Below are 55,889 nucleotides of genomic sequence, written 5' to 3'. Positions count from 1 at the left end.
GAGCATAGTCGCCGGCATCGTCGGCCAGAAGGGGCGGGTACATGTCTCCTTCGGCGCCCCCATCACCGAGGGCTTCAGCGATCCGGACGAACTGGCCGCACTCATCGACAAGGCGATCTGGAGCAGCTACCGCCTCTTCCCGGGCAACTACCTGGCCGCAGATGTGCCCGGCAAGGCCAGCACCATAGAGCAGACCGCCTTCCTGACCCGCCAGTCGGAGGTGCCGGAAGAGCACAAGGCCATCTGGCGTGCCATGTACGCCAAGCCGGTGGAGAACGCCAGCAAGGTTTGAATGACGCCGATTCGGTGAAAAAAACGGGAGCAGATGCTCCCGTTTTTGCGTCTGGTCAAAGTCGGTGGCAATGGAGTAGTGAATAATATTGTTTCAACTGGTACGATCATCGGGTGAATGAGCGGGTATCTCTTGGCAAGGGGCGGGCGACTGTGCAACAGTGACCCGGCGCCAACAAGACGAACCAGGCGCTCTTCGAGTCTGCACGGATGGCAGACGACGCTGAATAAGGACCTTTAGGGGTCCTTTTTCATTGATGGACAAAGATAGACGGCAGATATACCTAAGGATGCGAACCCCATGATCACCGGCAGTCTGGATACCTTGCAACGCACCCCCTTGCCCGCGCCCCTGGCCCGCATCATGGCCGAGGTGGTGAAGAGCCTTGCCCACTGGCGTGAGGCGCCGCTTGGCAAGCAGGACATAGACGGCCTCAAGCTGTTCTGCCTGGTGAGCGAGGCGCTGACCGAGCCGGTCGCGGATCGCCGCGGCGAGTTTCATGAGCAGTATCTGGACATCCAGCTGCTGCTGCGGGGGGAGGAGTGGATCGGCGTCGGGCCCCATGCCTATGTGAGCGACGGCGCCGATCATCCCCACCCCGATCTCTGGTTCGTCGATGACGACCAGACCAGTTATCTGGCGTTGCAGCCCGGCGACTTTGCCATCTTCTGGCCGGGAGAACTGCATCGCCCTCTCTGTACCCTGACCACCCCGGGCTTGGTCAAGAAGCTGGTTGTCAAGGTTCACCAGTCGCTGCTGACCTCGGTCTGAGCCGCAGCGCCGGATGCCCGGGCGCCTGCCACGACAGGGCCGCCGCTCGGTCCGTCCCGAATCGATGATTCGACGAGTGTGCCTGCCGAAAGGTCGGCGCCAGAGAGTTTGAAAGGATAAGCGCGCCAGGCCCAGAGTTGGCGGTCGGCGCCAGAGAGTTTGAAAGGATAAGCGCGCCAGACTATGAGTCGGCGCCAGACAGTTTGAAAAATTGGGCGCACTTTCCTGCGACCATAACGCCCCCGGCAGGGGAATCCCATCCACTTCTGGATGACACGACACTGTCGGCATAAAGCCGAAGCACAGGAAGATGTAGAACATGAGCAAGTTGGTATTGATCCTTAACTGCGGTAGCTCTTCCCTGAAATTTGCCGTAATGGACGCCGAAACAGGTGAGGACATGCTGTCCGGCCTGGCCGAATGCTTCAATCTGGATGACGCACGTATCAAATGGAAACTCCACGGAGTCAAGGGCGAAGCCATGCTGGGCGCCGGTGCCGCGCACCAGGCCGCCCTTGACCACATAGTGGGTCACATCCTGCCCCAGGATCCGACACTCGCCGAGCAGCTGGTCGCCATCGGCCACCGCATCGTGCACGGTGGCGAGCAGTTCTCCCGCTCCGTGCGCATCGATGATGGCGTCATCGCCGGCATCGAGGCCGCCATTCCGTTCGCCCCCCTGCACAACCCGGCGCACCTCATCGGCATCCGCGCCGCCCTCAAGGTCTTCCCGGCCCTGGCCGAGAAGAACGTGGCCGTGTTCGACACCGCCTTCCACCAGACCTTGCCGCAGGAAGCCTACCTCTACGCGCTGCCCTACAAGCTCTACCAGGAGAACGGCATCCGTCGTTACGGCGCCCACGGCACCTCTCACCGCTTCATCGCCGAAGAGACCGCCAAGGCACTGGGCAAGCCGCTGTCCGAGCTCAACATCATCAACTGCCATCTGGGCAACGGTGCCTCCGTCTGCGCCATCCGAAACGGCGAGTCCGTCGATACCTCCATGGGCCTGACCCCGCTGGAAGGGCTGGCGATGGGCACCCGCTCTGGCGATATCGACCCTGCTGTCGTCTTCTTCATGCACGACCAGCTCGGCTACAGCGTGGACGAGATCAACCAGGTGCTGACCCGCGAGTCCGGTCTGCTGGGCATGACCGAGGCGAGCAGCGACTGCCGCTACGTCACCAGCAACTACGCCACCGACGCCGGCGCCAAGCGGGCGCTGGATGTCTTCACCTACCGGGTGGCCAAGTATATCGGGGCCTATGCCGCCGCCATGGACGGTCGTCTGGACGCCCTGGTGTTCACCGGCGGGATCGGCGAGAACGCCGCCATGGTGCGCGAGATGGTGCTGGCGCGGCTGGCCCTGTTCGGCTTCAAGATCGACAAGGAGGCCAACAACGCCGCGGTGTTGGGTGGTGAAGGCCCCATCACGGCCGAAGGCAGCCGCCTGGCCCTGGTGATGCCCACCAACGAGGAGCTGGTCATCGCTCGCGATGCCCTGAGCCTGGTCGGTTAGGCCACCTCGCAGCGAATCAACGCCCGGCCTCTGCCGGGCGTTGTCGTTTCGGGGCTCGTTGAGCAAGCTGTCATTTGACATGGGGGGCCAGATACGTACCCTGACCGCAGTTTCACGTCGCAGAGGTAGAGATGAAGGAGATATTTTTCAACTGGTTGTCCGGTCTCGGGGTGGAGGTCACCGCCATGATGGCGCTGGTGATCGCCCTGGGCTTCATCGTGCTGACCGGGTTGGCACTGCACCTGGTGCTGCACCGCATCCTGCTGGTGCGCCTGGTGGGGCTGCTCGGCAAGACCAAGCAGGTGTGGCTGCCGCCCCAGTTGCAGCAGCGGCTCTTCTACCGGCTCGCCCTGGTGCTGCAGGGGGCCGTGCTGCTCGGCCAGGCGGAGATCTGGCTGCCCAGAGAGTCCGACAGCCTGCAGCTTATCGAGATGCTGGCCCAGCTCTGGATCCTGCTGTTCCTGCTGCTCGCCCTGTTTGCCCTGCTCGACTGCCTGCTGTCGGTGAGCCGCCATACCCGGCTCGGGCGGGATCTGCCCCTGCGCGGCATCTTCCAGGGGGTGAAACTGGTGGCCAGCATCCTGGTCGGCATCCTGATGATAGCCCTGCTGCTCGGCAAGTCGCCGCTCTTCCTGTTCAGCGGCCTGGGGGCCATGACAGCGGTGCTGATGCTGGTGTTCAAGGACCCCATCCTCGGTCTGGTGGCCGGGATCCAGCTCTCCGCCAACCGCATGCTGAGCGTCGGTGACTGGCTGCAGATGGACAAGTACGGCGCCGATGGCGAGGTGACCGACATCGGCCTCACCACGGTCAAGGTGTCGAACTGGGACAAGACCATCACCACCATTCCCACCTATGCCCTCATCTCCGACTCCTTCAAGAACTGGCAGGGGATGACGGAATCCGGTGGCCGGCGCATCAAGCGCAGCGTCAACATCGACATGACCAGCGTGCGCTTCCTGACCGCCGAGGAGCAGTTGCAGCTCAAGCAGGCCAGGTTGCTGGCTCCCTATCTCAGCCGCAAGGAGCAGGAGCTGAGCAGCTACAACCAGCAGCTCAGCGACGCCATCAGCTGCCCCATCAATGGCCGTCACCTCACCAACCTCGGCACCCTGCGCGCCTATCTGGATGCCTACCTGCGTGCCCACCCCGGCATTCGCAAGGACATGACCCTGATGGTGCGCCAGCTGGCACCGACTTCCGACGGCCTGCCGCTGGAGATCTACTGCTTCACGGCGACCACCGCCTGGGCCGATTACGAAGGGATCCAGGCCGATATATTCGACCATATATTCGCCATTATCGGGCAATTTCATCTGCGGTTGCATCAATCCCCAACCGGTTATGACATGCATGCCTGGAAGAACGGGTGATTTGATTCTTGTTGCAGGATGAGGCCAGGGGAAAACGCCATATTAATCATCGACCCGTCACCACGTGTCGGTTGAAATTTGCGGTGCAGAGGAGAAAAATGGCGGCCTTCTCTTCGCCCCGGGCGCGCACGCCCCGGCCAGAGTGCTGAATCACCCCAATATCACAGGAAAGTTATGAAGCTCCTCCACAACACGGCGGCTGCACTGTGCTGCAGCCTGCTCCTGACCGCCACGCCCGTGCTTGCCGTCGAATATGCCCTGCCTGCGGCCAACAGCCGCCTGGTGGGCGAGAACCTGGAATACGTGGTGCCGGCCGAAGAGGCAGGCCAGCCCCTGGAAGCGGCCGCGGCCAAGTTCCAGCTGGGATTGACCAACATGCTGGAAGCCAACCCCAAGGCGGATCCCCTGCTGCTGCAGGCGGGCGAGAAGCTGGTCGTGCCGCACCAGCTGATCCTGCCGGATGCCCCCCGCGAGGGCATAGTGCTGAACGTCGCCGAGATGCGCCTCTACTACTACCCGAAAGGCAAGAAGGTGGTGGAAGTGCTGCCCATCGGCATCGGCCAGCTCGGCACCGACACCCCGGAAGACTGGGTGACCAGCGTGCAGCGCAAGAAGGCGGGCCCGACCTGGACCCCGACCGCCAAGATGCACGCCGAGTACGCCGCCCGTGGCGAGACCCTGCCTGCGGTCTGGCCGGCCGGCCCGGACAACCCCATGGGGCTGTTTGCGCTCTACATCGGCAAGATGTACGCCATCCACGGCACGAATGCCCAGTTCGGCATCGGCCTGCGGGTGAGCCACGGCTGCGTGCGGCTGCGTAACGACGACATCGAGTACCTGTTCAAGCAGGTACCGGTCGGCACCCGTGTCCAGTTTGTGAACCAGCCGATCAAGGCCTCGGTCGAGCCGGATGGTCGTCGCTATCTGGAAGTGCACCAGCCCCTCTCCCGCAGCCAGGAGGAGTTCAACTCCAGCCTGCCGGCACCCTTGCCCATGTCCACTGCGGTGACCCGTTTCATCGCCCACGCGGACAGCGACTCCCAGCTGGTCAAGCAGGCCCTGGAGCAGCGCAGCGGCATGCCCATCGCCATCAACCGCTGATCCGGTTGCCTTCGATGTCGAGCCCCGGCCAAGGTCGGGGCTTTTTTATGATGCGTAAAGGAGGGTAAGTCTTTGCAGTGTCGGGATAAAATCCGGCCTAACCGCTCTTGATTGGTTACTTGATTAGGTGTGAAACGTTTTCTCTGTGTTTTTTATTTGTTAAAAGTGGTTGTGATCAGGCGATCTGCTGATTAATCTAGGCCGGTTTTTTAAGGAAGAGCCCGTCGCGAGAACGGGTACAAGAGTCACATAACGGAGTTTTGAATGACAGCTAGCACCCCAATGCTCATCACCTTTCTGGTGTACATCCTGGGTATGGTCCTGATCGGCTTCATCGCCTATCGCGCCACCCAGAACTTTGACGACTACATTCTCGGCGGCCGCCGCATGGGGAGCTGGGTGACCGCCCTCTCCGCCGGGGCCTCCGACATGAGCGGCTGGCTCCTGATGGGCTTGCCGGGCGCCGTCTTCATCGGCGGCATCTCCGAGAGCTGGATCGCCATCGGCCTCACCATAGGTGCCTACTTCAACTGGCGCTGGGTGGCCGGTCGGCTGCGGGTTCACACCGAGAAGAACCGCAACGCCCTGACCCTGCCGGACTACTTCACCTACCGTTTCGAGGACAAGAGCCGGGTGCTGCGCATCCTCTCCGCCCTGGTGATCCTGCTGTTCTTCACCATCTACTGCGCCTCCGGCGTGGTGGCCGGTGCCCGCCTGTTCGAGAGCACCTTCGGCATGAGCTATGACACCGCCCTCTGGGTCGGTGCCGCGGCCACCATCACCTACACCTTCTTCGGCGGCTTCCTCGCGGTGAGCTGGACAGATACGGTGCAGGCCACCCTGATGATCTTTGCCCTGATCCTGACCCCTGTGTTCGTCATCATCGCGGTCGGTGGCATCGACACCGCCATGGTGCAGGTGGCGGCGCAGAACGCCAGCAACCTCGACATGTTCAAGAACCTGGACTTCATCGCCATCATCTCCCTGATGGCCTGGGGCCTGGGGTACTTCGGCCAGCCCCACATACTGGCGCGCTTCATGGCGGCGGACTCTCACCACTCCATGGCCAGCGCCCGTCGCATCAGCATGACCTGGATGGTGTTCTGCCTCGGCGGCGCCGTGGCCATCGGCTTCTTCGGCCTCTCCTACTTCTCCACCTTCACCGAGCAGGCCGCCGGCGTCACCGGCAACCCGGAGCGCGTCTTCATCGAGCTCTCCAAGATACTGTTCAACCCCTGGATTGCCGGCGTGCTGCTCTCCGCCATCCTGGCGGCGGTGATGAGCACCCTGAGCTGCCAGCTGCTGGTCTGCTCCAGCGCCATCACGGAGGATCTCTACAAGCCCTTCCTGCGCAAGAACGCCTCCCAGAAAGAGCTGGTGTGGGTCGGCCGCGCCATGGTGCTGGTGATCTCTCTCATCGCCATCGCCGTGGCCGTGAACCCGGAGAACCGGGTGCTGGGGCTGGTGAGCTACGCCTGGGCCGGCTTCGGTGCAGCCTTCGGTCCCGTGGTGCTGCTCTCGGTGCTCTGGTCCCGCATGACCCGCAATGGCGCCCTGGCCGGCATGCTGGCCGGTGCCCTGACCGTCATCGTCTGGAAGCAGTTCGGCTGGCTGGGTCTGTATGAAATCATCCCGGGCTTCGTCTTCGCCACCCTGGCCATAGTGGTGTTCAGCCTGCTGGACAAGGCCCCCTCCAAGGCGATGCTGGATCGCTTCGACGAGGCCGAGCGCGAGTTCCAGGCTCCCCCTGTCTCGGCTGAGCCGGTCATGGTGAGATAAATCACGCACGCTGAATAAAAAAAGCCCCGCAACTGCGGGGCTTTTTCATGGGCGGGGCGGCTTATTGGCCGCTGACGCGGCACTGCAGGGCGGCTTGGTCATAGCGTTCCAGCCTGGCTTCGTTCCCCTTGGTCAGCAGCGTGAGATTCTGCCCCTCGTAACGGGCGCCGCTGGCGCTGGGGGCTTCGAAGGCGAGCACCTGCGACTGCTGCGTCCCCTCGCTCAGGTTGATCACGGCGGCGGGCCGCTTGGCCTCGTTGTAGAAGTAGGTCGAGAGCCGGATCCCGCCGTCGCACTGGTAGTCTACCGGGCTTGGCACCCTCAGCTGACCCCCCTTTATCTGCAGCTCTGTGATGCGCAGCTGGTAGCTCTCCTCCACGCATTGGCGCGAGTCGCTCTCTTTCCAGCACTCGTTGCGCCCCTTGATCCAGCCACGCTGCATCGCCTTCTCCGTCTTCTGCTGCTCGGCCGACAGCTGGCTCATCGCCTTGGGGTAGAGGGCGGCGAGTTCGTTATCAAGCGCCGCCAGCCCGGCGTCCTGGCAGACAAGCTGCTCGGCCGCGCTGTGGGCCTTGGCACAATCAAAGGAAGGGGTGGCGGCACTGGCCAGCAGCGGCATCAAGGCGAGGGTGCCCAGCAACATCTTGGTCATCGAAAAGGCTCCAGCAAGAGGGGATTCCCACTTACTACAGCACAAGGGCGCCGGGGCGCCGAGGACTTTTTCACCCCAGGCTCCCTTGCCCGCCTCTTTGGGCAGCGCTGCCGACAACAATGGTCATCAGGGTCGCCGACGCCCTGGCTCAGGGTCGCCGCCGCATCAGCCGCTGCGCATCACTGCGGGCCGCGGCGGCGGTACGGCCCAGCCAGCGCTGTCGCTCCCGCTCGCTGGCGGTATGGACAGGCCCCAGATGCTGGCGATGGGTCAGCCGGATGCCGCAGAGCCCGAGCACCGGCTTGGCGAGGGTGCGCTCGACGGGGGAGCCCAGCCACCAGCGGTAGTACCAGACAGGGCTGTCCATGGTGAGCAGCAGGCGCGCCGTCTTACCGGCGAGCAGGCGCTCGGGAAGCGCCTTGCCCTTCTGATAACGAAAGGCAAACCCCGAGAGCAGCACCCTGTCCAGCAACCCCTTGAGCCGGGCCGGCAGGTGGCCCCACCAGAGGGGGGCGACGATCACCAGATGGTGGGCCTGCTTCAGGCTCTGCTGCAATGCCTGCAGATCGGGCTCGAGGGGCTGCGCCTCGTCATAGCCATGGTGCAGATCCGGCTCGAAGGCGAGCTCCCCCACGTGATGCAGGGTGACCTCTGCGCCGCCCTCCTCGGCGCTGCGGGCATACTCCCGGGCCAGGGCATGGCAGAGGCTGTCGGGTTTGGGGTTGCCGTTGATGATAAGCAGCTTGGGTGTCATGGCGTGGCTCCTGATGAAGTGAGCCCCCATTACACCCCTTGTCCCATGGGACAGAGTCAAGCCACCTCGTGCGCCCGCCCTGCATCCCTCTGATGAAGCTGCGATTCGGGGTCGCGCGGGACGGGAGCGCCATAGCGGCAGGGGTGCTGCGCCAGCAACTCGGCGCACTGGGTCAGGGATTGATGCTGGCGTTGCAGCCTGGCCACGTCGGCCTCGATCTGCGCCAGCTTGCCCGCGATAAGCTGCTCCACCTTCTGCCAGGGAAACTCGGCGAGGCTGGTGAGGCCTGCCAGCAAGGGAACCAGCTCCCCGAGCTTGCAGCCGAGCTGCTGGGCCTCGCGAATAAAGCCGACCCACTCCAGATCCTCGGCCCGGTAGACGCGGTACTTGCCGCGCCGCCTGGGCTCGGGCAGCAGCCCGAGCTGCTCGTAGAGACGGACAGCCTTGGGTGTGGTGCCCGCCAGCCGGGCAAATTCGCCGATATACATCTTGCTGCTCGCAAAGGTTGTTCGAGTAGGGGCTCACTATAGGCCAGTGGCAGGGGGGATTGAATCCCCATGGGGGAGAGGCGATTTGGATTGACAGTGTAGTGGTCTAATCATCCCGGGATGACAGGGGACACCTACTTTGCCAAACAAGTCTGCTATCGAGATAATGGGTGTCCTAGGATTTTTACCAATATGAACGAATTTGATAGCTTTATTATCTTTATTTTAAGCATCACTAATGCCATGTAATTGAAATCGCTTTAAAACACCGTCCTGGGATGTAACGCGAGTAACGATTGCATTGAGTGGTTCAAATATTCCTCGAGCCACTTTCCCAAGATTGTCGGCCATAATCTCCTTTTCGTAGTCATTAAGGTCGTTAATTGGCGAAAAACCATGTGAAATAGAGTCAATATCTTCAATAAAGCGTCCTGTTCCAGTTCTTGCGTTGAACCTACTCACTGCGACAGGAATGACTTCGCTATAGGGGTCTACAATTTCAGTTTCAAGGTGGCTCAAAGTGGTTTCATCGAATTTTATAATTGGAGTTCTGCCTAGCATCATCACTGTAGAGTAACCTTGATGTTTTACTGGGAGATGAGCAGATATCAATGCACTTTCGAGACGTTTATGGAGATCATCATTTTGTTGCATTAACGCATTTAATTTTTTCTTTGCTTTTCTATTATTAAGAACGAAAGGTATTCCTAGTAGGCTGCAGAGCATATATTTAAGGAGGTCATATAATCCATTTTTCCCCAAGTCTGTCATCAGTGATACTGTTTGAGCATCAGTGATAATCATTTGAATAATCTGATCATAGGAACCTATGGAGGCTCTCTGAAGAACCATTTTAAAGCCTTTTGCTGCAGGGGCTTGTAGAATGATTTCTTCTTTTAGGAATGCATGGATGGAAAGGAGCAAGAACTCTGAGATAGCCGCCAATGACTTCGCTCCGTAGTACATATCAAGTCCGTCAAACTCTCTAGCGCCCGTGTCATATTTAATTCGAAAACTATATTCCATGTTTAATTATCATATTGGTGAGGTTATTACAGCTAACGTTGGTAGCAGAGGTACATCGTCAGGAGCATCCCTTGCCTGCTCTTTTAGCTACTCTGATAGCCAAATTTTTCTTTGAGCTCTGATAAGAGAAAAACTTTAGGCGTCACTCTGACCCCCAGCTGGTTTTCAGTAGCTGGAAACTTATTGAAAATATCATTAATCTGTTCTTTTGTTAACAAGGACTCATCTTCCATTACAATGGCAAAAATAATTTGAAAATTCTTCCGGTTGAATTTCTTCAGTTTTTGAGCAAGTGCTTTCAAGCCCTTCTCGAAAGTCAAAATGTTTATCCGATTCCTTACGTACTTTATTTCGATAATATAAGCCTGATTCGCCGATACAAACATTCCATCCATTCCTGTATCGCACCCTGCCCCAATACTCACGTGGCGATTTATTGATACATTATATAATGTCTCGAGCTCTCTAAAGGCAAGCTCTTCTGCCAAAAGAATTGACTGCATTAACTGATTGTTGTTTTTAGGTTCAGGTTTAGTTGAATTTGTTTTTGTTATATCACTCTCATTCTCTCTGATTTCTTTGACCTCATGTTCTATCTTTCTTTTTTGCTCCTCTGGTGAAAGAATTCTTATAAAACCTTCGTCATTTCTGAAATCTGAAGGTGAATATAGCTTTGTATGGTGCTTGCTTACCAACCATGTGAAAGAACCCAGCACAGAAAAAGGGAAAATTGCCAAGAACCAGACAAGGACCGTTTTGTGGCTCTCAAGCAATGATTCACCTGAAGCACCAAGAACTAGGCCAGCTATCCCATAAACAAGTACAATAAATAATGCGATTATGCCAAGTGGGTTTTTTGATAACGTTGTTGCCGTATCTCCGAAGTTTTCCATCAGACTCCTTGTTTTTCAGCTAACAGTGATTAGATGGAAAGCGGTACTGATCTGATAATTGAGCTTTCCGCATAACCATGTAACGACTTTATCACCGTTACGTAAAATTTACTTTAAATCATAGTGTTGCCGGCTTGGTGTGCGCCTGTCCGTATTCGCATGACTTCCTCTTTTGGTTCTATGATCACGCCTGCATCAAAATACAGTCAATAAGGAAATCAGGGCATCACTATGTTGGGCAAGGCGTAGCCACCTCGTTGCACCATGGCAAGGTCCATATCACCGGTGTTCTGTTATTTGCTAAAACCGAATTTCCACTGACCCCGCACTGCGTGTTGCCTCGCCGTGATATACAGCTTCGATATTATTGCCATCGGGATCGAGCACAAAGGCGGCGTAATAGCCGGGGTGATAATTGCGCTCCCTGGGAGCGCCGTTGTTCTGGCCGCCGTGGGCCAGCGCCGCCTGGTAGAAGCGATCCACCGTAGCCCTGTCTTTCGCCTGGAAGGCGAGATGATGACGACCGGTCAGCACCCCGAGTGCCGCCGGGCTGTCGATTGAAGTGACAAAGAGCTCGTCAGCCCAGAAATAGCCGTCACCGCTGCCACCCAGTGGAATATTGAGGGCGGCCAGAGTGGCACTGTAAAAGCGCTGGCTGGCAGCCAGGTCTTTTACCACCAGCTGGAGATGGTCGATCAGTCGACCCCGATGCAGTGTTTGCGTTTCCATGCACAGCTCCACTCAGAAATTTTTGGACAAGAAACAGCTCTGATTGCTGGTTATCGCTTTTAGGCAAGCTACCGCCCCTGAATGTCAGCTTCCAGTGTGCTGCTATTTGGCTGCGCTTGGGGGATGGCGTGACTCATGGGTGACTCCAACGAGGCATATATTGCCATTCGGGTATGCTAGCGAGGGTGGCGCTGAGGGGAAGGGCAGGGTGATGGATTTTCGGGCGGGATCAAAGAATGAGTCGTTATGGCAAGGGGAGTGGCGGTGTAGTCGAGCTGTGAGAGGGGGCTATGCTCCCTCATTGGGCCGGTTGCCTCCTTTAGGTCAGCACCAGGGTTTGGCGGCAGCTATAGCCGCTCGTGAAGGGGAAGGGCTGGTCGCCCTTCCTTACGCCAGTGCCAGTTGCTGGCGGCTGCGCCACAGCCGCTCGTGGAAGAAGAAGACGACTGTGTTGATGGCAGGTTCGATCAGTGCCATCACGCCGCCGGTGAGCAGCTCGCCGCTCAGCAGGTAGGCGACGGCGAAGGCCACCGAGAAGTGGACCAGGGCGAAGCTGCTGGTCTTGGCCTGCAGGCTGTGATCGGGCTTGAGCTTGTGCCAGCCAAGGTCGTGGAAGTAGAAGGCGACCGTGTTGACGGCGGGCTCGATCAGGGCGATCAGGCTGGCGGTGAGCAGTTCGCCGGTCAGCAGATAAGCCACGGTGAAGGCGACACTGAAGTGCAGGATGGCGAAGCTGATGGTCTTTTTCATGATGGTGTCTCCTCTGGCGATGAAAGCAGTATCACCCAGAATTACATCAAATGAAAACCATTCTCATCTATCGGCTAAATAGAAAAAGCCTATCGACCGAGGTCGAAGCCACCAGATTGGGAGTTGCCTGGGGCCACAGCGGCGCTAGAGTGTGCCTTTTGCCATGAAAAAGGAGCTTTCATGACCATCAATGCCAACATCTATGTGCTGTTCATCCTGCTGCTGATGATCCTTGTCGGCGTCGTGGCCTGGCGACTGGCCCGGCGCAAGAGCCGCCACCCCGCGCTTGTCACCGTCCTGTGCGTGCTGCTCTGCCTGGTACCGCCCTTCGCCCTGCTGGCGCTGCTCATTCTGGCGCTCTGGCGAGATATGCCCGTCAGGGCCTGAGGCAAGCGGCGTCATCCCGGCAACGGCAGACAGAGAAAAGCCCCTTTCGGGGCTTTGTCATGTTTGCGGTCGGTAAGGGGTTCAGTCGGCTGCCTTGTTGAGCCACTCCACCCTGTACTGGGCGCCGGCACCCTGGGCCAGCTTGGCGCACAGGGGTTTGAGGAAGGCTTCGATCTGCTCGTCCAGCATCCAGGGGGGGCTGACGATCAGCATGCCTGAGCCGTTCATGCCCCAATCGGCGGTCTGGCCGGCCACTTCCAGCTCCGCCACCAGGACGTTGCCGAAGTTTTCCCGCTTGATCGCCTTGAGCATGTCGCGGGACTTGTCCGCCTCTTGCCCGAGGATGGGATACCAGAGGGCGTAGATGCCGGTGGCCCAGCGCTTCTGCGCCTTTTTAAGGGTATCGACCACGGCGAAGTAGTCTTCTTTCAGCTCATAGGGCGGATCGATGAGCACCAGTCCCCGGCGCGGCGTCGGCGGCAGCAGGGCCACCAGCCCCTCGAAACCGTCGCGGTGGTGGACGGCGACGCGGGGGTCATAGCCCATGTTGGCGCGAAGGTCCTCCACCTCGTTGTTGTGCAGCTCCATCAGCGCCAGCTTGTCCTGATCGCGGGCGAGACGGCGCGACAGCTCCGGCGAGCCCGGGTAGTAGTGCAGCTCGCCGCTCTGATTCATCTCCTCGATGACGCCAAGATAGGGGGCCATGGCGGACCATTGGGCTCGCTCGTCCCACAGGCGGCCGATGCCGTCGGCGTACTCCGCCTTCTTCTGGGACCAGTCGCCGCGCAGGTCGTAGAGACCGCCGCCGGCATGGGTGTCCAGCACGATGAAGGGCTTCTCCTTCTTCTTGAGGGACTCGATGATCAGGGCCTGGACGGCGTGTTTCAGCACGTCGGCATGGTTGCCGGCGTGAAAGGCGTGGCGGTAGCTCAGCATATTAGGTCTCTGAGGGGGCCCTGCTGGGCACCCAGTAACGATAGATAGTTCAACAGGTTGTGGCTCTTGCCACGAAACAGGGAGAGGCCGCGCAGGGTCTGCAGCAGGACCCCCTGTTGCAGCCGCTCCAGCTCCAGCTCGTGGGCCAGCATGGCCTGGTACTCCTCCTCGGCCAGCCGTGCCTTGGCTTGCTGGCGCAGGGTGCGCCAGGGGAGCAGCACGGCCTCGGTCTGGACCAGGGCCGGTTGCAGATCGGTGAGGTCGACCGGGATGCCGAGCAAGTCCAGATGATGCAGCAGGAGCGCCAGATTGACGTTGCCACCCTGGCTCTGCACCTCGAGCCAGTCCTGGCTGCGCTGGCCATAGACCTTGCCGCTCCAGTGCCAGAAGCCGAGCGGCGTCGGCAGCTCGTGCACGGCGACCCGCTCGCTTGCCATCAGCTGTTCGTCACGCAAAGAAGGCCTGCTCCATGGTTTCCAGCTCCTCACTGAGGCTCATCCACTCCAGCTCCACCTCTTCCAGCTGCTCCTTGAGGGGGCCCTGGGACTTGAGCAGCTCGGAGAGCTTGCCCTTGGCGCTCTCTTCGTAGATGGCGGGATCGGCCAGCTGGCTCTCGATGTCGCCAAGCTTGCCCTGCAGCTTCTCCATGCTGGCCTCGAGCTTCTCCAGCTTCTGGCGCAGGGGCCGGGTCGCTTGCCGGAACTGGGCCTCGAGCCGCTTCTGATCCTTGCGCGCTACCGCCGAGTTGGCGGAGACGGGGCCGTCCACCGGCTTGGCGTTGGCCTCTTTCTCCTGCTCGCCGAGCCACTTGTGGTAGTCGTCCAGATCGCCGTCGAACGGTTCGACCCGGCCACCGTGGACCAGGTAGAAGTCATCCGTGGTGGTGCGCAGCAGGTGACGGTCGTGAGAGACCACCACCATGGCGCCCTCGAAGCCTTGCAGCGCCATGGTGAGGGCGTGGCGCATCTCCAGATCCAGGTGGTTGGTCGGTTCATCCAGCAGCAGCAGGTTCGGCTTTTGCCAGGTGATGAGGGCCAGCACCAGCCGCGCCTTCTCGCCGCCGGAGAAGGGGGCCACCTTGTCCAGCGCCTTGTCGCCGTGGAAGCCGAAGCTGCCGAGGTAGTTGCGCAGCTCCTGCTCGGACTTGTCCGGCGCGAGGCGAGCCAGGTGATCGAGGGGGGTATCGTCCAGGCGCAGGGTTTCGAGCTGATGCTGGGCGAAGTAGCCGATGCTGACCCCGGCGCTCACTTCCAGCTTGCCCGAGAGCGGCGCATTGGAGCCCGACAGCATCTTGATGAAGGTGGACTTGCCGGCGCCGTTGCGCCCCAGCAGGCCGATGCGCGAGCCCGGCACCAGGTTCATCTTTATCTTCTCCAGGATCACCTTGTCACCGTAACCGGCGCACAGGTTCTCCATGGCGATGAGGGGGGTCGGCAGGGCCGAGGGCTCGCGAAACTCGAAGCTGAACTCTGAGTCGGCGTGGGCGGGCAGGATCTTCTCCATCCGCTCCATGGCTTTCAACCGGCTCTGGGCCTGACGGGCCTTGGAGGCCTTGTAGCGGAAGCGGTCCACATAGGCCTGCATGTGGGACATCTCCCGTTGCTGCTTCTCGTACATGGATTGCTGCTGGGCCAGCTGCTCGGCGCGCTGCAGCTCGAAGTCGGAGTAGCCGCCGGTGTATTCGTTGAGCTTGCCGTTCTCGATGTGGATGATGCGGTTGATGACCGAATCGAGGAAGTCGCGGTCGTGCGAAATAAGGACGAGCGTGCCCTGATAGCCCTTGAGCCACTTCTCCAGCCAGATGACGGCGTCGAGATCCAGGTGGTTGGTCGGTTCATCGAGCAGCAGCAGATCGGAGCGGCACAGCAGGGCCTGGGCCAGGTTCAGGCGCATGCGCCAGCCACCGGAGAAGCTCCTTACCGGCGAGTCGAGCTGATCGCCACCAAAGCCCAGCCCGTGCAGCAGCTCGGCGGCGCGGGCGCGGATGCTGTAGGCGCCTATGGTGTCGAGCCGGCCGTGCAGCTCGGCGACCAGGAGGCCATTGTCATCCGCCTCGGCCTGGGCCAGCTGGGCTTCCAGGGCGCGGAACTCCTTGTCGCCATCGACCACGTATTCCAGCGCGGAGCAGTCCAGCGCCGGGGTCTCCTGGGCCACGCCGGCAATCTGCCAGCCGGCGGGCAGGCTGAAGCTGCCGTTGTCGATGGCCAGCTCGCCCCGCACCAGCGCAAAGAAGGTGGACTTGCCACAGCCGTTCTTGCCCACCAGGCCCACCTTGTGGCCGGGGTGTATGGTGGCGGACGCGTTGTCCAGCAGCGTGCGGCCGCCGCGGATCAGTTCGATTTGACTGGCAACTATCATGGATGGATCTGCTTGGCTCAATGAAGGGGAGAAACTGGCGCGGATCTTACGTGAAATGACTCGGATTTGCACTTGAGGCAGGGGGAGATGGCTGGCTGCGGCAAGAAAAACGTGCCATAACAGAGACATCTGTCAGGGGGCAGGAGGCTTCCATGTTGATTAAAGAGATCATGACGACCCGGGTTGCGACCGTTTCCATGGATGACAGGCTGGGTGTCATCAAGGCGATCTTCGAGCAGGCCCACTTTCGCCACCTGCTGGTGCTGGAAGATGACGTGCTGGTGGGAGTCATCTCGGACCGGGATCTGCTGCGCGCCCTCAGCCCCTATCTCGACACGGATGCCGAGATGAACCGCGACACCGAGACCCTCAACCGGCGGGCCCATCAGATCATGAGTCGCCAGCCCATCACCATCTCTCCCGACTCGTCCTTGCCGGAAGCCGCGGCCATCATGCTGGAGCAGCATGTCTCCTGCCTGCCGGTACTGGAAAACGGCGCCCTGGTCGGCATCGTCAGCTGGAAAGACCTGCTGCGCGTCATGCGGGACTGGCAACCTGTCTGAGGCGTTCCTGGGAGCGACTGGATCCCGCGTCGCCAGGTTTTCATTGACTCTTCCTCGATACAAACGTCTGCCATGTCGAGATATGGCATTTCTGTTGTTCTGACATTTTCATTTTTATGGTTTAAAATTCCGCATTAACCTGTGTTTGTGACACTTAGTGTCGCGATAAACGGGATAAATAGAGTATTTCTAATTAATCGACCCCAGCTTCAGTTCCCATCAAGGTTCGCAGATCTACCCTAGGTCATCGGAAATGAACCCGATTCAAAATGACAACGACCGAGCACAGGTCTGGTTTACACCTCAGAGGAACGAACAATGAAAAAGACAGCATTGACGATGGCCATCTCCAGCCTGCTGCTGGCCGGTGGTGCACAAGCTTCTACCGTTTACAACCAGGATGGTACCAAGCTTGACATCGGTGGCCGTGTTCAAGGCATGTACTACGGTAGCGACAACGACGACGAGAGTGGCGATCAGAGCTACCTGCGTCTGCGCATCGGTGGTGAGACCCGCATCAACGAAGAGACCGTCGCCAACGGCTTCGTCGAGTACAACGTACCGACCAACAGCTCCGACAACGAGCTGCGTTATGCCTACGTTGGCATCAAGAACGATCGTTTCGGCGCCTTCAGCTACGGTCGTCAGGACGGTCTGATTGCCAAGGCCGTTAACGATTACACCGACGTTCTGCCGGAGTGGGGCGGAGATGGCCTGGGCAAGGGTACCGAAGTCTTCGGTACCGGTCGTACCAACGGCCTGGCTCAGTACCTCTACACCTTCGACGGCCTGGTGCTGGGTGCCCAGTTCACCGGTGAGAACGAAGCGCAGAACGAGAGCGCGTCCAGCTGGACCAGGGGCTCCGAAGAGGGTTACGCCCTGTCTGCCAACTACAACTTCGACATGGGCATCAGCCTGGGTCTGGCCTATAACCAGGCTGGCAAGACTGCCGATCAGGCTGCCAACGCCAACTTCGGTGGCAGCGAAGACGCCAAGCTGACCGCAGTCGGTATCAAGTACAACGCCAACAACCTGTACGCTGCCGCGACCTACGCCTACGGCGAAAATCACGTCTATGTGAACCAGGCTGGCAACGACGGTTATGCCTCCGAGAGCAACGGTTACGAAGCCGTGGTTCAGTACACTTGGGGTCAATGGAAGCCGTCCCTGGCGTATAACCGCCTGGACGTGAAAGATTCCGACCAGAACCTGGATGACACCCTGACCGAGTACGTGTCCATCGGTGCCTGGTACAACATCAACGACAACTTCGATGTCTACGTTGATTACAAGGCCAACCTGCTGAACAGCGACGGCACTGACGGGTACAACAAGTTTGGCCAGAACACCGACGACGTCGTTGGCGTGGCCATGCAGTACCACTTCTAAGTCGTTCCCTGACTGCCTACTGTATTTTTTGACCGGCCGCCTCGCGGCCGGTTTTTTTATGGGCGCAACACCAGATGTGCCCTTTCTCGGCCATCAGGCCAATCCCGGGTTCAGCATTCTCCCCTGCTGGTCGATAACTCTCTTTGTCGGGCCGATGGAGATGAGGGCTGCTGGCAAGGGGCTATGGGGTGAGGATCACGCCCCGCGGTCAAGATCCTATCTTTTCTCGACCCTTTTCATTATTTCTATAGAGACTTGCGTTGCTCCTGCCGGGGGAATGCGGGTCTGGTTGGCATGCTGGCGCCCCTCTGGCGGGGCGGCACTCGGAAAACGGACGTAAGGGCTTTATATGGCGAGCATATTGGATTCAGTGGATCAACGTACCCAGCTGGTGGGGGAGAATCGCCTGGAGTTGCTGATGTTCCGGTTGGGATCCCAGCAGCTGTTTGCGATCAACGTCTTCAAGGTGCGGGAGGTGGTGAAGCTGCCCCATCTCAACAAGATGCCGGGCTCCCATCACAACATCAGCGGGGTGGCGAACATCCGCGGCGTCTCCATTCCCGTCATCAACCTGCGCGGTGCCATCGGCATGCGCCCCATGGCGGTCGACAACGAATCCAACCTCATCATCACCGAATATAACCGCACCATTCAGGGATTCCTGGTGGGGCAGGTGGCCCACATCGTCAACATGACCTGGAAGGACATATTGCCGCCCCCCCGTTCGGCGGGGCGCGCCAACTACCTCACCGCCATCACCCGCATCCCGGAGGGCGGGGTCGACCAGATTGTCGAAATCATCGACGTGGAGAAGGTGCTGGCGGAGATCATCACCTATGACATCCGCATCTCGGCGGAAGTGCTGGACAAGGAGATCCTGCCCCAGATGCAGGGGCGCCGGGTGCTCATCGTCGATGACTCCAGCACGGCACGCAATCAGGTGCGCGAGACCCTCGCCCAGCTCGGCCTCGAGGTGATCGAGTGCCAGGATGGGCTGCAGGCGCTCAAGCTGCTCAAGGGGTGGTGCGATGCGGGCAAGAAGGTGACCGACGAGATCATGCTGATGATCACGGACGCCGAGATGCCGGAGATGGATGGCTACCGCCTGACCCACGAGGTGCGCAGCGATCCGCGCATGGCCGATCTCTTCATCACCCTCAATACCTCACTGAGCGGCAACTTCAACGAGGCCATGGTCAAGAAGGTGGGATGTGACCGCTTCATCTCCAAGTTCCAGCCTGATCTGCTGGTCGGGGTCACCCAGGAGCGCATGCGCCAGATCCTGGGAGCTTGAACCCGACTCAAGGGCTTATCGCCTCAAGCCAGCTCGATAACAGAACACCCGCCTTGGCGGGTGTTCTGTTTTGGCGGGCAGGAGGCCAATGCCGTCCCCTGGGGTCACTGGGTCAGCAGGGGCTCGATAAAGCTCGCGACCCGGTCGCGGATCTGCGGTTGGGCTTCGGCCGTGGGATGGAGGCCATCGTTCATCAGGAGTTCAGGGCGAAGCGCAATATCATCGATAAAGAAGGGCATCAGCGGCAGGCCATTGGCCTGCGCCAGTTCCGGGAAGATCTGCTCGAACTGGCGCAGATAGCGTGCACCATAATTGCGGGGCAGCTGGATCTGGGTCAGCACCGTCTTCACCTGCTGTGCCTTGGCAAGCGCCACCATCTTGGTGAGGTTGTCACGGGTGATGGCGGGGGCGAAGCCGCGCAGGCCATCGTTGCCACCCAGCTCGATCAGTACCCAGTCAGGCTTGTGCTCCTCGAGCAGGGCGGGCAGGCGAGCCAGCCCCCCCTGGGTGGTTTCACCGCTGATGCTGGCGTTGATGAGCCTGTGCTCGCCACCCTGCTGTTGCCACTTCTCGTTGAGCAGGGCAGGCCAGCTCTGTTCGGCCTGCATCTGGTAGCCGGCACTCAGGCTGTCCCCCAGTACCAGCAGGGTTTGCGCCTGGACCGATGAGATCCAGCAACACAGGCAACTCAAGACGAACAAGACACGGGTCATGCATTCAACTCCCAGGATCTATTGTCATTACAGGTTAAGGCAAACAGGAAACGCATCATGAGTTCAACGCCCATTATCACCGTCAGGGGGCTCGGCAAAACCGTTCGCCTCGGCCAGGAAAGTCTCACCATCCTTGAAGGGATCGATCTGCAAGTCAATACCGGCGAGACGCTGGCCCTGGTCGGCGCCTCCGGATCCGGCAAGTCCACCCTGCTCGGCCTGCTGGCCGGACTCGACCTGCCGAGCAGCGGCGAGATAGAGATCCTGGGCCAGTCCCTGACCCGGCTGGACGAGGAGGGGCGGGCCAGATTGCGTGCCGAGCAGGTGGGGTTCGTGTTCCAGTCCTTCCTGCTGCTGCCCACCCTGAGCGCCCTGGAGAACGTCATGCTGCCAGCCGAGCTGCGCGGCGAGACCGACTGTGAGCCCAGGGCCCGCGAGCTGCTCACCCAGGTCGGGCTGGCCGAGCGGCTGCACCACCTGCCGCCGCGCCTGTCCGGGGGGGAGCAGCAGCGAGTCGCCATCGCCCGGGCCTTTATGACCCGCCCCAGCCTGCTGCTGGCGGACGAGCCGACTGGCAACCTCGACAGCAAGACGGGGGAGACGGTGATCGAACTGCTGTTTCGTCTCAACCGCGAGCACAACACCACCCTGGTTGTGGTGACCCACGATCATGAGCTGGCCCAGCGCTGCCAGCGGCAGCTGGTGATGGCGGCGGGACGGCTGGAGGCAGATGCGCCAGCATCCGAAGCCACCTTGGCTCCCCGTGTCAGGGAGCTGTCATGAATCAATGGAGACTGGGTTTCAAGCTGCTGCGCCGGGAAGGATTCAGCGGGGAGCTGTGGTTCTGGCTTGTGCTGGCGCCGGGCATGGGGAGCAAGTCATGAGTCAATGGAGACTGGGTTTCAAACTGCTGCGACGGGAAGGGTTCAGCGGGGAGCTGCGCTGGTTCGTGCTGGCGCTGGCCCTGAGCGTGGCCTGCGTGCTGAGCGTGGCCCTGGTGGCGGATCGGCTGGATGCGGGACTCAAGGCCTCGGGCCGCGACTTCATCGGGGCGGATCGGGTGCTGCGCTCCGCCACCCCGGCGCCCGAGTCCTGGCTCGCCCAGGCGAAGCAGGAGGGGCTCCTCGTCCAGACCACGGTCAGCTTCAACAGCATGCTGTTTCATGGCGACGGCCTGCAGCTGGCGTCCATTCGCGCCGTGCCGAGCGACTTCCCCTTCTATGGCAAGCTGGAGCTGATGCCCCAGCGCGCCCCTGCGCCCGGCGAGATCTGGCTCTCCGCCCGGGTGATGCAGTTGCTCGGTGCCAAACTCGGGGACGAGCTGGAGGTCGGCAACACCAGATTGACGGTGGCGGGGGAGCTGGGCCAGGAGCCGGATCAGGGCTTCAGCCCCTTCCAGATGGCGCCAAGGGCGCTGATCCACAGTGCCGATATCGAGGCAACCGGCGCCCTCTTGCCGGGCAGCCGCCAGCAGTGGCGCTATCTCATCAAGGGGCCCAGGGAGGGGGTCGCCCGCTATGAGCGCTGGCTCAAGCCCAAGCTGACGGCGGGGCAGAAGCTGATCAAGCCCGACGATCAAGGTTCCCAGGTCGGCAAGTCCCTGGCCAATGCCGAGCGCTTCTTCCGCCTGGCGTCCCTGGCCGGCGTGCTGCTGGGGGCCCTGGCCATGGGCATAGCGGTGCGTCACTTCGCCGAGCGCCAGACCAACATGGTGGCGCTGCTCAAGACGCTGGGGGCGTCGCGGCGTACCCTCTGGCAACTGATGGGGACGCTCCTCGCCTCCCTGACCCTGATAGGTGCCCTGATCGGCCTGGTGGCGGGGAGCGCCATGCAGTGGCTGACGCTGCAACTGCTGGGGGATCTGCTGCCAGCTGATCTGCCGCCGCCCTCCTGGCGCCCCTTTGCCCTGGGTCTGGCGGTCGCCTTCTTCATCACCCTGCTGCTGGCCTTCATCCCCTTCCTGCGCCTGCTCAAGGTGCCGCCGCTGCGGGTGCTGCGCCGGGAGCTGGAGGCGGGCATTCCCCCCTGGCTGACGGTGCCCGTGGGCCTGCTCGGTCTGTTCGCCCTGGTCTGGGGCTTTACCGCCGATGTCAGGCTGGCGCTCGGTCTCATCGGGGGCATGGGGCTGCTGATGGTGCTGCTGGCGCTGCTGGCCTCCGGGCTGCTGCGACTCGGTGGTCGGCTCAAGGGGCCCCATGCCCTGCGTCTGGCCATCAGTCACCTCTCCCGCGAGCGCGGCAGCGGCCTGTTCCAGCTGGCGGGCTTTGCCTTGGCGCTCATGCTGTTCGGGCTGCTGTGGGCGGCGCGGGTCGATCTGCTGGATGATTTTTCCGCCCGTCTGCCCGCGGATGCCCCTAACCGCTTCCTGGTCAATGTGGCCGACGGGGAGCGCGACGGCATACTGGCGGATCTGCACCAGGCCGGCGCCATCACCTCGGACTTCTACCCCATGGTGCGCGGGCGTCTGACCCGGATCGCCGGTCAGGCGGTGGGTGAGGATGCGGCCCGGGAGGGGGTGAACCGCGAGCTCAACTTCACCACCACGGCGACCCTGCCCCCCGACAACCAGGTCACCTCGGGCCAGTGGCTCGGCGGCAAGGGGGAGGTCTCCGTCGACGAGGTGCTGGCGGGCCAGCTCGGCATCGCCCTGGGGGACGCCCTCAGCTTCACCATAGAGGGGCGCAGCTTCGAGGCCAGGGTGACCAGCCTGAGGTCCATCAAGTGGGACAACATGCGGCCGAACTTCTACATGATCTTCTCGCCGGACGTGCTGGCCCCCTTCTCCCAGACCTGGCTTGGCAGCTATCGCCTGCCGCCTGAGGGACGCAGCGCCGAGGTGGAGCTCATCCGTCGCCACCCCACGGTGAGCCTCATCGACGTGGAGGATCTGATAGGGCGGCTGACCCTGGTCTCGGATCAGGTGAGCCGGGCGCTGGGGCTGATGCTGGGGCTGGTGACGGTGGCCGCTCTGCTGGTGCTGCTGACCCAGACCCAGGCCAGCATGGCCCATCGGCGTCGGGAGCTGCTCTTGATGCGCACCCTGGGGGCGGGCAGCAAACTGCTCGAGAAGATGCTGCGCTGGGAGCTGGTGGCGAGCGGCGCCCTGGCGGGGCTGTGCGCCGCCATGGTGGTGGAGCTCTGCTCCTTTGGCCTGCAGTGGTGGTGGTTCGATGGCCAGTGGCAGTTCCACTGGGCCATCTGGGCCGGCTTGCCCTTGCTGGGGGCCCTGCTGGTGACCCTGGCCGGTCAGGGCATGCGCCGCCAGCTGCTGGCGGGCACCCTGAGCGACCGCCTAAGAGGCCTGGGACAGGGGCTGCTCTGACGGCCGCTGGCGAGGCACTGAAAGTAACAATCCCGACCCAGGTCGGGATTTTTCATGGTGGTTTCAGCGCGGGGGCAGCAGCAGGTTGCCGAGGGCCTCGGGGAGGGCCGGATAGGTGAAGTGGAACCCCGCCTCCTGCAGGCGTGCGGGCAGGATCTGCTGGCCGGTGAGCAGCAGATCCGCCGCCTCGCCCATCAGCAGCCGAAGCACCCGGGCTGGCACGAAGAAGAGGTGCGGGCGATGCAGCGTGCTGGCCAGGGTCTGGCTGAACTGGCGATTGCTGACCGGCTGCGGGGCCGTGCCATTGAAGATCCCCTCGCACTCGTCGTGCTCGAGGAGAAACAGCATGGCCCGCACCAGATCCTGCACGTGGATCCAGCTCATCATCTGGGTGCCCGGGCCCATGGGGCCACCGAGCCCCAGCCGATAGGGGGGCAGCATCCTGGGCAGAGCGCCCCCATCGGTGCCGAGCACCAGGCCGATGCGCACTATGCAGACCCGGGTCTGGGGGCTGCGGGCCTGCAGGGCCAGCTGCTCCCACCGCTGGCAGAGGCGGTGGGTGAACTCGTCGTGGGGATGGTGGCAGCGCTCGTCCAGGGGCTCATCCCCCTGGCGGCCATACCAGCCGATGGCGGAGGCGCTCAGCAGCAATCTGGGGGGCGTGCTGGAGAGCTTGACGAGATCCACCAGTTGCTCGGTCAGCAGCCAGCGGCTGTTGCACAGCAACTGCTTGCGGGACTCGCTCCAGCGGCCACTGGCGATGGGCTCCCCGGCCAGGTTGATGACGATGTCCACGTCATTGAGGTGGTCCAGCCGGTCCAGGTTGTCCAGCAGAGTGACGTCATGGCCAAGCAGCTCATAGGCCCGGCTGCCCTGGCGGGTCAGCACCACCACCTCGTACGCCACCTTGAGGTGTGCCACCAGGCGGCGGCCGATAAAGCCCGTTCCCCCCGTGATCAGTATCTTCATGTGCTGCCTCCCTGATGGCTGTTGGCTCTACTCTAGAGGTTGGGCACTGGATGGACAAGCTCCTGTTTTTATGAGCATTATAAATTCATGATGGCGCCACCTCGCGTGCCTTTCACCAGGGTGCTGGCGCTGGCCCAAGGCATGGGCGCTGAATGGGGAGGGGGGCTTGCCTCCCAGAGCGGGTGCCATCTGGATTTCACCCGAGCGCATCATCATTGCTTGCCAAGCGGGCAGCAGCGGGTAAACTCGCCTGCTTTTTCGCCGTGACCATGAGGACGGTTATGCCATTTCGTCGTTTAAGGGTGCGTCAATTCTATGTCCGGCTGGCCTGTGCCCTGCTGGCGGGTCTGCTGCCCATGGTGCTGGGGCTCGCCGTCATCACCTGGCAGACCGCTGCCGGAGTGCAGCAGGATGCGGTGGAGCGGCTGCAACATGCCAGGCTGATGTTCGACCGCACCCTGGACAACGCCCAGCTGGCGGCATCGGCCCTTGCCGGCAGTCTGAACAAGCCCTGCCTCGAGGTGGTTCAGGGGCTGCGGGATCAGGTGGCGACGGTGCCGGATGTGCGCAGCGTCAACCTGGCAGAGGGCTCGACCATCTACTGCACCTCCCTCTATGGCCCGGTCAGCGGGGAGATCCAGCTGGGCGACTACGTGGGTGGCAAGCTGGATCTCATGAAGGGCAACCCCGTCACTCCGAATCGCCCCCTCATCGTCTACCGGGAGGAGATGGGCAGGTTCAGCGTGCTGGTGGGGATAGACGGCTACTACCTGCTCAACATTCTGGACATGCTGAGCCGCAACTCCCCCCTCGGGCTGGTGGTCGGCCAGGAGATGCTGCTGCGGGACAGCCAGCTCACCGACCGCCTCATCCCGTCGGACAGTCCGGGCTACCTGGAGGAGGCCTCCGGCAAGTATCCGTTCAAGGTGGTGACCAGGGTATCGGTCGATGAATACAGGGCTCACATCTGGGACTACTCCAAGGTCGGCATCATAGTCTATCCCCTGCTGAGCGTGCTGTTCGGGGTGGGGATCTTCTGGCTGATGGGGCGATCGACCTCCCCGACCCAGGAGCTGAAGCGGGCGCTGGATCAGCAGGAGTTCATCCCCTATCTGCAGCCCGTGGTGACGGGGAAGGATGCACACTGGAGTGGCTGCGAGGTGCTGATGCGCTGGCAGCATCCCCGTCAGGGGATGATCTCGCCGGATCGCTTCATTCCGCTGGCGGAAGACAGCGGCCTCATAGTCCCCATGACCCGGCTGCTGATGGCCCAGGTGCGGGAGACCTTTGCCCCCCTGGCGGATCAGTTGCCCGGGGGATTCCACTTCGGTTTCAACATCAGCGCCAGCCACTGCAAGGATCTGAGCCTGCTGGACGATTGCCGGGACTTCATCGACGCCTTCCGCAACAACCCCATCAAGCTGGTGCTGGAGCTGACCGAGCGGGAGCTCATCGTCGCGGACGAGACGACAGACCGGCTGTTTGCCGAACTGCATCAGCTCGGCGTCTTCATCGCCATCGACGACTTCGGTACCGGCCACTCCAGCCTGACCTATCTGCAGGCCTTCCAGGTGGACTTCCTCAAGATCGACAAGAGCTTCGTCGGCATGATTGGCTCGGATGCCCTCTCCAGCCACATCGTCGAGAACGTCATCGATCTGGCGACCCGGCTCGGTCTGCTGCTGGTGGCGGAAGGGGTGGAGAACCAGGTGCAGGCCGATTACCTAAGGGAGCGCCAGGTGGATTTCCAGCAGGGCTACTTCTATGGCAGGCCCATGCCGATGACGGCCTTTGCCAGTCTGCTGCCCACCCAGCAGCCCCCGTCAGCCTGAGGGGCAACGCCAAGGGGCTCGGTGCCCATGGCTTGCCCGCCCGCTGTTCGCCTGCTGACAAGGGCTGAGAGCGAGGCATAAAAAAAACCAGCGACCCGGGTCGCTGGTTTTTTTTCATCCCCAGAGGGCTCAGAGCATGCGGGACAGGGCGCGGCAGAGGCGCTTGATGCCCTCTTCCGTGGTGGCCTCATCCACACAGGAGAAGCTCAGGCGCAGGGTGTTCTGGATCTCGGGGCGCACATAGAAGGGGGCGCCGGGCACGAAGGCGACCTTCTCCTTGATCGCCTCGTCGAACAGGGCCATGGCGCTGATGCTGGGCGGCAGGGTCAGCCAGAGGAACATGCCCCCCTCGGGGCGGGTGTAGCTGACGCCGGGCGGGCAGTGACGGCTCAGGGCGGCCTCCATGGCGGCGCGCTGGCGGCCATAGACCTCCTTGATCTTCTCCAGGTGAGCGTCGAGGGAGTGATCGGTCAGGAAGCGGTACAGCACCTGCTGGCTGAAGGCGTTGCTGTGCAGATCCGTGGCCTGCTTGGCGATGGTGACCTTCTTGCGCAGCCAGTCCGGCACCAGCATCCAGCCCAGACGGAAGGCGGGCACCACCGTCTTGGAGAAGGAGCCGAGCAGTACGGTATTGTTCGGCGCCAGCTTGGCGATAGGAGGCAGGTGCTCCCCCTCGAAGCGCAGCTCGCCGTAAGGGTCGTCCTCCACCATCAGCAGATCGTGGCGCACCAGCCGCTCGGCCAGGGCCTCGCGGTTGGCACGGCTATAGGAGACCCCGCTCGGGTTCTGGAAGTTCGGTACGCCGTACAGCAGCCTGGCGCTGGAACCCTGCTCCAGCAGCGCATCCAGCGCGGCCAGATCCAGTCCCTCTTCCCCGAGCGTGATGGGCCTGAAATTCGGTTGATAGACGGAGAACGCCTGGATGGCACCCAGGTAGCCCGGCTCTTCGATGATGAGATCCTGCCCCTCGTCCACCAGTACCTTGCCCAGCAGATCCAGCGCCTGCTGGGAGCCGCTGGTGATCAGGATGTTGTCCGGGTTGACCTCCATGCCGTGGCGGCTCTGGTAGCGATCGGCGATGTACTGGCGCAGCGGGGCGAACCCTTCGGTGGTGGCGTATTGCAGCGCCGCGGCGCCCTGCTCGCGCAGCACGTCCTGGCAGGCTTGCTCGATGGCCTTGACCGGGAACAGGTGGGGATTGGGCAGGCCGCCGGCGAAGGAGATGATCTCCGGATTGGCGGCGACTTTCAGGATTTCACGGATAAAGGAAGGCTCGACCTTCTCGAAGCGCTGGGCAAAAAACGGCTGCATAGGGTTCTCTCTGACTAGGTGGCGGTCGCTCCATTCAACCGCCAGGTTATCCGTTTGTATCAGATTTCAGAAATGAGGCAATGGCTGTCACAAAAATCCATAAAAAAGGGCAGGTTTGGCACCTGCCCGAATTTTATCGTCTCTACCCTGGCCGGGGGCGCCAAAACCCCTGCCAGGCGTTCATCTACCCTGAGCCTGGAGCCCGGGCTCTTTCAGCTTGAAGAGGCAGTTCATCGGCTCGGTACTCAGAGCCCGGGAGCTTTCAGGAAGCTGATCATCAGATCCGTGTTGGCACCGAGTTGCTGCTGGACCCGGCCCGGGAACAGTTCGGCCATCTTGTCGAGGCGGTCGTGCTCCGTGTGCCAGATCTTGCCCCACTGGGTCTCGCTGTCCCGATCGCAGGCGCTCTTGCCGGCCTCGTCGTAGCAGTCCCACAGCGCCGGGTTGGTGCTCTGGGAGTAGCCGTCATAGCCATCCTCCCCGTTGATGGTGAAGTTGGTGGCCTCCACATAGGCGATGGGCACCCCCAGGCAGGCAAAAGGCGCATGATCCGACCAGCTGCCGGTCTCCCCTTCCGGGTAGCCGTCGTAGCTGGGGTGAATGGCGAACGGGGTGGCGCTCTGCTTGGAGATCGCCAGCAGGCGATCGCGCACCTTGGGATCGAAGCTGTAGCGGCCCGGCTCGGCGCAGTTGTACTCGGCCACGTCGGAGTGGGCGGAGTGGACGTAGACGATGTCGCCCCCGGCGATGGTGTCGTAGTTCACCATGGCCAGCAGCTTGGCGACGGCGTCGTTGTCCAGGCTGGCGGCATAGGCCTTGGAGCCGTTGAGGCCGTTCTCCTCCGCCCCGAAGAAGGCGAAGCGCACCGTGTAGGGCAGGGTTTGATCCTTGAGCGCTTCGGCGACTGCCAGCAGGGCCGCGACACCGGCGCCGTTGTCGGTGGCACCTTCAGACCCCTTCTTCTCGCCTGTGCTGTCGTAGTGGGCACCGATGAGGATCACCTTGTCACTCTGGCCCTTGAGCTCGGCGACCAGGTTCTGGGAGTGCTTCTCGGTGCCGCTTCGGGTGTAGCTGAAGGGCTGGTTCTGCACCTCGTAGCCCCAACCGGTCAGGTGGTCCTGGATCCAGGCGGCGGCGCGGGTCTCGGCCTCGGTGCCCGTGGGTCTGGCACCTATGCCTTCGGCACTCGAGCTCAGCTGCACCAGGTATTCATAGGCCTGGGTGGCAGGGGCGGGGGGCTGGGAGTCATTGTCCGAGGGGTTGCACCCGGCCAGCAGGGCCGAGATGGCGAGGGTCAAAAGGGCTTTTTTCATACTGCAATCCTTTGTTGTGTATGGTTTTATTTTTCCGCGTCAGGATGCACCTGACGCCCCGCAGATTCTGTGAAGGGGGTGGCATTTGTCAACCGCAGTGGCGGAATTGGTCAGTCAGGGGGGATTTGTTTTGCGAAACACTTGCGCCTTGGGCCTATCTTGGGATAATTCGCTCCCCTGTTTTTGCCGATTGATGAAATAACGAACCACCCAGGTCGGCCTAAACCCGGATTGACCCCGGTTCTGTTACCCGGATTGATGAAATAACGAGACAAATATGCCTGTGACCCAAGATGTATTTAACGAAGACGGCAAGTTCATGCGCAAGATCCGCAGCTTCGTCCGTCGCGAAGGCCGCCTGACCAAAGGGCAGGAGAAGGCCCTGGAAGAGCTCTGGCCGGTCATGGGCATCGATTTTGCACCACAACCCCTGGACATGGTGGCGCTGTTTGGCCGCGAGGCCCCTGTGGTGCTGGAAATCGGCTTCGGCATGGGCGCCTCCCTGGTGGAGATGGCCAGGAATGCCCCCGAGAAGAACTTCATCGGCATCGAGGTGCACTCCCCGGGCGTGGGGGCCTGCCTCGGCACCGCCCAGGAAGCGGGCGTCACCAACCTGCGCGTGATCTGTCACGATGCGGTAGAGGTGCTGGAGCACATGATCCCGAACGGTTCACTCTCCTGCCTGCAACTCTTCTTCCCGGATCCCTGGCACAAGAGCCGCCACCACAAGCGCCGCATCGTACAGCCGGCCTTCGCCCAGGACATCCGCCAGAAGCTCGCCATCGGTGGCGTTTTCCACATGGCCACCGACTGGGAAAACTACGCCGAGCACATGCTGGAAGTGATGAGCGCCGCCGAGGGGTACGAGAACACCTCCGCCACCGGCAACTGGGTGCCCCGTCCCGACTGGCGCCCGCTGACCAAATTCGAGCAACGTGGCCATCGTCTGGGCCACGGGGTCTGGGATCTGATTTTCAAGCGTGTCAGCTGAGCTGGCACGTCAACTCCGTATCCACTAACTTGAGGAGCTATCATGGCCAATCGTAGCCGCCGTCTGCGCAAGAAACTGCGCGTCGATGAATTCCAGGAAATGGGTTTCGACGTCAGTTTCAACTTCCCGGTCGGCACTGCCGAAGAGACCATCGATGCGGTAGTCGATGCGATGATCGATGAGGTTGTTGAACCCCGTAAGCTGGCCTTCGCCGGTTCAGGCCACCTGGCCTGGGAAGGGATGATCTGCACCCAGCAACTGGGCAAGTGCACCGAAGAGGACCGCGCCGCCGTCAAATCCTGGCTGGAAGGCAAGGGGATGGAGGCCGTGGTGGTCACCGAGCTGTTCGATCTCTGGTACGGTGAGCCGGCCTGATATCAGACTGCCTCTCGGGCAGATAGAAAATCCCGCCGCCGGCGGGATTTTTGTCGGTGAGCCTCGCCTCACCTCGTCTCATCTCATGGAATCGTCGATGGTGTTGTCATCCGAATTACTGGCCAGCATCCTGGAAGAGGTGCGCCCGCTGCTCGGGCAGGGCAAGGTGGCCGATTACATTCCCGCGCTGGCGCAGGTGCCGGCGGACAGGCTCGGGATCGCCGTCTGCACCGTGGAGGGGGAGCTGTTCACCGCCGGTGACGCCTGCGAGCCCTTCTCCATCCAGAGCATCTCCAAGGCCCTGAGCCTGACCCTGGCGCTCACCCTCTATCAGGAGGAGGAGATCTGGGCCCGGGTGGGCAAGGAGCCCTCAGGCCAGCCGTTCAACTCCCTGGTGCAGCTGGAGTTCGAGCACGGCATTCCTCGCAACCCCTTCATCAATGCCGGCGCCCTGGTGGTGAGCGATCTGCTGGAGACCCGGCTCACGGCCCCGCGCCAACGGACCCTGGAGCTGGTGCGTCGCCTCTGCGGCAATCCGGCCATCATGGCGGACCAGGTTGTGGCCCGCTCCGAATATCAGCACGCCGCCCGCAACGCCGCCATCGCCTACCTGATGAAGGCCTATGGCAACTTCGAGAACGAGGTGGACAAGGTGTTGCAGAGCTACTTCAATGCCTGCGCCATCCGCATGAGCTGCGTCGATCTGGCCCGGGCATTCATCTACCTGGCCAACCGCGGCGTGCCGCTCGGCGAGAGTTCGCCGCTGCTGCCTGCCCGCACCACCAAGCAGGTCAATGCCCTGCTCGCCACCTGCGGCCTCTATGACGAGGCGGGCGACTTCGCCTACCGGGTCGGTATGCCGGGCAAGTCCGGGGTGGGTGGCGGTATCATGGCGCTGATCCCCGGCGAGCTGGTGGTCTGCGTCTGGTCCCCCGAACTCAACAAGGCGGGCAACTCCCTGGCGGGCACGGCGGCGCTGGAGCTGCTGGCCGAGCGCCTCGGCCGCTCCATTTTTTAACTTTGTTCACTATGCATCGAGACAACATCATGAAACGAATGACTGGACTGTGGCGCAGCGGCCTGGCCGCCCTGCTGCTCTGGTGTGCCTGGCCCGCCCTGGCCGCCGAACTGCCCCCTCTCTCCCTGGCCGATGCCAAGGCGAAGCAGGCTGTGATCCTGGATACCCGCCCCAGCTACTTCTACCAGGGCTGGCCCATGGCGGGCGAAAAGCAGGGGGGCCACGTGGCCGGCGCCGAGAACCTTTCCGCCGAGTGGAAATACAGTGACGAAGAGTGGCCCAAGGCGCTCGCGAGCAAGGGGCTGAAGGCCGATCTGCCGGTCGCCCTCTACGGCGCCCCGCGGGAAGTGGCCGAGGTGGCCCGTCTGCTGCGCCAGCAGGGCATCAAGCAGCTGTTCGAGCTGCAGGGCTGGCAGAGCGCGCCGCGCGAGCACCTGGCCCGCTGGCAGCAGCTGGTCTACCCGCTCTGGCTCGCCGATCTGCAGGCTGGCAAGCCGGTGGCGGCAGCCCCCAAGGGGGACTGGAAGCTGTTCGAGGTCGACTGGGGCTCGCCCAAGGCTTACTTGCTGAGCCATATCCCGGGGGCCGGTTACATCGACACCAACCGCCTGGAAGAGGAGCCGCTGTGGAACAAGGTCTCTGACGAAGCCCTCAAGCAGCTGCTGCTGGAGAACGGCATCCGCCACGACACCACCGTCATCCTCTATGGTCGCAACACCATGGCGGCGGCCCGTGCCGCTCACCTGATGATGTATGCCGGGGTGGAAGACGTGCGCCTGCTGGACGGCGGCCTGGATGCCTGGTTCGTGCAGCACCTGCGCACCGAAACCGGCCTGGCCAACAAGTTTGAGCCGGTGAAGGAGTTTGGTGTGGCCATTCCGGCCCATCCCGAGTACTACACCAGCCTGGATCAGGCCAAGGCGCTGCTCAAGCAGCCCGATAGTGCTCTGGTCAGCGTACGCACCTGGGACGAGTTTGTCGGCAACACCTCCGGCTACAGCTACATCAAGCCCAAGGGCGACATCCCCGGGGCCAAGTGGGGTCACGGCGGCGTGGATGCCAACAGCATGAGCGACTTCCACAACCCGGACGGCACCATGAAACCGGCCCGCGAGATCCTCGCCATGTGGGATCAGTGGAACATAGAGCCGACCCAGCAGGCCGCCTTCTACTGCGGCACCGGCTGGCGCGCCTCCGAGGCCTTCTTCTACGCCTGGCTGATGGACTGGAAGCGGATCAGCGTCTACGACGGCGGCTGGTACGAGTGGAGCTCAGACCCCAAGAACCCCACTGTCACCGGTGAGCGCAAGCCCAAGGGCTGATCGCAGAGACCCATGTGCCAGAAACAAAAAAGCACCTTCATGGAAGGTGCTTTTTTTATCTGCGACGGGCAGTCACTTCATGTCAGAAGGAGGCGACGCTGCTCTGGCTGTAGAGCCCGTACTTTCTGGCCAGCATCTGGCCGCCGTCCCGAGTCAGGGGGACCCAGCTGATGGTGCCGCTGTCTATGGTGGACTTGAACATCATCAGATCGAACGGGATTGTGATGTAGAGCCCCTTGGTAAAGCTTCCCTCGCCATACTCTTCTGCCGACACATTGGTGAAGGTGGCAAAGAAACCGGCGCTGATCCCCGAATCAAACTGCTTGGCGAAGTTGACGGTGGCGCCATAGTCCCCCGCCAGGTAGCGACCCACCGAGATCTGGGCCGTCACCTTGTCCAGAAACTCAGGCTGCCAGTAGGTGGTGACATGGCCGGTCGCCACCTGATAGTCGGCCAGTTGGAGAGTGTTTTCCCAGTCCCGCTGCCTCACCAGGTTGATGTCTGCCCCTATGGCCCAGGTTTGGTTGAAGGGGCGATACAAGGTTTCACCACCGACCCCGGCGTACATCATCTCCAGATAGCCGCCATAGGCCTGGGCGTACCAGGCATCATCATATTTATCCATATGGGTGAGCTGAAGGTTATTCAGGAGCACATCCGAGGAGGTGACATATTCCCGGATCCAGGTTCTGACCCGGGGCAGGGCCTCGCCGTCGGGTGGGGGGGCCGTGTAATTGAACTTGTCGTAGTTGTTGAACAGATTGAAGAAGATGGTGCTGCTCAGCCAGTTGCGTTCGGTCATGTACCAGTCGGTATTGGCATTCAACCCGACCTGATACATGTAAAAACTCTCTGAGCCTCCGATGGACTGGTTCAGTTTGGGCACAATCTTGAAGCTCCATGAGTGGGGTTCCGCCTCATGGCGCAGTTTCCCTGCTACCTGGGTCGGCGCCTGACGGCTGACTTCGATCTCCTGTGTCTGGCCGAGAGGAAGGTCGCTGTTGGCGCGGCGTACGGAGTCCAGATCGACGCGGGTCTCCTGCAGTGGCATTCCTTGCTTCTGCTCGATGATCCGCAACTGCTTCACCGACGCAGGGACCTCATTGACGGCGAGCATGGTGGCCCTGTGCTCGCCTTGAGCCTGCTCCCGGAAGCGGGTCTGCTCACCCACCAGGGTAAGGGTATCGTCATCACCGTAGAGGGAGACCTCTTGCCAGCCTGCATTGGCGGCAAGCTGAGAGGACAAGTCCTGCCAGTCCACTTCATTCAGAGAGGCAGTTTCGCTGACCTGATAGGCCGGAACCGGGGGGTCCATGAGTTTGGGCAGCGACAAGGAGGGATCGTTGAAATTGGTATGCAGTGTCACCCCCCACATCAGCGTATTGCCGCGCTGATAGCTGAGGTGCATGTCGAGAGCATCATAGGGCTGGTAGACTATGCCCACATTGATGGGGGTGCTTTGTGTTATGACGCCCGCCGACTCGTGACTGTAGTCATTGCCATCGTATTCAAGCTTCAACCTCAATGGTTGCCAGGGCGTCTGGTACTCGATCCCGCCAAAGAGTGCGGCAGGTCCATGGAACAGGCTGCCAAATTCAAATTTGCCACCACTGCCAGAGAAACTGTCGTCGCGCTGGCACCAGGCCTCACGGGCTTCACAGAAGGGGTTCTTGATATTGCCGCTCTGCCCCATATTTCCCCATGCCATCCCGAGGGTGAAATCCAGGTTCTTGTAGCGTTTGCTGGCGACTATGTACTCGCTGTCAAAGAGTCCGGTCCCCATGACATCGCGAAGTCCGACAGAGACATGAGGTCGCCAGGTGGATTCATTCCAGAGTCTGGCTTTGACATCCAGCCCCTTGTCTTTATAGGTTTGATCGCCACTGAAGCTCTCATCATTGCTATACAGGCGGGTGCGAATGTCGGTGTATCTCAGGGTGGCTTCCAGCCAGTCGAATGGCTGCATGGAGATAGACCAGCGTCGATATTCCTGGTTATCCATGTAGTTGAATGAGAACTCACCTTCTGGGGCCATGCGTGCCGTCGGCATCTGGAGCAGACCTACGCCACCAAAGTCACTCTGGGTGGGGAGGGTTGGCGAGAAGCTGTCCGTGTTGGCAAAAGCGATGGGGGAGGCAAGCAGCGAGAGAGTGGCGATTCTGGTCAGCATTACTCGGGTATCCGATTAGCAATCATGTCGGCAATACGGAGATTGATGTTTTTGAATTCGTCGGGCAGCAGATCCGGATCGAAGCCGGCAAACAGTGTAGCCCCTGGCATGGGTTCGATATGGTATTCATTCCAGACGGCCACGGGTGATAACTGGACGCTGCCATCTGGCTGAATGAGATAGACCTCGCCCGGGTTGGCTCCGGCCAACAAGCTATGGCCTTGCCAATATTCAGCCAAACCTTTTCCATATTCATGAGGCAATGACTTGCGGCTATTGATTAGCCCCATCAAATATAAACGGGACGGCCGAGGAGAAACATAGAGTGAGTAATTTCCGGCCAAACGAGGGTTGTTGCCTGGTTCAATTCTGCTGAGATCGGGATCCAGCTTTATGTCAATCCGGCCTGCCACGTCGAGCTGATCCAGTTCTCGCAGCAGTTGCTGGGTGGCCTGAACCAACCCCCCTTGATGCACTCTCATCCAGACAATCTGGAGTGCTTTCAAATCGCTGAGCAGCTGATCTTTGGCCTGTTGTACCGACGCCTCTTCGGTGGGAGATGAGATGATGGCAGCAGGCCAATAAATGTCATCGGGCAAACCGGGGGCATTCAACAGCTGTTCAAGACGCTGGCTATCCGAAAGGGAGATGGTGGCACCATTGACATTACCGAAGACTACTTTAGTAATGCTGTCAGCGTGAAGCAAGGGCACATAGCCTATCAATAACGAGAGTATTATTTTTTTCATGATGCGTAAGGCTTGGTAAAGACCATCTCTATGGTGCTGTTGTCAGGGCCTAACTTTTGAATTGTTTTTCTGACCAAGCCAGATTTTTTGTCCAACCAGTAATAATTCTTCCATGTTTGACCATCTTTTATCGACTGCACTGTTTCCTCATAGAGGGAGGTCACAATGATGGCGCCGTTGATATCCAGGTCTTCATCCGCCAGCTGTCGGAATAGACTGTGCATGCTTCTCCCGCTGCGGCGATTTTTTTCCCATTCAGCGCTGTAACTGAACCGCACACCCGAAGTGATGGAAGATTGGGATAATGGATCTGTCATCGAGTCTGCAAAGTAATCAAGATCATTATCCAGCTTCAGTGTTCTGGTTATACGACCATGTTTGGTTACAATCATGCCTCTGTCGCTGCTGACCCATGACAGTCGATTATTCTCTGCAAATGCAAGAACGACAAATATTCTGGGCCTGTCATCGACTGTTACAAATGCACTGGCATAAGGTAGATTATTGATTGCTTCTGGGGTGATGGTTATTTCTTCATTCCCGGAAAAAAGAAATTTAAGTTGCTGATAGCTATCAACGTTGTTGTCTGCACAGCCAAACAACAACATTGATAGCACTATGAAAATGCGCTTAGTTAGCATGCAAGCATCACTGAATAGATAGACATGAAAATAAAGACTGCCCTGAGGCAGTCTTTAAATCTTAATATCAACGAGCTGTGCTGGTCACAGTCGAGGTGGAGCTGTTGCTGTTGCCGTCGTCATTGCTGGCAACGGCGACGGCAACACCAATGGCAGCAGCAGCGGCTACGCCAACGGCCAGAGCACCTGCGGTGATGCCACCGACAGCAGCGCCAGCAGCACCGGCACCGGCAGCAGCGCCACCGGTACTAGCACCAGCGCCTGCAGCTACTGTTTCTGCAGCCATGGTCGGGGCGGACAGCGCCAGCAGGGCAGTCATAATCAAAACACTCTTCTTCATATATTTCCCTTATAAAATCAGAATAGTCGACGATCGTTCTATTCTATTATGATGGCAAGCCATCGTTTTTGATCAGTTTGCATCCATTATCTTTTATCATGACGGAATGCAAACCGAACCAAAACTATCATCACTCCCAACATGCCGCCCAACAGTGCACCCAAGACAACAATCAGTGCCCGTTTTGGTTTTATTTTTTCTTCGGCTATGACGGCAGGATCAAGGACCTTAAAAACGTATTCCTGATTGACTTCGGCGAGCATCAAGGTCTTGGTCTGCTCTTCGATCAGTTGATAAAAAACCTTCTGCATATCGGCGACGGAGGTTTTGGATAACTGCTCGGTCAGATAGGAAATATTGCGCTTTGCCTCATCTTGATCCCGTTGTTTCATGGTGTGGTTGAGATCATTGATCAGCCAGTCCACCCACTGTTTGGCCAGTTGCGGTGAATAAAAGTCGATGGTGACAGTCAATAACTCAGTTTTGGGATCGCTGTTGAGGGTGACTAGATTCTTGAAAGCCTTGATCAGTTCCCAGTCGCTGGGTATGGGTGACTTGCCCGGAGGCACCTCACGCACCCACTTCTGCGTATCAACATCGTAGATTGAGGGGTCGATGATCAAGTCACCGGTGGCTTTATCCATGCCGGTGGCGGCGATCAGAGGGACAGCCAGCTGGTGCCGGCGGATGAAATCCCCAAGAAACAGCCGTGATTTGCCCACTTCAATGGCTATCGAGGCCTTATCCCCGCCTTTGTTGCCAAGATCGACGCCAGCCAGGCTGGCCAGCCCGCCGAAGCGGGAGGCCAGCGCGGAGAGCCCGCCACCTTGCTGCTCAAGGGAGGGGGTCAGCAAGGCCTCGGCACGATAGATATTGGGGCTTAAGAGTGCGAAGGCGACGGCGAGGCAAGTGGCAATGACGGTGGTGGAAAAGATCCACCACTTGCCATGCCACAATGCAATCACCAGTTCCCGCAGGTCAATTTCATCACTCACCGGAGACATATCTCTCGGTAAGGAAATGACATTCACTTTTTGTGCTTCCATTATGATGTAATGAGTCCTATGGAATATAAAATGATGCGTTCAATGGCATTATTTGATTGCGGACCAGGCTACGCCCAACTGATACATGATCTGTGTGGCGGAAGACATGATGCTCAGGTTATCCAGATAATCAGAGTCCACCGGCACTATGATGGTGTCACCAGGTTCAAGATTTTTTCGTCCACCAAACCAGCTATCATTGGGTAACATCACACTGCCATTGGCCTTTATCACATAGACGCGATCGGTATCGGCTTGCTTCTTGGTACCACCGGCGAGACTGATGTACTCATTGATGCTGGTGTTCTCTTTATAGATATGTGAAGAGGGGAATTGCACCATGCCTGCGATGGAGACCACATTCTGCATGGTCGGGATATATAATTTATCGCCATCCTCCAGCAATATATCTGATTGCTTTTCTCCGGAGAGCAAGGCTGGCATATCTATGGTCATCCGCCCAATGGCCTTGCTGTTCTCCAGTTGATTCACAACCGTCATGGCTTCGGCAGGAGAGCTGCTGTAGTTGGCAATGGTGCTCTGCCTGCGCAGCGTCATGGTCGATATCTCTTGGCGAAGTTCATCCCGCAGCATCACCAATCGCTCCTCTTCCTGCTGGCGCAGGGCTTTACGTGCAAATATTGCACCGTTGGGATTGGCGTAGGCAGTAATGCCACCCACCCGCTCGATCAGATCGTGCAGGCTTTCTCCGCGACGCACGGTGTAAGTGCCGGGGAATTTCACTTCACCGAAGACCTGGACGGTTGCCTCTTCCCGCCACTGGGGATGGGGCAGAACGTTGATATTGTCTTTGGATTGCAGGAGGGGCGAACTGTACGGGCTATTGGCTGTGTCCAGAGAGTATCGCTCATTCTGGACCAGGATGCTGTCACCACGCTCATTGACGCGGGATAGTTCGACAATGTTGGCCTGCTCATTGAACCCGCCGGCGGCGAGAATGGCATCGGACATGCGACTGCTCTCGGTCAGTGGGTAGAGGCCCGGGTATTTCACTTCCCCCCTGACTTCCATTATTTTGACCGGCTGGCCCTGAGTCGACTGCGCTTTCAAGCGCTCGATGACTGGCGCCAACAAGGCTTGTCTGGAGTCAGCCACAACGGCATCTGTTGCCGTTTTATCGGAAAGTGAGGAGAGCTTGACCTGACTATCGGTATTCAATTCATCACTTTTGACATTGGCGCCGGTGGATGCATCTGTGCGCATCATGGCTGCGTTGCTCAATTCTTGCGACTTGGTTCCGAGATCTTTTACTTTTGTATTAGTCGCCGCAGTCTCTCTGAGGCGGTCAGTAGCATCGTTGCGGAACACCAGCACCTGATCCCTGGCCTGAAGCAGGACATCATCCTTGCCGCCGGGGTGTTGCAGGGCATTGCCCAAATTGAATTGAATCACGCTGATATTACGCTGGGAGTCAATCTCTCTGACCACCAGAGCGTAACTCAAATCGGTAGCCGAAATGAGGTCTCGCTCAACACTCTGCAATATAGTGCTGACTCGAGTACCGGGAGAGAAGCTGTAGACGCCGTCACGAACGACTGCACCTTTGACCACAATGGCCTGGCTATATTCGGTGCTGCTCGGTTTGACCGATATCTTGTCCCCGTCCCGAATACTGAAAAGGCGATCATGGGCGTTGGCCAGTGTCAGGTTGAATACCCTGAGACCGCTATCGGAGTGGCGCTCTACGGAGACTTCTTGCAACGCGGCGGCTTTGACGCCGCCAGCCAGTGCGAGTACATCCGCCAGCGGCGCCGAATTTCTCAGCTCGTAAATGGCGGGGCGCTTGACCAGCCCGTTGATGGCGACCTCACTGCCCTTGGCAGGAACAAACACTGTATCTCCGGCCTGTAAACGGATGTCTTGGCTGGTATCACCCCAGACAAGCATCTTGTAGAGATCCACATCTATGACGTTTTGCCCTGCGCGTTTCACCTGGATTTTTCGCAAGGAGCCGACTGTGTCTATGCCACCAGCGGCCTGCAATACCTGAGTCACGGTCGCCATGCCACTGACATTGTAAGCGCCCGGGCGGTAGGCGTCTCCCATGACAAACACCTGCATGGAACGCATTGAACCAAAGCTGATGAAGGAATTTACACCTATCATCTGCTCCTTGATCCTGGATTCAAGGTCACTTCTGAATTGCTGGAAGGTTAAGCCACTGGCGGAGATAGGGCCGAGACTGGGAAAATCAATAAAACCTTCCCGGCCGACACTCAAATCATAAACCGCATTTTCTTTGCCGTAGAGTTGAACATGAATTTCATCTCCAGGGCCAATAACATAGTCATCCGCAACAGGCATGTCGGTAATAGGAGCATCCAGGATGGGCTCACCGGCAAATACATTATACCCAAATGGTTGCAAATCCCCTGGCTGTGCCACTCCGGCAACGAGGGGGCGCTGGGATACCTGGCTATAATCCAGTTCACGTGGTGCGGCAACAGGAGCCGATGGTGTGACAGGGGTAATAGCACTGGCACTATTTAGCTGTTCAGTGGATATACCATACTGCTTTGCCAGAGCCTGTTGTTCTGCCGGTGGCAGACGCTTGAATTGCTCCATCATCTGCGGGCTTATCTGCGGTGCAGCGAATATATTCAAACTAATCGCAGCTAAAATCCATGACGCTGTTATAACTTTCATTTTACGTAAAGCCTTGCAATGTGTTTGTTTTGACTGCTACAAGTGATCGACATAAATTAAATCATGCTCACTCATAAATTTAAGTGGATGATCTTTTTATGTGATATTTCCTGTAAAAGGATTGGGCTTTCTCATTGCAATATCTGTGTATGAATTCTTATGTTTTATTGTTGGCAGTTAATTTAACTGCTCACTGACTCGTGTACTGTGCAATCAGTACGGGTTGTGACCACCATATATTGGCGACATAAGGGCATCACACAAGCAGCATCAAATTGCTGCTCTGTCACAGTATTGTGAATTGACTCAATGAGGGGCTCATCGTGGTGTCCATCTGGACTGGAGGTAAAACAGACATAGCTACCGCATCCGAATGACATATCGGCATGAAATGTAATTTTTTTGTTATGGATCTTGATCGCCAGACAGAAGGTGTCGCATCCGATGGGGCGAAAAAGATGAGTTATTGATGGATTTAGTAATTAGGTTGCCATTTGAATTCAGTGTCGGAATCTATCAAAAGCGTATTTTTTTGCAACATATATCAGACAATTCTCAGTCTGAATGTCGGATGATTCTCAATCTCTGATTTTTTGAGTGAGAAATGATGCATTGTGTAGTCAACTTGTTTCTTTTGTGGTGTTTCTGTGTTTGTTTTTTTGTGTGATCTTTTTTTGTTGAATCTGAATGGAAGTACTTGCTTGGGTGTTGACTTTAAATTTCATTTTCTATCCATCTGTTTCTCGTCGCGACGCGGCCCTGAATCCGCCTGAGCTAGGCTTCACTTATGAACCTAGTGGTGAGAGTGAAGGGGGGGGATAGGCAATGAAACGACTGATGATGATCCTGGTGTGCATGCTGGGGCTGGTGGCGTGCAGCTCCCAATACATCATGAGCACCCGGGACGGGAAGATGATTACCACCGACAGCAAGCCCAGGCTGGATGAGGACACGGGCATGTACCGCTACTACGACGAAGAGGGGCGGGAGATGTTGATCAACAAGGATGACATCACCCAGATCATGGAGCGTTGAGACGCACGACGAGCAGGGCTGCCCGCGGGCAGCCCTTTTTGTTTCAGCCCGTCAGCTCCCCCACCTGGCGGTTCACCTGACCGGCGAACAGCTGGTGGAAGCGGGAGCCCGGATTGGCCAGCAGGCTGACCGGGGAGCCCTGCTCCACCACTGTGCCAGCCTCCATCACCACCACCTTGTCCACCGACAAGAGCGGCTCCAGATGGTGGGCTATCACCAGATAGCTGGCCTGTGGCCGGTAGCGATAGAGCAGCTCCGCCATCTTGCGCATGCCGCCGTGGCTGAGATCCGAGGTCGCCTCGTCCAGCACTATGAGGGGGCGGCGCGACAGCAGGATGCGGGCGATCACCAGCAGCTGGGTCTCGCCGGCGGAGAGTTGCAGCCGGTCGAGATCCTCGTCCAGCCGACCGGCGCAGCGCTCGGCCAGGCCGACCCGGGCCAGCGCCTGCTCCAGCGCGGCGTCGCTCTGCTCGCTCAGGGGGGCGAGATTCGCGCGCAGGGTGCCGAAGAAGGTGAGGGGGATCTGGGAGACGGTGTCATAGAGTGCGCGCACCGCCTCCGGCGCCAGGGCAGAGAGCGGCTGATCGCCGTAGTAAATCTCTCCCTGGGAGGCCGGATACATGGCCTGCAACACCCCGAGCAGGGAGCTCTTGCCTGCCCCGGTACGCCCGCACACCCCCACCTTCTCGCCGGGGGCCAGCTCGAAGTTGACCCTGTGCAGGGCCCACTGGCTGGCGCCCGGGTAGCGCAGCCCCAGGTTGTCGAAGCGCACCGCCGGATGGGGGGTGGCGAGGGCCTCTCCCTCCTGGCGCTCTCTCTCTATCTCGCTGTATTCACGCACCCGCTCCACCGCGTTCATCACCTGCTCCACTTCGGCGAAGGTACGGATCAGGGAGTTGAGCATGGCCGAGGCGGTGAAGGCGTAGGTGATGGCCACGGCCCCCAGCAGCGGGCTGTTGCCAAAGGCCACCATCAGTGCCACTGCCCCCACCAGGGCGGCGGAGAGCAGGGTCTGGTGCATGCCGAGCCAGCGGTTGATGGAGGTGGTGGTGTACCAGCTGCGCAGGTTGTTGTCATAGTGATGCAGCACCTGATCCAGGGCGAAGCGCTCGGCCCCGGCCAGACGCAGGGCGGGGGCGCCGCGAATGGTCTCGCTGATGCTGATGTAGAGCGGGGAGCGCAGCACCGAGGACTGGCGCCGCAGCTTGAGCTGTACCGCCCGGTAGCGCCGTTGCAGCACGTAGAGCGCCCAGCCCACCAGGGGGGCGATGAGCAGCAGCAGCGGCATGTTGATGCCGATGACCACCACCTGCAGAGCCACAGAGACCAGCATGCCGAACAGCCCCATCAGCATGGACAGCAGCACCTCCTGGGCCTCCCCGAGATCCCGGTCGAAGCGGTTGAGGATGCGCCCCTGGGGCACCTTGTCGAAGAACGCCATGGGGGCGCGGCTGATGCGGCCCAGCATGCCGTCGAACAGGGTCCAGGCCAGCTTGAGGCCGAGTTTGTAGTTGATGACCCGCACCACCATGATGCAGACCAGCGATCCCGCCCCCAGCAGCACATAGATGCCGAGCAGGGTATTCACATCGCTCACCTCGGCCTTGCCGCCGAGCCAGAGATCCGAGGCGATGCGCAGCCCCTCCTGACCCAGGGTGAGCAGCAGGGCGATCAGGATGGCGCCGGGGGCGGCCAGGCGCTGCCACATGAAGCCGAACAGCCCCCAGTCCACCTTGCCCTCCACCACCTTCTCCTCGCTGAACTGCTCCGCCTCCTGGGGAGGGACCGGAGGAGTGGGCTGCGGGTGCTGGATGAGATCCGCCAGCTGGTGGGCGTCTAGCTCCACCAGGCGGCCCTGCTCGATGCGGATCACCCGATCGCAGTGGGCCAGCACATCCGGGTCGTGGCTCACCAGCAGCCGGGTCGGCCCAGGCTTGAAGGCGAGCCCCTGCTCCAGCACCTGGGCCGAGACCATGGGATCCAGCGCAGACAAGGGGTTGTCCAGCAGCAGGATGTCGGCCTCTGCATAGAGCGCGCGGGCCAGGGCGACCCGCTGCTGCTGGCCGCCGGAGAGGCGGGTGCCGAGCTCACCCACCAGGGTCTGATCCCCGTGGCTCAGCAGCCCCAGATCCGTGGTGAGGGCGCAGGCACCGAGCACCCAGTGGTAGCGTGCCTCGTCCCAGGGTTGGCCGAACAGAATGTTGTTGCGGATGCTGTCGTTCATCAGCCAGGGCTTGTGGCCCAGATGCGCCACCCGGCCGTTGCGACGGACAACCCCCTCAAAGCCGTTGTCAAAGCCGGCGACCAGGTGCAGCAGGCAGCTCTTGCCCGCCCCGGTTGCTCCTGTGATCCCCACCAGTTCCCCCGGCTCGATGTGCAGACCGACCCCCTGCAGCACCGGTTTTTGCTGGTGCAGGGCGGTGACCTCTTCCAGCCGCAGGCTGCCGACGGGCAGGCTGGGATCGCCGAGATCCCGATGCTGCTCCGGGCTGCTCAGAAACTCGCACAGCCGGTTGAAACCGGTATTGAAGTTGATCAGGGTGCGGATGAGGTAAGGCAGCCGCATCATGGGGATCCGCAGCACGGCGAACAGGGCTATGGTGGTGAACACCTGGGGCAGGGTCAGGCTCTGGCCCGAGGCCAGATAGGTGGTGAAGGTGGCGAGCGTCACCAGCAGCGGGGTGCTCATCATCAGGAAGCTGTTGATGGCATCGAGCTTGAGCACCCGGCCGAGCACCCCCAGCTCCTGCTGGCGCTTGGCGTTGGCCGCCCGGGTGAAGAAGGCGCCGAGGCCGTTCTGGCGCACCAGCCGCAGCTTCTTGATGTACTCCGCCAGTATGCCGTTGCGCTCGTCCTGCTGGCGCTTGAGTTGCTGCTCCTGCTGGTTCATGCGGCGCACCACCCGGGTGGAGAGCAGCAGCAGCAGGGTGAGCACAGCGAAGCCCACCAGACCGGCGCTGCCCACCTGCCACACCAGCAGGGCTATGGTGCCCGCCAGTTGCAGTGCCATGGTGAGCGGCATGGCGGGATCGGCCAATATCCAGGTGATGTCCCACACGTCCCGGTTGATGAGGTTCTGTACCCGGCCACCGGCCCTGTCATCGAAGCTCTTGCCGCCGAGCTTCATCACCTTGGCGAGCAGGGATTCGGCCAGCAGGCGGCGAATGGGGACGTGCATCTTGAGCGCCAGCTGCAGGGAGTGCTCCGCCAGCATGCCGGCGGCGAGCACCGAGGCAAACAGGGCGAAGGCGAGCAGCAGCTTGTGGCCGGTGCTGGCATCGGTACCGAGCTGGGTCATGCTGTGGTTGAGCAGCCAGGGGCTGGCCAGGGTGGCCAGCATGCCGATCAGCTGCAGCAGGGTGAGCAGGCCGATACGGCGACGGTAGTGGCGCCAGATAAAGGCCATGATGGGCCAGGGGCGCACCGGCGCAGCGGCGGTGAGCGCGAGGAAAACATCGGCCCGCGCGTCGCGCCTGTCTTCCGGCAGCAGGGGGTAGAGATCGTCGAGACCGACCTGGGGCTCGGTCAGCCCCTTGCGTTGCAGCGGGCCCGTCCAGTGATAGAAGAGGCGGCTCAGCCAGCCGGCCGAGGTTTCCGGATGATCCAAAGGGTGTCCTTGTTGTTTTGTGTTGCTTCCGACAGGGCGGGGCGGCTCATGGGCCGCCCTCGATATTCTTTTTATGGCGGGCTCGTCGCCCGAGCAGGATCAGCGATCCCGATTCATGCGGATGAGCCTGTCCAGGATCTGCTCGCCGTCGACTCTCAGGCCGTTGTGCTCGTACTCGTTGGTGATCCAGGCGCGGCTGTTGCCAAGGCCCTTGAGGGTGTCGCGGCTGTAGTCGAACTCCACGTACATGTCCTCGGCATAGACGGCGCAGGCGACCGGCACGGGGTTCTTGGCCAGTTTCGCCTGGTCGTAGAGGGGGCCCCAATCGGCCTTCTTGGCCAGCAGGTGGGCGGCCTCCTTGAGCGGCATCAGCTCGCGGAACTGCTCGAACATCCAGGGGAAGATCATCTCGCCGGTGAAGGCGAAATCCTTGCCGGGCGCCCAGGCCAGGGCCGGAAACTCCCCCCTGACCCGCTCGGCCGCCCAGTTGCTTGCGCTCCCCTCGCAATAGATGGACTCGTGCAAAATGGCGAACACCGGATTGGTGTTGAACGGCTGCATGGCCTGCACCTTGTAGAGGAAGGCGGGGTTGATCCGCTCGCCGATGAAGGCGTCCTCCAGCAGGTAGTAGAGCTCCTCGAAGGCGCCGCTGGCGCCGAGATCCAGCCCCTGCTGCTGCAACTGCTCCACCGTCAGGCGCTGGCCGTTCGGCAGGCGCACGTCGTGGCGGTGCAGGTGGGTCGCCAGCCGGTTGGCGATGGCCTGGGCATGGGGGAAGCGGGTGAAGAAGGCGCGGTTCTTGTCCGCCACCCGTTGATAGGTGGCGCGGTAGATCTCGTCCGCGCTGCGACCTATGGGGGCCACGCCGCCGGTGAGGTAGACCTCGTGCAGGCTGTCCGGGAACAGGGAGAGGTAGGTGAGGCTGCAAAAGCCGCCGAAGCTCTGGCCAAGCAGGCTCCAGGGCCGGTCCGGGCTCAGGGTCTCGCGAATGTATTCGGCGTCCCGCACTATGCTGTCGGCGCGAAAATGGCCGAGATAATCCGCCTGCTCCCCCGGGGTGAGCCCGGCCAGCGCCTCGGCGCTGATGGGGCTGGAGTGGCCGGTGCCGCGCTGATCGAGCAGCAGCACCCGAAACTCCTGCAGGGCCCGCTTGATCCAGCCGCCGCTCGCGGTCGGGCGCGGTGCGCCAAAGCCCGGCCCCCCCTGCAGATAGAGCAGCCAGGGCAGCTCGTCATCCAGCCTGTCCTGGCGACAGAGGGTGCGGCCAAACAGGGTGATGCTCTCCTCGTCATCCGGTTTCTGGTGGTTGAGGGGCACGGTGAAGAAGTGTGGCTCGCAATGGATGCCATCCAGCACATAGTGCAAGGGGCTGCTCATCTGGGGTCTCCCTGGGATCGGAAATCGTCGGCCTCATCATAGCCCCGGCTCGCAGACGGGTCACGCCGGTTTTCCCGATATTGAGCGGCCCCATAACGAGGCCCTCTCCCGAGCGCCCGGCCGCTTTATTGTTGCGGACCGATTGACCTTGAGCTGAACCGGGATCAAGATGAGCGGCCTGCCGAGGAGGGCAGGGGAGCTGGACACAACAGGATGAGGTGGGCTCGATGAAGCCGCGATGGATAAGGTTCAGAAAGAGAAGAAAAGAGACGGATCCTGAGGGCGTGCTGCAGGCGGGGTTGCTGGTATTCAGCGCCACCTGCGGGGCGACCCTGTTGCTGGCGGCCTGTAACGGCGGCTAGCAGCCATGAAAGGCCCACCCGACAGGGTGGGCCTCTTCATTTGTCTCCCTTTTCCAGCAGGGGTGGACCGGCCTGGAGCCCTTTGCCGGCGCGGGTTTGCGGTAGTCTGATACCTGCTGCTATGGTCAATTTACGACGGGATCCACAGAGGGAGGCGATCATGAATAGTCGTGAACGGGTACTGGCTCATTTGGCCACAGATCACCGGGTTGCAGGATTGACCGCTGGCGAGGCTCTGGCCGGTATCAGCCACTCGATGAGTTCGCTCCTGCTGCAACAAGATCAGCACTTCTTTCGCTCTCATGCCGATGATCCTTGTCACGAGGTCGCCCGGGCATGTTCTGCCGGCCATGTCTGGCACGGTGACGAGAATCGCTATTAGGGGATGACATTTCGGGAAGGGGAGATGCAGAAAGGCCCGCTCAGATGAGCGGGCCTTTCGAATTTGGCTCCTCCTGCTGGACTTGAACCAGCGACATACGGATTAACAGTCCGCCGTTCTACCGACTGAACTAAGGAGGAATTATTGGTGCCCAGAGACGGAATCGAACCGCCGACACGGGGATTTTCAATCCCCTGCTCTACCGACTGAGCTATCTGGGCAACGGCGCGCATTAAACCCTTTCTGCGCCGAGGTGTCAACCGCCGGGGGCAGATTGTGGCATCGTTCGCTCGATAACCGAACAATCGGCCCTGTTTCATCCGTTTTTCCGCCCTGTCGTGCCGTTTTCATGGGCAACCCGGGCAAAAGGGGGGGGGGCGGATTCCCCCTGGACGGGCGTCATGACTCAGTGACGGCCATGACCCAGGCCCATCATAGGGGCGAGCCGATGAGCGGGCGCCTTGCTTCTGAGGGTGTGTCATTCAAGCGAGTTCTGTCATGCTCCCGGGCTGACCCTCTGTCATCGGCACCTCCAGGGTGGGAAACACCGATCCCCAAAGAGCCTGCAATCTGTCTTGCTTGCCTCAAGCCGGAGGGGACTGTGCCTGTCAAAGGCGGGTTATTGCACGTTTTGACCTTTTTACGGACACCCCCCTTTGGTGGGGAGCGGGCAAGGCAGTTATCTTGGTTCGCCGCATTGAGCCCGTTGCGCTCTGCGGGTATGCTTTGCCGCAACCATCCCCTGGCGGCGACCCGGGCCGACGCGGCCGCAGCGTGCCTGCCAGCAGGGGCTGACATCCATCCAATACCGCCTGGGGTTTATATGAGTATCAACATGCAAGAGTGGCGCGACGAGACCACCGCCATCGTCAACGAGCTGCTGGCCGATGGCAGCAATCCGAGTCTGGACTACGAGATTGAGCACCACTTTGCCTGCCAGGACTTCGATCTGCTGGAGAAGGCGGCGGTCGACCTGTTCAAGGCCGGCTTTGAGGTGACAGATGCCGAGGAGATGGAGCTGGACGATGGCGCCACCATCTTCTGCTTCGATGCCACAGTGGAGTGCAAGCTGGATATCGAGACCATAGTGGCCGACATCGAGAAGATGCTGCCTATCCTGGAAAAATATGGCGTGGACTACGACGGCTGGGGCACCTACTTCCAGGAGTAAGCGCGCCAGAGTCGATGTGCCAGTGTGCACCGTCTGCAAACACAACAAGGCCACCCTCGGGTGGCCTTGTTGTTGGCGGTGTCTCAGGCCGGCAACTGGTAGTTGCGGGCAAACTCGGCGGGGGGCAGGGGGCGGCTGAACAGGTAACCCTGCAGGCGATCGCAGCCCGCCTGGGCCAGCCAGGCCTGCTGCTCCACGGTTTCCACCCCTTCGGCGGTGATCCTGATGCCGAGTTCATGGCCGAGCCCGATGACGGAGCGCACTATGGCGGTGGTGGCCTGGTTGCTGGCCAGCCCCTGGGTGAAGCTTCTGTCGAGCTTGAGGGTGGCCACCTGCAGCCTCGGCAGATAGGCGAGGGAGCAGTAACCCGTGCCGAAGTCGTCGATGGCGAGCTGGAAGCCAGCCTCGATGAGGCAGGCCAGGTTGCTCTCTATCTCGTCGGCATTCTCCATCAGCACCCCTTCGGTGATCTCCAGCTCCAGCTGCCAGGGGGCCAGCCCGTGGCGCTCGATGCAGTCGAAGATCTGCGGGCAGAGTTCGGGGTCGCGGAACTGCAGCGGTGACAGGTTGATGGAGAGCACCAGATCCGGCGCCGCCACCTGCCAGCGGGCCAGCTGGGCACAACCCAGCTCCAGCATCAGCTGGCCGAGCTGGCCGATGAGCCCCAGCTCTTCCGCCAGGGGAATGAATTCGTCGGGGGAGATCATGCCGAACTCAGGATGAGGCCAGCGGCAGAGCAGTTCGGCCCCGTGCAGCCGGTTGCTGTGGGTGCAGATGATGGGCTGGTAGACGGCGGTCAGCTCGGCCGACTTGATGGCCAGCGGCAGCTGGGCGGCGATGTGCTGACGGCGCTTGAGCTTGGCGTCTAGCTCGGGGTCGAACAGGGTGCAGTGCTGCTGCTGGCGCTTGCCCTGGGCCAGGGCGGCTTCCGCGTGGCTCAGCAGGCGCTCGGCCTCCTTGGCCTTGCCGTGGGCGATGCCGAGGAAGACCGGGATCTGGATCCTGTGCTCCTCGACCTGGTAGGGGGCCATCAGCTCCTGTTGCAGGTTGCGGCTCCACTCATCCAGGGAGAGGGGAAGCTCGGGCAGCAGCAGGGCGAAGTCATCGGCGGCGACCCGGCAGAGCAGGGACTGGGGCGGCGCGAGCCGTTGCAGGCGGCGCGCCACCTGGCTGAGCAGCCGGTCGGCGACCCGGATGCCGAAGCGATCGTTGATCTCGCGAAAATGTTGCAGATCCACCAGCAGCAGGCTGGCCTTGCGGGCGCCGAGGTGACGGCTGGTCTGCAGGAAGTGGGAGAGCTTGAGCAGGCCGGTGAGGCTGTCGTAGTGCTGCTCCTGTTGCAACTGGGCCTGGGTGGTGCGCAGCCCTGTGATGTCGCGGCTCAGGGTGAGGATGCCGAGGGAGTTGCCCTCGTCGTCCGGCACCTCGACCCGGGTGACCTCCAGGTGGCGCCCCTTGCCCTGGGCATCCACCACGCAATATTCCCCCTGTCCCAGGGTCTGCTCGACGGGCAGGCGGGGGGGCACTCGCCGACCCAGGGCATCGCTTGCCGTCAGCCCCATGAAGTCGAGGAAGGCCTGATTGCAGTCGATGAGCACGCCCTGGTGATCTTCGAGGCGAATGAGATCCGGAATGGCGTCAAGCAGGCGGCGTTGCAGCAGCTGCTGCTGGCGGAAGGTCTGCTCCAGCTCCTTGCGCTGGTCGATGGCGCTGACCATGGCAAAGAGGGCGAGGGGGTTGCCCTGCTCGTCATAGAGCGGCACCTTGTGGATCTCCATCCAGTTGGCGCCGGCGCCACCGTGGCAGTGCAATTGCTGGTGCAGCAGGGGCTTGCCTTCGGCCAGCAGGCGCCCGTCCTCCTCGCGAAACAGATCGCCCCAGGGCATCTCGGCGTCCGTCTTGCCGATGAGGTCGCTCGGCTGCGGCAGCCCGGCCTCCCGGGCGAAAGCCTTGTTGGCAAACAGGTACCGTCCGGCCGTATCCCGGCAGAAGATATTCATGGGTAACTGGTCGATGATCTGCTGCAGCAGCGCCAGGGAGAGCGAAGAATTCACGTGAGCACTCACGGGGGAGACTTCGAGCAAATCTATGATAACAGGTCAGTTTTGTAAAGCTTGGGTTAAGAATCCGCCATTTATGAGGATCCCTGCTGACAGTCTGTGTCGTGATCGCCATAATAGCCGCCGGTTGGCCTATGGCCTTATGGACGAGAGAAGCAGCATGAAGAAGATAATGGGGGGCGCCCTGGCCCTGTTGATGGTGGGTTGTGCCAGTGACAACAATGGTGGCGAGCAGTACCGCTATACCCCGCCGGTTGCCAAGGCGACCAACAACACCCAGGAGATGGCAATTCCGGTGGATCTGGTGTGGGCCCGCGCCGAGAAGTGGTTTGGCGATCACGGTCTGAACATCGAAAACAGCCAGCGTGGCTCAGGTCTGATGACCGCCAACGTCGAAAACTCGGCCGAGGGGCTGGAGTGGCTGGATTGCGGCACCATGGGTTCCAAGGTCGCACTGGGCAACCCCAATCTGCAGATCAACCTGATCATCACCCAGAGCGGCAACAACAGCGTGGCGACCGTCAACGTCAAGGGCAACACCCAGCTCTACTTCGTCGAGTCCTCCGGCGAGCGCGTGCTGGCACCCTCCATCACCCCGGTGTGCGTCTCCCGTGGCAGCCTGGAACAGAGCCTGTTCTCCACCCTCGGCAATTAAGTCGCGCCGAGTGCCAGCAAAAACCCCGTTGCCTGCAACGGGGTTTTTGTTTTTGGCCCGCTAGCCGGGCAGGGCCGGCCAGCCCTGCTGGCGAAAGCGGCCAGGCGCCATCCCGCTCGACTGCTTGAATGCCTTGGCAAAGGAGGCCTCCGACTGATAGCCGACCCGCTGCGCCACCTCGCCGAGGGGGAGTTGATCCGGGTGGCGCAGCAGCTCGGCCGCCCGCACCATCCGCACCCGCACCATGAACTCCCAGACGCTGCAGCCCAGCCGCTGGCGAAAGTGGCGAAAATAGGTGGCGCGGGACATGGCGGCCAGCGCCGCCAGTTCATCCACGCTCCAGGGGTGAGCCGGGTCGGCCAGCATGGCCTGCAGCGAGCGGCCCAGCCTGGGGTCTTGCAGGGCGCCGACCAGCCCGAGCGCCCCGTGTGGATCGCTGGCATGGGCCCGCAGCCCCATGGCCAGCAGCACCTGACTGAGGGCCGTCAGCACAGCCCCCGAGCCCTGCTGTTCGCGCAGCAGCTCCTGGCGGATCAGGCAGAGCACCAGACTCAGCGCCTGCTGCGACTCGCTGGCGAGCAGCGGGATGCAGAGCGGGCTGGGCAGGGCATCCAGCAACAGCGGCCGCAGCGGTCCCTGATAGCGGTACTCGCCGCACAGAAACTCCACCTGATCGCCGCCATCGCCCCTCTGTGGCAGCAGCCCGTCGCCCGGCTCGGCCAGGGTCAGGGGGTCGCCTTCCCGCCAGATGGTATGAGGCTCGCCACCGGGCAGCAGCAGCAGATCGCCCGGGCGCAGTGCCACGTCGTCTCCCTGCGCCGTGGTGACCCGGATCTCTCCCTTCATCAGCAGGTGAAACGGCATCACCCCGGCCGGGCTCTGCGCGTGGGGCAGCCTGAAACCGCCGCGATAGAGGCAGCGCACATCGAACGTGCCCTGGATGCCGGCCTGGCTGATCAGCTGGTCTATCTGGTTCATGATTCTATTTGACTGTTATTTGCGTCTTTAAAGTATTAAACGACTCAAGTCTCGATGCAATACTGGCTTCATCGAGCAGGCAGGGGCCTGTTCTGTCACACCGGAGAGTCAAAATGCAAGACTGGGATCAATACCGCAAACAGTTGATGGGCCGCGTCATGGAGCTGGGCACCCTGAGCCCGGATACCCTCAAGGGTTATCAGCAGCTGTCGTCCGCCGGCAGCAAGAGCGGCGTACTCGATGGCAAGACTCGCGAGCTGATCTCGCTGGCGGTGGCCGTCACGACTCGTTGCGATGGCTGCATCGCCGTCCATGCCGATGCCGCCCTCAAGCAGGGGGCCAGCCGGGCGGAGATTGCCGATGCACTGGGGGTCGCCGTTGCCATGAATGCCGGGGCTGCCATGGTCTATTCAGCCCGGGTGCTGGACGCCATCGACCGTTGAGCCTGGATGGGGCGGCTCTGACGCCGCCCTGCCGCCAGGTTGTCGGTCTGCCGGCCAGTCCCTGCTGGTCCCAGCAAGTTGAGTGACCCTGCCTACCTTTGCCACGCCCCACGGGCGTGGCTTTTTTGTCTGCGGGCTGGCCTGCCGGCCATGGTTTGCGCTTTCCAAAAACAAAACCCCCGGCTGGGCCGGGGGGATGGATGCTTATCTCAGGGGATCAGGGCTGGAGTGCGCTGTCACCGTGAAACAGCGCCCGCTCGCCGGACTTGAGCACATAGCCCTTCCAGGGGAAGAGCTGGTAGGCCCCTCCCTGCCAGGACCAGTTTCCCTCCTCGCCCTGGCGGTCAAGGGGGATCAGCTCGCCGCTTGGCAGAGTCAGCTCGGCCTTGCTCTGATCGGCGTTGAACAGCACGAAGGCGCTGCCGGTCTCGGTGGCCTCGAGGGATTGCAGGCGTACAGCCTGTTCGAACAGGCGTACGCACTGGCCGAGCAGGGGGGACCACTGGTAACCGGCGCTGGCACGGCAGCCGTGGGCATCCTGATCGTTGCCGACCAGCTGGGGAGTCTGGGTGCTGCAGGCCGCCAGCAGCAGGGAGGCGGCCATCAGAGTCAGGGTTCGCATGCTCACTCCTGCTTGTCTTCGAGATTGTCCCGTTCGATCACGACGTTGGAGAAGCCCAACTCCTTGAAGTAGTTCTCCCTGTAGTCCTTCACGCTCTTCTTGTCGCGGCGGCACACCTGGGCCAGCTGGGCCTCCATGGCGTGGAAACTGGAGAGATCCAGCCCCTCGGCCGCGGCGATGGCGTCGTAGATGCTGTTGAACTTGTCGTTGGCGTAGCCTATCTCTTTGGCCTGCTTCTTGTAGGTGTAGGTAATCTTAAACGCCACTGGGGTCTTCCTTCTGTTTGGCCTGTTTGCGTTGAACGTAGAGATAGAGGCTCTCTACCTTCTCTCGCGCCCAGGGAGTCTTGCGCAGGAACTTCAGGCTGGACTTGACGCTGGGATCCTCGGTGAAGCAGCGGATGTTGATCTGCTGTCCCAGGGCTTCCCAGCCGTAGTGCTCGACCAGGGCGGTGACGATCGCCTCCAGGGTCAGCCCGTGCAGCGGGTTGTTTTTCTGCGAGCTAGCAGGCTTCGACTGGTCACTCATGCCTGCTCCGCCAGCTTGGCAAAAGGCTGACCCATGCGGGTGGTGACGCCGTTGGCCAGGTGGGGGTCGAAACCGGCCAGCATGCCCGGGCCAAACAGGCAGACTACGGTGCTGCCGAGCTTGAACAGGCCCATCTCGGCGCCCTTTTGCAGGGTGATGGCCTCGTCGCCGCTGTAATCCCAGCGCACCACTTCCTTCTGCTTGGTCGGCGCTATGTTGCCAGCCCAGATGGTCTCGATGCTGGCGACGATAGTGGCACCAACCAGCACCAGCGCCATGGGGCCGTGGGGGGTGCGGAAGGTGGCAACCACCCGCTCGTTGCGGGCGAACAGGTTGGGCACGTTCTCGGCGGTGAGCGGGTTGACGGAGAAGAGATCCCCCGGCACGAACACCATGCTCTCCAGCACGCCGTCCAGCGGCATGTGGATGCGATGGTAATCCTTGGGCGCCAGATAGATGGTGGCAAAGTCCCCATCCTTGAACGGCGCCACCAGATCCTCGAAGCCGCCCAGCAGCTCGCGGGCGCTGTAGTCGTGGCCCTTGGCCTGGATGATGCGGCCTTGGTTAATGGGGCCGAGCTGGCTGACGGTGCCGTCCACCGGCAGGGCCAGGGTCATGGGATCCTCGACCAGGGGGCGGATCCCCGGCTTGAGCTCGCGGGTGAAGAAGGCGTTGAAGCTCGCGTAGTGGGCCGGATCTTCGTGCAGTGCCTCGCTCATGTCGACGCCGTACTGCTTGATAAAGGCCTCGATCACCCGGGTGGTGAGGTTGCCAGCCTCAGCGGCGGCAAGCTTGCCGACCAGGCGGGAGAGGGCGTGTTTGGGCAGGCAGTATTGACCGGCAATTTTCAGGTTGTCAGTGATGCTCATGATCTTCATCTGCTCTTTCTAAAAAGAGGGAGGTTGATTGGGTCACAGCCGGGCTTGTTGCCGACCGTGGCGGGCTTCCTGCATGGTTTCCAGGATGCGGTGATAGTTGTGGAAGCGGTCAGGGCTGATGGCGCCACTGCTGACCGCCGCCCGCAGGGCGCAGCCGGGATCGTCCTTGTGGGTGCAGTCGCGGAACTTGCAACTGCCGAGGTAGTCGCGAAACTCCACGAAACACCAGGTGATGCGATCGGCTTCCAGGTGCCAGAGGGCGAACTCGCGGATCCCGGGGGAGTCGATGAGATCGCCGCCGCTCGGGAAGTGATAGAGCCGCGCCGTGGTGGTGGTGTGGGTGCCCAGCCCCGAGTTTTCGGAGATCTCGCCGGTGAGCACGCCGAGCCCCGGCATCAGGGCGTTGGTCAGGGACGACTTGCCCACCCCGGACTGGCCGACGAAGATGCTGATCTTGTCGGTCAGGGCGGCCTTCAGCTCATCGAGCCCCTCGCCGCTCTCGCAGCTCACCAGGATCACCGGGTAGCCGAGCTTGCGGTAGGCGGCGAGCTGGCCCTCGACCCGGGTGCGGGCCGCCTCGTCCAGCATGTCGACCTTGTTCAGCACGATGAGGGGGGCGATTTCCACATCCTCGGCGGCCACCAGGTAGCGGTCGACTATGTTGGTGGAGAACTCGGGCATCACCGCCGAGACGATGACTATCTGGTCGATGTTGGCGGCGATGGGCTTGACCCCGTCGTAGAAGTCCGGCCGGGTCAGCACGGAGTGACGGGGATGCACCGCCTCGATGACGCCGGCGGTCGCGGCATTGAGGCCGGGACGCCACACCACCTTGTCACCGCACACCAGGCTGTTGATGCTGCTGCGCCTCAGGTTGCTGCGGTGTATGGTGCCGTCGACGGCTTCCACGTCCGCATGCTGGCCGAAGCGGCTGATCACCACCCCTTCGATGGCCGGGCCAAACAGGGTGTCATCCACCACAGTGGTGTGATCTTTTTGCAGCCGCCGCTCGCGGTTGGCCTGAACGCGCCTCTGTTGACCCAGATTGAGTTTTGCTTTCTTTGCCACTCGATTCGCCAGTTTATGAACAGATCCAAAGCCAGTATGATACATGCAAATTGGCAAAATTCCGCCATTCCTCCCAATAGAGAGAGCAATCATGACAGTCAGCGCGCAGAACCTGGTATGGATCGACATGGAGATGACGGGGCTGGACCCCGAAGAGAACGTGGTTCTGGAGATTGCCACCATCATCACCGACAAGGATCTGAACGTGCTGGCACAAGGGCCCGTCATCGCCATTCACCAGAGCGATGAAGAGCTGGCCAAGATGGACGAGTGGAACGTCAACACCCATACCAAGAGCGGGCTGGTGGCCCGGGTCAAGGCGAGCGAGCACGACGAGGCCCGTGCCGTGGCCGAGACCCTCGAGTTCATCCGCCAGTGGGTGCCGGAGCGCACCAGCCCCCTGTGCGGCAACAGCATAGGCCAGGATCGCCGCTTCATGGTCAAGCACATGGGCGAGCTGGAAGCCTTCTTCCACTACCGCAACGTCGACGTCAGCACCATCAAGGAGCTGGTGCGCCGCTGGCAGCCGGAGCTGCTGGAAAAGTTCACCAAGAGCGGTTCCCACCAGGCGCTGGACGACATCCGCGAGTCCATCGCCGAACTGCAGTTCTACCGCAGCCACGTCTTCAAAATCTGAGTCCCCGGCAAGGGGTTGCCGTCGCCCGGTTGCTAAAATCGGCAGTTCGGCCAGCTTTTGAGCGAACGGCTGCACAGTGACAAAAAAGCCCTTGCAATTGGAATGACTGCTCTTATAATTCGGCTCCCGTACAGTAGCGCAAGCAACCAAATGCTGTACGGCCGTTTTAAGGTAGTTGCGGGAATAGCTCAGTTGGTAGAGCACGACCTTGCCAAGGTCGGGGTCGCGAGTTCGAGTCTCGTTTCCCGCTCCA

General features: G+C 60.9%; 51 protein-coding genes and 3 tRNA genes (1 of these 54 running past the window's edge). 24 read left to right on the top strand and 30 right to left on the bottom strand.

The annotated features are described in order from the left end of the window. The 6 genes from AC3WR3_RS20040 to putP form a co-directional block, all read left to right on the top strand. A protein-coding gene (locus tag AC3WR3_RS20040; protein WP_139435958.1) for a 1-acyl-sn-glycerol-3-phosphate acyltransferase crosses the window boundary here: on the top strand, positions 1-292 show its end. The gene continues 815 nt to the left of window position 1, outside the view; 292 of the gene's 1,107 nt are visible here — the last part of the coding sequence; its start codon lies beyond the left edge, outside the window; its stop codon occupies positions 290-292. 300 nt (positions 293-592) lie between these two features. Next, positions 593-1,063, top strand: a complete 471-nt coding sequence (locus AC3WR3_RS20035; protein WP_025325895.1) for a NanQ anomerase/TabA/YiaL family protein — start codon at positions 593-595, stop codon at positions 1,061-1,063. A gap of 319 nt (positions 1,064-1,382) precedes the next feature. Continuing rightward, entirely contained in the window at positions 1,383-2,582 is a 1,200-nt protein-coding gene (locus AC3WR3_RS20030; RefSeq protein WP_492293171.1) for an acetate kinase, read from the top strand. A gap of 131 nt (positions 2,583-2,713) precedes the next feature. Then, the gene (locus tag AC3WR3_RS20025) at positions 2,714-3,955 is read left to right on the top strand and encodes a mechanosensitive ion channel family protein (RefSeq protein ID WP_139435964.1); all 1,242 of its coding nucleotides are present in this window, start codon (positions 2,714-2,716) and stop codon (positions 3,953-3,955) included. Between the two features lie 174 nt (positions 3,956-4,129). Then, positions 4,130-5,056: a L,D-transpeptidase family protein gene (locus AC3WR3_RS20020; RefSeq protein WP_139435966.1), complete on the top strand. Its 927-nt coding sequence runs from the start codon at positions 4,130-4,132 to the stop codon at positions 5,054-5,056. 264 nt (positions 5,057-5,320) lie between these two features. After that, complete coding sequence (gene putP, locus AC3WR3_RS20015) at positions 5,321-6,835, top strand: sodium/proline symporter PutP (protein WP_429110558.1); 1,515 nt, start codon at positions 5,321-5,323, stop codon at positions 6,833-6,835. Between the two features lie 61 nt (positions 6,836-6,896). Here the strand turns inward: putP and AC3WR3_RS20010 are convergent, their stop codons facing one another. From AC3WR3_RS20010 to AC3WR3_RS19980, 7 genes are all read right to left on the bottom strand, one after another. Continuing rightward, positions 6,897-7,487, bottom strand: coding sequence for an MliC family protein (locus tag AC3WR3_RS20010; RefSeq protein WP_429162718.1), 591 nt, complete (start codon positions 7,485-7,487; stop codon positions 6,897-6,899). A gap of 148 nt (positions 7,488-7,635) precedes the next feature. Continuing rightward, positions 7,636-8,241 (bottom strand): NAD(P)H-dependent oxidoreductase, encoded by a 606-nt coding sequence (locus AC3WR3_RS20005; protein ID WP_492293167.1) that lies wholly within the window; start codon positions 8,239-8,241, stop codon positions 7,636-7,638. Between the two features lie 56 nt (positions 8,242-8,297). Further along, positions 8,298-8,729 (bottom strand): MerR family transcriptional regulator, encoded by a 432-nt coding sequence (locus AC3WR3_RS20000; protein WP_492293165.1) that lies wholly within the window; start codon positions 8,727-8,729, stop codon positions 8,298-8,300. 225 nt (positions 8,730-8,954) lie between these two features. Further along, entirely contained in the window at positions 8,955-9,755 is an 801-nt protein-coding gene (locus AC3WR3_RS19995; RefSeq protein WP_492293163.1) for a hypothetical protein, read from the bottom strand. Between the two features lie 83 nt (positions 9,756-9,838). Further along, a complete protein-coding gene (locus AC3WR3_RS19990) occupies positions 9,839-10,648 on the bottom strand; it encodes a hypothetical protein (protein WP_492293161.1) in 810 nt (269 codons plus the stop codon). 300 nt (positions 10,649-10,948) lie between these two features. After that, positions 10,949-11,377, bottom strand: a complete 429-nt coding sequence (locus AC3WR3_RS19985) for a VOC family protein (protein WP_492293159.1) — start codon at positions 11,375-11,377, stop codon at positions 10,949-10,951. Positions 11,378-11,764: 387 nt separating this feature from the next. After that, entirely contained in the window at positions 11,765-12,127 is a 363-nt protein-coding gene (locus tag AC3WR3_RS19980) for a DUF2061 domain-containing protein (protein ID WP_033129546.1), read from the bottom strand. 180 nt (positions 12,128-12,307) lie between these two features. Here AC3WR3_RS19980 and AC3WR3_RS19975 point away from each other — a divergent pair, with 180 nt between their 5' ends. After that, positions 12,308-12,514 (top strand): hypothetical protein, encoded by a 207-nt coding sequence (locus AC3WR3_RS19975; protein WP_492293157.1) that lies wholly within the window; start codon positions 12,308-12,310, stop codon positions 12,512-12,514. Positions 12,515-12,595: 81 nt separating this feature from the next. Here AC3WR3_RS19975 and AC3WR3_RS19970 read toward each other — a convergent pair whose 3' ends face one another. Genes AC3WR3_RS19970 through AC3WR3_RS19960 form a run of 3 tightly spaced genes read right to left on the bottom strand, consistent with a single transcriptional unit; the run spans position 12,596 to position 15,808 of the window. Beyond that, positions 12,596-13,450 (bottom strand): 23S rRNA (adenine(2030)-N(6))-methyltransferase RlmJ, encoded by an 855-nt coding sequence (locus AC3WR3_RS19970; protein WP_319912628.1) that lies wholly within the window; start codon positions 13,448-13,450, stop codon positions 12,596-12,598. After that, positions 13,444-13,905, bottom strand: coding sequence for a DUF2390 domain-containing protein (locus tag AC3WR3_RS19965; protein WP_162519175.1), 462 nt, complete (start codon positions 13,903-13,905; stop codon positions 13,444-13,446). The genes AC3WR3_RS19970 and AC3WR3_RS19965 overlap by 7 nt, the downstream gene beginning before the upstream one ends. After that, positions 13,898-15,808, bottom strand: coding sequence for an ABC transporter ATP-binding protein (locus tag AC3WR3_RS19960; RefSeq protein WP_265436573.1), 1,911 nt, complete (start codon positions 15,806-15,808; stop codon positions 13,898-13,900). The genes AC3WR3_RS19965 and AC3WR3_RS19960 overlap by 8 nt, the downstream gene beginning before the upstream one ends. A 152-nt stretch (positions 15,809-15,960) precedes the next feature. On the opposite strand from AC3WR3_RS19960, the gene AC3WR3_RS19955 reads away from it, so the two are divergent. From AC3WR3_RS19955 to AC3WR3_RS19945, 3 genes are all read left to right on the top strand, one after another. Next, the gene (locus AC3WR3_RS19955; protein WP_139435991.1) at positions 15,961-16,371 is read left to right on the top strand and encodes a CBS domain-containing protein; all 411 of its coding nucleotides are present in this window, start codon (positions 15,961-15,963) and stop codon (positions 16,369-16,371) included. Positions 16,372-16,689: 318 nt separating this feature from the next. After that, positions 16,690-17,760, top strand: coding sequence for a porin (locus AC3WR3_RS19950; protein WP_202046628.1), 1,071 nt, complete (start codon positions 16,690-16,692; stop codon positions 17,758-17,760). A gap of 349 nt (positions 17,761-18,109) precedes the next feature. After that, positions 18,110-19,054: a chemotaxis protein CheV gene (locus tag AC3WR3_RS19945; RefSeq protein ID WP_139435995.1), complete on the top strand. Its 945-nt coding sequence runs from the start codon at positions 18,110-18,112 to the stop codon at positions 19,052-19,054. A gap of 104 nt (positions 19,055-19,158) precedes the next feature. Here AC3WR3_RS19945 and AC3WR3_RS19940 read toward each other — a convergent pair whose 3' ends face one another. After that, positions 19,159-19,767 (bottom strand): arylesterase, encoded by a 609-nt coding sequence (locus AC3WR3_RS19940; protein WP_492293153.1) that lies wholly within the window; start codon positions 19,765-19,767, stop codon positions 19,159-19,161. 57 nt (positions 19,768-19,824) lie between these two features. Between AC3WR3_RS19940 and AC3WR3_RS19935 the strand changes: the two genes are divergently transcribed. Together AC3WR3_RS19935 and AC3WR3_RS19930 are read left to right on the top strand one after the other, a co-directional pair. After that, the gene (locus tag AC3WR3_RS19935) at positions 19,825-20,550 is read left to right on the top strand and encodes an ABC transporter ATP-binding protein (protein WP_043132953.1); all 726 of its coding nucleotides are present in this window, start codon (positions 19,825-19,827) and stop codon (positions 20,548-20,550) included. A gap of 97 nt (positions 20,551-20,647) precedes the next feature. Next, the gene (locus AC3WR3_RS19930; protein ID WP_492293150.1) at positions 20,648-23,089 is read left to right on the top strand and encodes an ABC transporter permease; all 2,442 of its coding nucleotides are present in this window, start codon (positions 20,648-20,650) and stop codon (positions 23,087-23,089) included. A gap of 63 nt (positions 23,090-23,152) precedes the next feature. On the opposite strand, the gene AC3WR3_RS19925 is transcribed toward AC3WR3_RS19930, so the two are convergent. After that, the gene (locus AC3WR3_RS19925; RefSeq protein ID WP_492293148.1) at positions 23,153-24,058 is read right to left on the bottom strand and encodes a TIGR01777 family oxidoreductase; all 906 of its coding nucleotides are present in this window, start codon (positions 24,056-24,058) and stop codon (positions 23,153-23,155) included. 281 nt (positions 24,059-24,339) lie between these two features. Between AC3WR3_RS19925 and AC3WR3_RS19920 the strand changes: the two genes are divergently transcribed. Then, entirely contained in the window at positions 24,340-25,890 is a 1,551-nt protein-coding gene (locus AC3WR3_RS19920) for an EAL domain-containing protein (RefSeq protein ID WP_492293146.1), read from the top strand. Between the two features lie 129 nt (positions 25,891-26,019). On the opposite strand, the gene AC3WR3_RS19915 is transcribed toward AC3WR3_RS19920, so the two are convergent. Together AC3WR3_RS19915 and AC3WR3_RS19910 are read right to left on the bottom strand one after the other, a co-directional pair. Beyond that, positions 26,020-27,201 carry an aminotransferase-like domain-containing protein gene (locus AC3WR3_RS19915; protein WP_492293144.1) on the bottom strand — a complete coding sequence of 394 codons (1,182 nt, stop codon included), beginning with the start codon at positions 27,199-27,201 and terminating at the stop codon, positions 26,020-26,022. Between the two features lie 245 nt (positions 27,202-27,446). Next, positions 27,447-28,514 carry a M28 family metallopeptidase gene (locus AC3WR3_RS19910; protein WP_492293142.1) on the bottom strand — a complete coding sequence of 356 codons (1,068 nt, stop codon included), beginning with the start codon at positions 28,512-28,514 and terminating at the stop codon, positions 27,447-27,449. A 277-nt stretch (positions 28,515-28,791) separates the two neighbouring features. On the opposite strand from AC3WR3_RS19910, the gene trmB reads away from it, so the two are divergent. The 4 genes from trmB to AC3WR3_RS19890 all read left to right on the top strand — a co-directional run bounded on the left by trmB (position 28,792) and on the right by AC3WR3_RS19890 (position 32,220). Beyond that, positions 28,792-29,505 (top strand): tRNA (guanosine(46)-N7)-methyltransferase TrmB, encoded by a 714-nt coding sequence (trmB, locus tag AC3WR3_RS19905; protein WP_139436010.1) that lies wholly within the window; start codon positions 28,792-28,794, stop codon positions 29,503-29,505. 42 nt (positions 29,506-29,547) lie between these two features. Beyond that, complete coding sequence (locus tag AC3WR3_RS19900; protein ID WP_492293139.1) at positions 29,548-29,880, top strand: YggL family protein; 333 nt, start codon at positions 29,548-29,550, stop codon at positions 29,878-29,880. A gap of 97 nt (positions 29,881-29,977) precedes the next feature. Further along, positions 29,978-30,898 (top strand): glutaminase B, encoded by a 921-nt coding sequence (glsB, locus tag AC3WR3_RS19895; RefSeq protein ID WP_202046621.1) that lies wholly within the window; start codon positions 29,978-29,980, stop codon positions 30,896-30,898. A gap of 38 nt (positions 30,899-30,936) precedes the next feature. Then, a complete protein-coding gene (locus tag AC3WR3_RS19890) occupies positions 30,937-32,220 on the top strand; it encodes a rhodanese-like domain-containing protein (RefSeq protein ID WP_429110566.1) in 1,284 nt (427 codons plus the stop codon). An 82-nt stretch (positions 32,221-32,302) separates the two neighbouring features. Here AC3WR3_RS19890 and AC3WR3_RS19885 read toward each other — a convergent pair whose 3' ends face one another. The 5 genes from AC3WR3_RS19885 to AC3WR3_RS19865 form a co-directional block, all read right to left on the bottom strand. Continuing rightward, on the bottom strand, positions 32,303-34,390 hold the full coding sequence (locus AC3WR3_RS19885) for a YjbH domain-containing protein (protein WP_492293137.1): 2,088 nt from the start codon (positions 34,388-34,390) through the stop codon (positions 32,303-32,305). Then, positions 34,390-35,139: a capsule biosynthesis GfcC D2 domain-containing protein gene (locus tag AC3WR3_RS19880; protein WP_492293135.1), complete on the bottom strand. Its 750-nt coding sequence runs from the start codon at positions 35,137-35,139 to the stop codon at positions 34,390-34,392. The genes AC3WR3_RS19885 and AC3WR3_RS19880 overlap by 1 nt, the downstream gene beginning before the upstream one ends. Continuing rightward, on the bottom strand, positions 35,136-35,780 hold the full coding sequence (locus AC3WR3_RS19875; RefSeq protein ID WP_492293134.1) for a YjbF family lipoprotein: 645 nt from the start codon (positions 35,778-35,780) through the stop codon (positions 35,136-35,138). Before AC3WR3_RS19875 ends, AC3WR3_RS19880 begins: the two co-directional genes overlap by 4 nt. Positions 35,781-36,206: 426 nt before the next feature. Next, the gene (locus AC3WR3_RS19870) at positions 36,207-37,166 is read right to left on the bottom strand and encodes a Wzz/FepE/Etk N-terminal domain-containing protein (RefSeq protein WP_492293132.1); all 960 of its coding nucleotides are present in this window, start codon (positions 37,164-37,166) and stop codon (positions 36,207-36,209) included. 48 nt (positions 37,167-37,214) lie between these two features. Continuing rightward, positions 37,215-39,833 (bottom strand): SLBB domain-containing protein, encoded by a 2,619-nt coding sequence (locus AC3WR3_RS19865; protein WP_492293130.1) that lies wholly within the window; start codon positions 39,831-39,833, stop codon positions 37,215-37,217. A gap of 825 nt (positions 39,834-40,658) precedes the next feature. Between AC3WR3_RS19865 and AC3WR3_RS19860 the strand changes: the two genes are divergently transcribed. Beyond that, complete coding sequence (locus AC3WR3_RS19860) at positions 40,659-40,868, top strand: YgdI/YgdR family lipoprotein (protein WP_041205103.1); 210 nt, start codon at positions 40,659-40,661, stop codon at positions 40,866-40,868. Between the two features lie 43 nt (positions 40,869-40,911). On the opposite strand, the gene AC3WR3_RS19855 is transcribed toward AC3WR3_RS19860, so the two are convergent. Continuing rightward, the gene (locus AC3WR3_RS19855; RefSeq protein ID WP_492293127.1) at positions 40,912-44,475 is read right to left on the bottom strand and encodes an ATP-binding cassette domain-containing protein; all 3,564 of its coding nucleotides are present in this window, start codon (positions 44,473-44,475) and stop codon (positions 40,912-40,914) included. Positions 44,476-44,574: 99 nt separating this feature from the next. Beyond that, a complete protein-coding gene (locus AC3WR3_RS19850; RefSeq protein ID WP_492293125.1) occupies positions 44,575-45,852 on the bottom strand; it encodes an alpha/beta hydrolase in 1,278 nt (425 codons plus the stop codon). 522 nt (positions 45,853-46,374) lie between these two features. Between AC3WR3_RS19850 and AC3WR3_RS19845 the strand changes: the two genes are divergently transcribed. Beyond that, positions 46,375-46,596: a hypothetical protein gene (locus AC3WR3_RS19845; RefSeq protein ID WP_080675078.1), complete on the top strand. Its 222-nt coding sequence runs from the start codon at positions 46,375-46,377 to the stop codon at positions 46,594-46,596. A gap of 64 nt (positions 46,597-46,660) precedes the next feature. Here the strand turns inward: AC3WR3_RS19845 and AC3WR3_RS19840 are convergent. Together AC3WR3_RS19840 and AC3WR3_RS19835 are read right to left on the bottom strand one after the other, a co-directional pair. Then, positions 46,661-46,736: transfer RNA gene (locus AC3WR3_RS19840), tRNA-Asn, on the bottom strand. Positions 46,737-46,741: 5 nt separating this feature from the next. Next, positions 46,742-46,817: transfer RNA gene (locus tag AC3WR3_RS19835), tRNA-Phe, on the bottom strand. Positions 46,818-47,431: 614 nt separating this feature from the next. On the opposite strand from AC3WR3_RS19835, the gene rraB reads away from it, so the two are divergent. Further along, positions 47,432-47,767 (top strand): ribonuclease E inhibitor RraB, encoded by a 336-nt coding sequence (gene rraB / locus AC3WR3_RS19830; protein ID WP_025325934.1) that lies wholly within the window; start codon positions 47,432-47,434, stop codon positions 47,765-47,767. An 83-nt stretch (positions 47,768-47,850) separates the two neighbouring features. On the opposite strand, the gene AC3WR3_RS19825 is transcribed toward rraB, so the two are convergent. Further along, positions 47,851-49,821 (bottom strand): putative bifunctional diguanylate cyclase/phosphodiesterase, encoded by a 1,971-nt coding sequence (locus tag AC3WR3_RS19825; protein ID WP_139436744.1) that lies wholly within the window; start codon positions 49,819-49,821, stop codon positions 47,851-47,853. A gap of 166 nt (positions 49,822-49,987) precedes the next feature. Between AC3WR3_RS19825 and AC3WR3_RS19820 the strand changes: the two genes are divergently transcribed. Then, positions 49,988-50,482 (top strand): hypothetical protein, encoded by a 495-nt coding sequence (locus tag AC3WR3_RS19820; protein ID WP_265437266.1) that lies wholly within the window; start codon positions 49,988-49,990, stop codon positions 50,480-50,482. 60 nt (positions 50,483-50,542) lie between these two features. On the opposite strand, the gene AC3WR3_RS19815 is transcribed toward AC3WR3_RS19820, so the two are convergent. Continuing rightward, positions 50,543-51,460: an AraC family transcriptional regulator gene (locus AC3WR3_RS19815; RefSeq protein WP_492293122.1), complete on the bottom strand. Its 918-nt coding sequence runs from the start codon at positions 51,458-51,460 to the stop codon at positions 50,543-50,545. A 113-nt stretch (positions 51,461-51,573) separates the two neighbouring features. Between AC3WR3_RS19815 and AC3WR3_RS19810 the strand changes: the two genes are divergently transcribed. Then, on the top strand, positions 51,574-51,903 hold the full coding sequence (locus AC3WR3_RS19810; RefSeq protein WP_024945875.1) for a carboxymuconolactone decarboxylase family protein: 330 nt from the start codon (positions 51,574-51,576) through the stop codon (positions 51,901-51,903). A 217-nt stretch (positions 51,904-52,120) separates the two neighbouring features. Here AC3WR3_RS19810 and AC3WR3_RS19805 read toward each other — a convergent pair whose 3' ends face one another. The 5 genes from AC3WR3_RS19805 to rsgA are packed head-to-tail and all read right to left on the bottom strand — an operon-like array spanning position 52,121 to position 54,999. Then, a complete protein-coding gene (locus AC3WR3_RS19805; protein ID WP_492293119.1) occupies positions 52,121-52,525 on the bottom strand; it encodes a hypothetical protein in 405 nt (134 codons plus the stop codon). A 2-nt stretch (positions 52,526-52,527) separates the two neighbouring features. After that, complete coding sequence (locus AC3WR3_RS19800) at positions 52,528-52,791, bottom strand: DUF2960 domain-containing protein (RefSeq protein ID WP_005327324.1); 264 nt, start codon at positions 52,789-52,791, stop codon at positions 52,528-52,530. Next, the gene (locus tag AC3WR3_RS19795) at positions 52,781-53,053 is read right to left on the bottom strand and encodes a VF530 family protein (RefSeq protein ID WP_202046615.1); all 273 of its coding nucleotides are present in this window, start codon (positions 53,051-53,053) and stop codon (positions 52,781-52,783) included. Before AC3WR3_RS19795 ends, AC3WR3_RS19800 begins: the two co-directional genes overlap by 11 nt. Then, the gene (gene asd, locus AC3WR3_RS19790) at positions 53,050-53,922 is read right to left on the bottom strand and encodes an archaetidylserine decarboxylase (RefSeq protein WP_492293117.1); all 873 of its coding nucleotides are present in this window, start codon (positions 53,920-53,922) and stop codon (positions 53,050-53,052) included. The genes AC3WR3_RS19795 and asd overlap by 4 nt, the downstream gene beginning before the upstream one ends. A 42-nt stretch (positions 53,923-53,964) precedes the next feature. After that, a complete protein-coding gene (gene rsgA, locus AC3WR3_RS19785; RefSeq protein ID WP_206667149.1) occupies positions 53,965-54,999 on the bottom strand; it encodes a small ribosomal subunit biogenesis GTPase RsgA in 1,035 nt (344 codons plus the stop codon). Positions 55,000-55,090: 91 nt separating this feature from the next. On the opposite strand from rsgA, the gene orn reads away from it, so the two are divergent. Both orn and AC3WR3_RS19775 read left to right on the top strand, forming a co-directional pair. After that, on the top strand, positions 55,091-55,636 hold the full coding sequence (gene orn, locus AC3WR3_RS19780; protein WP_139436732.1) for an oligoribonuclease: 546 nt from the start codon (positions 55,091-55,093) through the stop codon (positions 55,634-55,636). 177 nt (positions 55,637-55,813) lie between these two features. Continuing rightward, positions 55,814-55,889 (top strand) — tRNA-Gly (locus AC3WR3_RS19775).

This window comes from Aeromonas sp. EU05-FHT14A05 (assembly GCF_058791175.1).
The sequence above is the reverse complement of the archived record's forward strand: the minus strand, read 5'-3'. Positions and strand labels throughout refer to the sequence as shown.

What these genes read in the sequence shown, in the direction of transcription:
- AC3WR3_RS20035 (WP_025325895.1), top strand. Translation starts at nt 593, where the DNA reads ATGATCACCGGCAGTCTGGATACCTTGCAACGCACCCCCTTGCCCGCG.
- AC3WR3_RS20030 (WP_492293171.1), top strand. Translation starts at nt 1,383, where the DNA reads ATGAGCAAGTTGGTATTGATCCTTAACTGCGGTAGCTCTTCCCTGAAA.
- AC3WR3_RS20025 (WP_139435964.1), top strand. Translation starts at nt 2,714, where the DNA reads ATGAAGGAGATATTTTTCAACTGGTTGTCCGGTCTCGGGGTGGAGGTC.
- AC3WR3_RS20020 (WP_139435966.1), top strand. Translation starts at nt 4,130, where the DNA reads ATGAAGCTCCTCCACAACACGGCGGCTGCACTGTGCTGCAGCCTGCTC.
- putP (WP_429110558.1), top strand. Translation starts at nt 5,321, where the DNA reads ATGACAGCTAGCACCCCAATGCTCATCACCTTTCTGGTGTACATCCTG.
- AC3WR3_RS20010 (WP_429162718.1), bottom strand. Translation starts at nt 7,487, where the DNA reads ATGACCAAGATGTTGCTGGGCACCCTCGCCTTGATGCCGCTGCTGGCC.
- AC3WR3_RS20005 (WP_492293167.1), bottom strand. Translation starts at nt 8,241, where the DNA reads ATGACACCCAAGCTGCTTATCATCAACGGCAACCCCAAACCCGACAGC.
- AC3WR3_RS20000 (WP_492293165.1), bottom strand. Translation starts at nt 8,729, where the DNA reads ATGTATATCGGCGAATTTGCCCGGCTGGCGGGCACCACACCCAAGGCT.
- AC3WR3_RS19995 (WP_492293163.1), bottom strand. Translation starts at nt 9,755, where the DNA reads ATGGAATATAGTTTTCGAATTAAATATGACACGGGCGCTAGAGAGTTT.
- AC3WR3_RS19990 (WP_492293161.1), bottom strand. Translation starts at nt 10,648, where the DNA reads ATGGAAAACTTCGGAGATACGGCAACAACGTTATCAAAAAACCCACTT.
- AC3WR3_RS19985 (WP_492293159.1), bottom strand. Translation starts at nt 11,377, where the DNA reads ATGGAAACGCAAACACTGCATCGGGGTCGACTGATCGACCATCTCCAG.
- AC3WR3_RS19980 (WP_033129546.1), bottom strand. Translation starts at nt 12,127, where the DNA reads ATGAAAAAGACCATCAGCTTCGCCATCCTGCACTTCAGTGTCGCCTTC.
- AC3WR3_RS19975 (WP_492293157.1), top strand. Translation starts at nt 12,308, where the DNA reads ATGACCATCAATGCCAACATCTATGTGCTGTTCATCCTGCTGCTGATG.
- AC3WR3_RS19970 (WP_319912628.1), bottom strand. Translation starts at nt 13,450, where the DNA reads ATGCTGAGCTACCGCCACGCCTTTCACGCCGGCAACCATGCCGACGTG.
- AC3WR3_RS19960 (WP_265436573.1), bottom strand. Translation starts at nt 15,808, where the DNA reads ATGATAGTTGCCAGTCAAATCGAACTGATCCGCGGCGGCCGCACGCTG.
- AC3WR3_RS19955 (WP_139435991.1), top strand. Translation starts at nt 15,961, where the DNA reads ATGTTGATTAAAGAGATCATGACGACCCGGGTTGCGACCGTTTCCATG.
- AC3WR3_RS19950 (WP_202046628.1), top strand. Translation starts at nt 16,690, where the DNA reads ATGAAAAAGACAGCATTGACGATGGCCATCTCCAGCCTGCTGCTGGCC.
- AC3WR3_RS19945 (WP_139435995.1), top strand. Translation starts at nt 18,110, where the DNA reads ATGGCGAGCATATTGGATTCAGTGGATCAACGTACCCAGCTGGTGGGG.
- AC3WR3_RS19940 (WP_492293153.1), bottom strand. Translation starts at nt 19,767, where the DNA reads ATGACCCGTGTCTTGTTCGTCTTGAGTTGCCTGTGTTGCTGGATCTCA.
- AC3WR3_RS19935 (WP_043132953.1), top strand. Translation starts at nt 19,825, where the DNA reads ATGAGTTCAACGCCCATTATCACCGTCAGGGGGCTCGGCAAAACCGTT.
- AC3WR3_RS19930 (WP_492293150.1), top strand. Translation starts at nt 20,648, where the DNA reads ATGAGTCAATGGAGACTGGGTTTCAAACTGCTGCGACGGGAAGGGTTC.
- AC3WR3_RS19925 (WP_492293148.1), bottom strand. Translation starts at nt 24,058, where the DNA reads ATGAAGATACTGATCACGGGGGGAACGGGCTTTATCGGCCGCCGCCTG.
- AC3WR3_RS19920 (WP_492293146.1), top strand. Translation starts at nt 24,340, where the DNA reads ATGCCATTTCGTCGTTTAAGGGTGCGTCAATTCTATGTCCGGCTGGCC.
- AC3WR3_RS19915 (WP_492293144.1), bottom strand. Translation starts at nt 27,201, where the DNA reads ATGCAGCCGTTTTTTGCCCAGCGCTTCGAGAAGGTCGAGCCTTCCTTT.
- AC3WR3_RS19910 (WP_492293142.1), bottom strand. Translation starts at nt 28,514, where the DNA reads ATGAAAAAAGCCCTTTTGACCCTCGCCATCTCGGCCCTGCTGGCCGGG.
- trmB (WP_139436010.1), top strand. Translation starts at nt 28,792, where the DNA reads ATGCCTGTGACCCAAGATGTATTTAACGAAGACGGCAAGTTCATGCGC.
- AC3WR3_RS19900 (WP_492293139.1), top strand. Translation starts at nt 29,548, where the DNA reads ATGGCCAATCGTAGCCGCCGTCTGCGCAAGAAACTGCGCGTCGATGAA.
- glsB (WP_202046621.1), top strand. Translation starts at nt 29,978, where the DNA reads ATGGTGTTGTCATCCGAATTACTGGCCAGCATCCTGGAAGAGGTGCGC.
- AC3WR3_RS19890 (WP_429110566.1), top strand. Translation starts at nt 30,937, where the DNA reads ATGACTGGACTGTGGCGCAGCGGCCTGGCCGCCCTGCTGCTCTGGTGT.
- AC3WR3_RS19885 (WP_492293137.1), bottom strand. Translation starts at nt 34,390, where the DNA reads ATGCTGACCAGAATCGCCACTCTCTCGCTGCTTGCCTCCCCCATCGCT.
- AC3WR3_RS19880 (WP_492293135.1), bottom strand. Translation starts at nt 35,139, where the DNA reads ATGAAAAAAATAATACTCTCGTTATTGATAGGCTATGTGCCCTTGCTT.
- AC3WR3_RS19875 (WP_492293134.1), bottom strand. Translation starts at nt 35,780, where the DNA reads ATGCTAACTAAGCGCATTTTCATAGTGCTATCAATGTTGTTGTTTGGC.
- AC3WR3_RS19870 (WP_492293132.1), bottom strand. Translation starts at nt 37,166, where the DNA reads ATGGAAGCACAAAAAGTGAATGTCATTTCCTTACCGAGAGATATGTCT.
- AC3WR3_RS19865 (WP_492293130.1), bottom strand. Translation starts at nt 39,833, where the DNA reads ATGAAAGTTATAACAGCGTCATGGATTTTAGCTGCGATTAGTTTGAAT.
- AC3WR3_RS19860 (WP_041205103.1), top strand. Translation starts at nt 40,659, where the DNA reads ATGAAACGACTGATGATGATCCTGGTGTGCATGCTGGGGCTGGTGGCG.
- AC3WR3_RS19850 (WP_492293125.1), bottom strand. Translation starts at nt 45,852, where the DNA reads ATGAGCAGCCCCTTGCACTATGTGCTGGATGGCATCCATTGCGAGCCA.
- AC3WR3_RS19845 (WP_080675078.1), top strand. Translation starts at nt 46,375, where the DNA reads ATGAATAGTCGTGAACGGGTACTGGCTCATTTGGCCACAGATCACCGG.
- rraB (WP_025325934.1), top strand. Translation starts at nt 47,432, where the DNA reads ATGCAAGAGTGGCGCGACGAGACCACCGCCATCGTCAACGAGCTGCTG.
- AC3WR3_RS19820 (WP_265437266.1), top strand. Translation starts at nt 49,988, where the DNA reads ATGAAGAAGATAATGGGGGGCGCCCTGGCCCTGTTGATGGTGGGTTGT.
- AC3WR3_RS19815 (WP_492293122.1), bottom strand. Translation starts at nt 51,460, where the DNA reads ATGAACCAGATAGACCAGCTGATCAGCCAGGCCGGCATCCAGGGCACG.
- AC3WR3_RS19810 (WP_024945875.1), top strand. Translation starts at nt 51,574, where the DNA reads ATGCAAGACTGGGATCAATACCGCAAACAGTTGATGGGCCGCGTCATG.
- AC3WR3_RS19805 (WP_492293119.1), bottom strand. Translation starts at nt 52,525, where the DNA reads ATGCGAACCCTGACTCTGATGGCCGCCTCCCTGCTGCTGGCGGCCTGC.
- AC3WR3_RS19795 (WP_202046615.1), bottom strand. Translation starts at nt 53,053, where the DNA reads ATGAGTGACCAGTCGAAGCCTGCTAGCTCGCAGAAAAACAACCCGCTG.
- asd (WP_492293117.1), bottom strand. Translation starts at nt 53,922, where the DNA reads ATGAGCATCACTGACAACCTGAAAATTGCCGGTCAATACTGCCTGCCC.
- orn (WP_139436732.1), top strand. Translation starts at nt 55,091, where the DNA reads ATGACAGTCAGCGCGCAGAACCTGGTATGGATCGACATGGAGATGACG.